Annotated in this window: 50 protein-coding genes and 4 pseudogenes (1 of these 54 running past the window's edge); 27 read left to right on the top strand and 27 right to left on the bottom strand. The window is 69.0% G+C overall.

Annotated elements, in window-relative coordinates:
• Positions 1–278: the 5' portion of a hypothetical protein gene (locus H7I57_RS22225; RefSeq protein ID WP_264026086.1), read on the bottom strand. 268 nt of this gene lie to the left of the window's left edge; the window shows 278 of its 546 coding nt (coding positions 1–278); the start codon lies at positions 276–278; its stop codon lies off the left edge, out of view.
• On the bottom strand, positions 275–1,885 hold the full coding sequence (locus H7I57_RS22220; RefSeq protein WP_264026169.1) for an AMP-binding protein: 1,611 nt from the start codon (positions 1,883–1,885) through the stop codon (positions 275–277). The genes H7I57_RS22225 and H7I57_RS22220 overlap by 4 nt, the downstream gene beginning before the upstream one ends.
• Positions 1,886–1,991: 106 nt before the next feature.
• On the opposite strand from H7I57_RS22220, the gene H7I57_RS22215 reads away from it, so the two are divergent.
• Positions 1,992–3,329, top strand: coding sequence for an acyl-CoA dehydrogenase family protein (locus tag H7I57_RS22215; protein WP_264026085.1), 1,338 nt, complete (start codon positions 1,992–1,994; stop codon positions 3,327–3,329).
• 66 nt (positions 3,330–3,395) lie between these two features.
• Here H7I57_RS22215 and H7I57_RS22210 read toward each other — a convergent pair whose 3' ends face one another.
• Positions 3,396–5,828 (bottom strand): hypothetical protein, encoded by a 2,433-nt coding sequence (locus tag H7I57_RS22210; RefSeq protein WP_264026084.1) that lies wholly within the window; start codon positions 5,826–5,828, stop codon positions 3,396–3,398.
• 147 nt (positions 5,829–5,975) lie between these two features.
• On the opposite strand from H7I57_RS22210, the gene H7I57_RS22205 reads away from it, so the two are divergent.
• From H7I57_RS22205 to fabG, 8 genes and pseudogenes are all read left to right on the top strand, one after another.
• Positions 5,976–7,823 (top strand): hypothetical protein, encoded by a 1,848-nt coding sequence (locus H7I57_RS22205; protein WP_264026083.1) that lies wholly within the window; start codon positions 5,976–5,978, stop codon positions 7,821–7,823.
• Positions 7,820–7,975, top strand: a complete 156-nt coding sequence (locus H7I57_RS22200) for a hypothetical protein (protein ID WP_264026082.1) — start codon at positions 7,820–7,822, stop codon at positions 7,973–7,975. The genes H7I57_RS22205 and H7I57_RS22200 overlap by 4 nt, the downstream gene beginning before the upstream one ends.
• Positions 7,962–8,366: a hypothetical protein gene (locus tag H7I57_RS22195; RefSeq protein ID WP_372510328.1), complete on the top strand. Its 405-nt coding sequence runs from the start codon at positions 7,962–7,964 to the stop codon at positions 8,364–8,366. The genes H7I57_RS22200 and H7I57_RS22195 overlap by 14 nt, the downstream gene beginning before the upstream one ends.
• The gene (locus tag H7I57_RS22190; protein ID WP_264026080.1) at positions 8,363–9,703 is read left to right on the top strand and encodes a hypothetical protein; all 1,341 of its coding nucleotides are present in this window, start codon (positions 8,363–8,365) and stop codon (positions 9,701–9,703) included. Before H7I57_RS22195 ends, H7I57_RS22190 begins: the two co-directional genes overlap by 4 nt.
• 30 nt (positions 9,704–9,733) lie before the next feature.
• A complete protein-coding gene (locus H7I57_RS22185) occupies positions 9,734–10,411 on the top strand; it encodes a PAS and ANTAR domain-containing protein (protein ID WP_264026079.1) in 678 nt (225 codons plus the stop codon).
• Between the two features lie 30 nt (positions 10,412–10,441).
• Positions 10,442–10,999 (top strand): nicotinamidase, encoded by a 558-nt coding sequence (locus H7I57_RS22180; protein ID WP_264026078.1) that lies wholly within the window; start codon positions 10,442–10,444, stop codon positions 10,997–10,999.
• Positions 11,000–11,154: 155 nt separating this feature from the next.
• Positions 11,155–13,257, top strand: a pseudogene (glgX, locus tag H7I57_RS22175) (glycogen debranching protein GlgX).
• Positions 13,258–13,515: 258 nt separating this feature from the next.
• A complete protein-coding gene (fabG, locus tag H7I57_RS22170; RefSeq protein ID WP_264026077.1) occupies positions 13,516–14,292 on the top strand; it encodes a 3-oxoacyl-ACP reductase FabG in 777 nt (258 codons plus the stop codon).
• Here the strand turns inward: fabG and H7I57_RS22165 are convergent, their stop codons facing one another.
• Both H7I57_RS22165 and treS read right to left on the bottom strand, forming a co-directional pair.
• Entirely contained in the window at positions 14,293–15,639 is a 1,347-nt protein-coding gene (locus H7I57_RS22165; protein WP_264026167.1) for a maltokinase N-terminal cap-like domain-containing protein, read from the bottom strand.
• Between the two features lie 5 nt (positions 15,640–15,644).
• The gene (treS, locus tag H7I57_RS22160) at positions 15,645–17,447 is read right to left on the bottom strand and encodes a maltose alpha-D-glucosyltransferase (protein WP_264026075.1); all 1,803 of its coding nucleotides are present in this window, start codon (positions 17,445–17,447) and stop codon (positions 15,645–15,647) included.
• Between the two features lie 102 nt (positions 17,448–17,549).
• On the opposite strand from treS, the gene H7I57_RS22155 reads away from it, so the two are divergent.
• On the top strand, positions 17,550–18,362 hold the full coding sequence (locus H7I57_RS22155; RefSeq protein ID WP_264026073.1) for a HugZ family pyridoxamine 5'-phosphate oxidase: 813 nt from the start codon (positions 17,550–17,552) through the stop codon (positions 18,360–18,362).
• Positions 18,363–18,405: 43 nt separating this feature from the next.
• Complete coding sequence (locus tag H7I57_RS22150; RefSeq protein WP_264026072.1) at positions 18,406–18,993, top strand: orotate phosphoribosyltransferase; 588 nt, start codon at positions 18,406–18,408, stop codon at positions 18,991–18,993.
• 47 nt (positions 18,994–19,040) lie between these two features.
• On the opposite strand, the gene H7I57_RS22145 is transcribed toward H7I57_RS22150, so the two are convergent.
• From H7I57_RS22145 to H7I57_RS22130, 4 genes are all read right to left on the bottom strand, one after another.
• Positions 19,041–20,090 carry an ABC transporter ATP-binding protein gene (locus H7I57_RS22145; protein WP_264026071.1) on the bottom strand — a complete coding sequence of 350 codons (1,050 nt, stop codon included), beginning with the start codon at positions 20,088–20,090 and terminating at the stop codon, positions 19,041–19,043.
• Positions 20,087–20,803 carry an ABC transporter permease gene (locus tag H7I57_RS22140; RefSeq protein WP_264026166.1) on the bottom strand — a complete coding sequence of 239 codons (717 nt, stop codon included), beginning with the start codon at positions 20,801–20,803 and terminating at the stop codon, positions 20,087–20,089. The genes H7I57_RS22145 and H7I57_RS22140 overlap by 4 nt, the downstream gene beginning before the upstream one ends.
• A 71-nt stretch (positions 20,804–20,874) precedes the next feature.
• Complete coding sequence (locus H7I57_RS22135) at positions 20,875–21,729, bottom strand: ABC transporter permease (protein ID WP_264026070.1); 855 nt, start codon at positions 21,727–21,729, stop codon at positions 20,875–20,877.
• Position 21,730: 1 nt separating this feature from the next.
• On the bottom strand, positions 21,731–22,888 hold the full coding sequence (locus H7I57_RS22130) for an ABC transporter substrate-binding protein (protein WP_264026068.1): 1,158 nt from the start codon (positions 22,886–22,888) through the stop codon (positions 21,731–21,733).
• Positions 22,889–22,996: 108 nt separating this feature from the next.
• Here H7I57_RS22130 and H7I57_RS22125 point away from each other — a divergent pair, with 108 nt between their 5' ends.
• Positions 22,997–23,416 carry a TIGR03668 family PPOX class F420-dependent oxidoreductase gene (locus H7I57_RS22125; protein WP_264026067.1) on the top strand — a complete coding sequence of 140 codons (420 nt, stop codon included), beginning with the start codon at positions 22,997–22,999 and terminating at the stop codon, positions 23,414–23,416.
• A 266-nt stretch (positions 23,417–23,682) separates the two neighbouring features.
• Here H7I57_RS22125 and H7I57_RS22120 read toward each other — a convergent pair whose 3' ends face one another.
• Positions 23,683–24,561: a PE-PPE domain-containing protein gene (locus H7I57_RS22120; protein ID WP_275081566.1), complete on the bottom strand. Its 879-nt coding sequence runs from the start codon at positions 24,559–24,561 to the stop codon at positions 23,683–23,685.
• Between the two features lie 41 nt (positions 24,562–24,602).
• Entirely contained in the window at positions 24,603–25,115 is a 513-nt protein-coding gene (locus tag H7I57_RS22115) for a PE-PPE domain-containing protein (protein WP_443678340.1), read from the bottom strand.
• Between the two features lie 579 nt (positions 25,116–25,694).
• Between H7I57_RS22115 and H7I57_RS22110 the strand changes: the two genes are divergently transcribed.
• On the top strand, positions 25,695–25,970 hold the full coding sequence (locus tag H7I57_RS22110) for a sigma factor-like helix-turn-helix DNA-binding protein (RefSeq protein ID WP_372510326.1): 276 nt from the start codon (positions 25,695–25,697) through the stop codon (positions 25,968–25,970).
• Here the strand turns inward: H7I57_RS22110 and H7I57_RS22105 are convergent.
• Complete coding sequence (locus tag H7I57_RS22105) at positions 25,946–26,863, bottom strand: DMT family transporter (RefSeq protein WP_264026062.1); 918 nt, start codon at positions 26,861–26,863, stop codon at positions 25,946–25,948. The genes H7I57_RS22110 and H7I57_RS22105 overlap by 25 nt on opposite strands.
• A 102-nt stretch (positions 26,864–26,965) precedes the next feature.
• On the opposite strand from H7I57_RS22105, the gene H7I57_RS22100 reads away from it, so the two are divergent.
• Positions 26,966–27,304 (top strand): aminopeptidase, encoded by a 339-nt coding sequence (locus H7I57_RS22100; RefSeq protein WP_264026060.1) that lies wholly within the window; start codon positions 26,966–26,968, stop codon positions 27,302–27,304.
• A 4-nt stretch (positions 27,305–27,308) separates the two neighbouring features.
• On the opposite strand, the gene H7I57_RS22095 is transcribed toward H7I57_RS22100, so the two are convergent.
• From H7I57_RS22095 to H7I57_RS22085, 3 genes are all read right to left on the bottom strand, one after another.
• On the bottom strand, positions 27,309–27,614 hold the full coding sequence (locus tag H7I57_RS22095; RefSeq protein ID WP_264026059.1) for a hypothetical protein: 306 nt from the start codon (positions 27,612–27,614) through the stop codon (positions 27,309–27,311).
• Positions 27,615–27,658: 44 nt separating this feature from the next.
• Entirely contained in the window at positions 27,659–28,957 is a 1,299-nt protein-coding gene (locus H7I57_RS22090) for an MFS transporter (protein WP_264026058.1), read from the bottom strand.
• A gap of 98 nt (positions 28,958–29,055) precedes the next feature.
• Positions 29,056–29,934: a hypothetical protein gene (locus tag H7I57_RS22085; RefSeq protein ID WP_264026057.1), complete on the bottom strand. Its 879-nt coding sequence runs from the start codon at positions 29,932–29,934 to the stop codon at positions 29,056–29,058.
• Between the two features lie 177 nt (positions 29,935–30,111).
• Between H7I57_RS22085 and H7I57_RS22080 the strand changes: the two genes are divergently transcribed.
• Positions 30,112–31,269 carry a GGDEF domain-containing protein gene (locus H7I57_RS22080; protein WP_264026055.1) on the top strand — a complete coding sequence of 386 codons (1,158 nt, stop codon included), beginning with the start codon at positions 30,112–30,114 and terminating at the stop codon, positions 31,267–31,269.
• An 8-nt stretch (positions 31,270–31,277) separates the two neighbouring features.
• On the opposite strand, the gene H7I57_RS22075 is transcribed toward H7I57_RS22080, so the two are convergent.
• Positions 31,278–33,635 (bottom strand): glycoside hydrolase family 65 protein, encoded by a 2,358-nt coding sequence (locus H7I57_RS22075; RefSeq protein ID WP_264026165.1) that lies wholly within the window; start codon positions 33,633–33,635, stop codon positions 31,278–31,280.
• A complete protein-coding gene (locus H7I57_RS22070) occupies positions 33,635–34,348 on the bottom strand; it encodes a beta-phosphoglucomutase family hydrolase (RefSeq protein ID WP_264026054.1) in 714 nt (237 codons plus the stop codon). Before H7I57_RS22070 ends, H7I57_RS22075 begins: the two co-directional genes overlap by 1 nt.
• Positions 34,349–34,422: 74 nt before the next feature.
• Here H7I57_RS22070 and H7I57_RS22065 point away from each other — a divergent pair, with 74 nt between their 5' ends.
• The gene (locus H7I57_RS22065) at positions 34,423–35,289 is read left to right on the top strand and encodes an LLM class F420-dependent oxidoreductase (protein WP_264026164.1); all 867 of its coding nucleotides are present in this window, start codon (positions 34,423–34,425) and stop codon (positions 35,287–35,289) included.
• Positions 35,290–35,295: 6 nt separating this feature from the next.
• Here the strand turns inward: H7I57_RS22065 and H7I57_RS22060 are convergent, their stop codons facing one another.
• Positions 35,296–36,165 (bottom strand): rhomboid family intramembrane serine protease, encoded by an 870-nt coding sequence (locus tag H7I57_RS22060; protein ID WP_264026053.1) that lies wholly within the window; start codon positions 36,163–36,165, stop codon positions 35,296–35,298.
• Positions 36,162–36,575, bottom strand: coding sequence for a VOC family protein (locus H7I57_RS22055; protein ID WP_264026052.1), 414 nt, complete (start codon positions 36,573–36,575; stop codon positions 36,162–36,164). Before H7I57_RS22055 ends, H7I57_RS22060 begins: the two co-directional genes overlap by 4 nt.
• Before the next feature lie 389 nt (positions 36,576–36,964).
• On the opposite strand from H7I57_RS22055, the gene H7I57_RS22050 reads away from it, so the two are divergent.
• From H7I57_RS22050 to lipE, 3 genes are all read left to right on the top strand, one after another.
• Complete coding sequence (locus tag H7I57_RS22050; protein ID WP_264026051.1) at positions 36,965–37,369, top strand: heme-binding protein; 405 nt, start codon at positions 36,965–36,967, stop codon at positions 37,367–37,369.
• A gap of 93 nt (positions 37,370–37,462) precedes the next feature.
• A complete protein-coding gene (locus tag H7I57_RS22045; protein ID WP_264026050.1) occupies positions 37,463–37,918 on the top strand; it encodes an Rv1352/Rv1906c domain-containing protein in 456 nt (151 codons plus the stop codon).
• A 41-nt stretch (positions 37,919–37,959) separates the two neighbouring features.
• Positions 37,960–39,207 (top strand): lipase LipE, encoded by a 1,248-nt coding sequence (lipE, locus tag H7I57_RS22040; RefSeq protein ID WP_264026163.1) that lies wholly within the window; start codon positions 37,960–37,962, stop codon positions 39,205–39,207.
• Here lipE and H7I57_RS22035 read toward each other — a convergent pair.
• Both H7I57_RS22035 and H7I57_RS22030 read right to left on the bottom strand, forming a co-directional pair.
• Positions 39,204–40,320, bottom strand: a pseudogene (locus H7I57_RS22035) (FAD-dependent oxidoreductase). The gene lipE and the pseudogene H7I57_RS22035 sit on opposite strands and share 4 nt — an antisense overlap.
• Before the next feature lie 58 nt (positions 40,321–40,378).
• The gene (locus H7I57_RS22030) at positions 40,379–41,161 is read right to left on the bottom strand and encodes a glutaminyl-peptide cyclotransferase (RefSeq protein ID WP_264026049.1); all 783 of its coding nucleotides are present in this window, start codon (positions 41,159–41,161) and stop codon (positions 40,379–40,381) included.
• A 30-nt stretch (positions 41,162–41,191) separates the two neighbouring features.
• Between H7I57_RS22030 and H7I57_RS22025 the strand changes: the two genes are divergently transcribed.
• On the top strand, positions 41,192–42,352 hold the full coding sequence (locus tag H7I57_RS22025; protein WP_264026047.1) for a zinc-binding dehydrogenase: 1,161 nt from the start codon (positions 41,192–41,194) through the stop codon (positions 42,350–42,352).
• Between the two features lie 55 nt (positions 42,353–42,407).
• Positions 42,408–43,924: pseudogene (locus H7I57_RS22020) on the top strand (HNH endonuclease signature motif containing protein).
• A 63-nt stretch (positions 43,925–43,987) separates the two neighbouring features.
• Here H7I57_RS22020 and hrpA read toward each other — a convergent pair.
• Genes hrpA through H7I57_RS22005 form a run of 3 tightly spaced genes read right to left on the bottom strand, consistent with a single transcriptional unit; the run spans position 43,988 to position 48,741 of the window.
• A complete protein-coding gene (gene hrpA / locus H7I57_RS22015; RefSeq protein WP_264026045.1) occupies positions 43,988–47,917 on the bottom strand; it encodes an ATP-dependent RNA helicase HrpA in 3,930 nt (1,309 codons plus the stop codon).
• A 25-nt stretch (positions 47,918–47,942) separates the two neighbouring features.
• The gene (locus H7I57_RS22010; protein WP_264026042.1) at positions 47,943–48,332 is read right to left on the bottom strand and encodes a VOC family protein; all 390 of its coding nucleotides are present in this window, start codon (positions 48,330–48,332) and stop codon (positions 47,943–47,945) included.
• Complete coding sequence (locus H7I57_RS22005; RefSeq protein ID WP_264026039.1) at positions 48,265–48,741, bottom strand: hypothetical protein; 477 nt, start codon at positions 48,739–48,741, stop codon at positions 48,265–48,267. The genes H7I57_RS22010 and H7I57_RS22005 overlap by 68 nt, the downstream gene beginning before the upstream one ends.
• A gap of 148 nt (positions 48,742–48,889) precedes the next feature.
• Here H7I57_RS22005 and H7I57_RS22000 point away from each other — a divergent pair, with 148 nt between their 5' ends.
• Positions 48,890–49,252: a DoxX family protein gene (locus H7I57_RS22000; protein WP_264026037.1), complete on the top strand. Its 363-nt coding sequence runs from the start codon at positions 48,890–48,892 to the stop codon at positions 49,250–49,252.
• Between the two features lie 3 nt (positions 49,253–49,255).
• Here the strand turns inward: H7I57_RS22000 and H7I57_RS21995 are convergent, their stop codons facing one another.
• The gene (locus tag H7I57_RS21995; RefSeq protein ID WP_308204393.1) at positions 49,256–50,149 is read right to left on the bottom strand and encodes a mycobacterial-type methylenetetrahydrofolate reductase; all 894 of its coding nucleotides are present in this window, start codon (positions 50,147–50,149) and stop codon (positions 49,256–49,258) included.
• A 173-nt stretch (positions 50,150–50,322) separates the two neighbouring features.
• On the opposite strand from H7I57_RS21995, the gene H7I57_RS21990 reads away from it, so the two are divergent.
• Genes H7I57_RS21990 through H7I57_RS21980 form a run of 3 tightly spaced genes read left to right on the top strand, consistent with a single transcriptional unit; the run spans position 50,323 to position 54,428 of the window.
• Entirely contained in the window at positions 50,323–51,474 is a 1,152-nt protein-coding gene (locus tag H7I57_RS21990) for a hypothetical protein (protein WP_264026035.1), read from the top strand.
• 10 nt (positions 51,475–51,484) lie between these two features.
• Positions 51,485–52,951 (top strand): protein adenylyltransferase SelO, encoded by a 1,467-nt coding sequence (locus tag H7I57_RS21985; RefSeq protein WP_264026034.1) that lies wholly within the window; start codon positions 51,485–51,487, stop codon positions 52,949–52,951.
• A 55-nt stretch (positions 52,952–53,006) separates the two neighbouring features.
• Positions 53,007–54,428: a WS/DGAT/MGAT family O-acyltransferase gene (locus H7I57_RS21980; RefSeq protein WP_264026033.1), complete on the top strand. Its 1,422-nt coding sequence runs from the start codon at positions 53,007–53,009 to the stop codon at positions 54,426–54,428.
• A gap of 43 nt (positions 54,429–54,471) precedes the next feature.
• Here the strand turns inward: H7I57_RS21980 and H7I57_RS21975 are convergent, their stop codons facing one another.
• Positions 54,472–54,663 carry a hypothetical protein gene (locus H7I57_RS21975; protein WP_264026032.1) on the bottom strand — a complete coding sequence of 64 codons (192 nt, stop codon included), beginning with the start codon at positions 54,661–54,663 and terminating at the stop codon, positions 54,472–54,474.
• Positions 54,664–54,866: 203 nt separating this feature from the next.
• Between H7I57_RS21975 and H7I57_RS21970 the strand changes: the two genes are divergently transcribed.
• Positions 54,867–55,766: a dioxygenase family protein gene (locus H7I57_RS21970; RefSeq protein ID WP_264026031.1), complete on the top strand. Its 900-nt coding sequence runs from the start codon at positions 54,867–54,869 to the stop codon at positions 55,764–55,766.
• A gap of 1 nt (position 55,767) precedes the next feature.
• Here H7I57_RS21970 and H7I57_RS21965 read toward each other — a convergent pair whose 3' ends face one another.
• Positions 55,768–57,378, bottom strand: a complete 1,611-nt coding sequence (locus H7I57_RS21965) for a PucR family transcriptional regulator (RefSeq protein ID WP_264026030.1) — start codon at positions 57,376–57,378, stop codon at positions 55,768–55,770.
• Between the two features lie 72 nt (positions 57,379–57,450).
• Here H7I57_RS21965 and H7I57_RS21960 point away from each other — a divergent pair.
• Positions 57,451–57,671, top strand: a pseudogene (locus H7I57_RS21960) (hypothetical protein); the annotation flags it as partial.

The following is a 57,671-nucleotide window of genomic DNA, read 5'->3' as shown; positions in this document are numbered from 1 at the left end:
CGCCACAGCCGCCACCGGTAGCGCACCCCGCGACCGCGGGAGCGCATGTTGAGCGCGCGCGCCATCCCCATCGGCGTCGTGCCCAGCGCGCGCGGCCATGCCCGGTTCAGCAGCGCATGCACGCGCAGCTGCTCGTCGGCGAACCATGCCCGGCCGGCATCGGCGCCCGACAGACCCGCCCGGTAGCCGGAGTCGAGCAGCGCGCCCGCCAGGACTGCCACCGACGGTCCGCACGTCCTGCCGTCCCGCTGCCGGAGCCGCAGCGCGGCGATTCTCACCCGCCACCGCCGAGGAGGTCCTCCCCGCGCTTGCGGAGATCGACCTTGCGCACCTTGCCCGTCACCGTCATCGGAAACTCGTCGATCACCTGGACGTACCGCGGGATCTTCTGGTGTGCGACCTGTCCGCCGAAGAACACCCGCAGGCTCTCGGCGGTGGGCGGCCGCGCCCCGTCGGCCACCCGGATCCACGCCATCAGCTCTTCGCCGTACTTCTCGTCGGCGACGCCGACGACTTGCGCGTCGACGATGTCGGGGTGGGTGTAGAGGAACTCCTCGACCTCGCGCGGATAGATGTTCTCGCCACCCCGGATCACCATGTCCTTGATGCGGCCGGTGACGCTGAGGTAGCCGTCGTCGTCCATCACCGCGATGTCACCGGTATGCATCCACCCGTCGGCGTCGATGGCCTCCGCGGTCTTGTCCGGGTCGTTCCAGTAGCCGGCCATCACGCTGTAACCGCGGGTGCACAGCTCGCCGGGCATGCCCCTTTCCACCTGGGCACCGGCCTCGTCGACGATCTGGATCTCCAGGTGCGGACCGACCCGCCCGACGGTGCTCACCCGGCGGTCCAGGGAATCAGTGGGCAACGTCTGGGTGGACACCGGGGACGTCTCCGTCATGCCGTAGCAGATCGCGACCTCGCTCATGTGCATGCGGTCGATGACGTTGCGCATCACCTGCTCCGGACAGGGTGATCCCGCCATGATCCCGGTGCGCAGGCTGGCCAGGTCGAAGTCGCCGAAGTTCGGAAGGGACAGTTCGGCGATGAACATCGTGGGCACCCCGTAAAGCGAAGTACACCGTTGCGCGGCAACGGCTTCGAGGCTCTCCGCGGGATCGAAGCCGGGCGCCGGGATCACCATCGCGGCGCCGTGGGAGGTGCACGCCAGGTTGCCCATGACCATGCCGAAGCAGTGGTAGAACGGCACCGGGATACACACCCGGTCCGCCTCGGTGTACCCGAGACCCTCACCGACGAGGTAGCCGTTGTTGAGGATGTTGGTGTGGGTCAGCGTCGCACCCTTGGGGAATCCGGTGGTGCCCGACGTGTACTGGATGTTGATCGGATCCGACGGACGCAGGCCTGCCTGCACCTCGTGCAGCGCGTCGACGTCGACGGCCGTCTCGGCGATGTCCACCCACTGCGGTGACCCGACGGTGACGACGTCGTCGAGATGCGGGCAGCGGTCACGGACCGCACCGAGCATCGCGGTGTAGTCGGATGTCCTGAACGACGCCGCCGACAGCACCATCGCGATCGAGGACTGGTTGAGCACGTAGTGCAGTTCCTCGGTGCGGTAGGCCGGGTTGATGGTGACGAGGACGGCGCCGATCTGCGCGGTGGCGTACTGGATCATGGCCCACTCGGCGGTGTTGGGTGACCAGATGCCGACCCGGTCGCCGGGTCCGACGCCGCGATGCAGCAGGGCGGTCGCGATGCGACGGGTCGCCTCGTGGAACTCCGTATAGGTCCACCGGCGGCCGGTCGCGCATTCGATCAGCGCGTCGCGGTCGCCGAACGCGTCGACCGTTCGGGCCAGGTTGGCGCCGATCGTCTCGTCCAGCAGCGGTGGCTCTGCGACTCCGGACGCGTACGACAACATCCGCTGCTTTCCCTCCACCGTGGATTTCCCGCCCTGGCTGGGTACTAGCCACCCTAGGCCCGATGAAGGTGGTGATGGTTCGAATGTCGATCCTGGTGGTGGCCGCATGACCTTCGACCTCACGCCCACAGCGGCGCAGCATGATCTGGCCCGGCGCGCCCACGACTTCGCCGCGCAGGTGGTCCGGCCGGTGGCCGCGGACTACGACGCGCGCCAGGAGTTCCCGTGGCCCGTGCTGGAGGAGGCGGCCGGCCGAGGGTTCTACAGCCCGCTGTTCTACCGCGACCTGATCGGTGACCCCACGGGCCTGTCGTTGCCGATGTTCATGGAGGAAATGTTCTGGGGGTGCGCCGGCATCGGCCTGGCCGTGGTGATGCCTGCACTGGCGCTGTCGGCGATCGGGCAGGCCGCCTCACCCGAGCAGATGCTGCAGTGGGCGCCGGAATGTTTCGGTACGCCCGGCGATCTGAAGCTGGCCGCGCTGGCGATCTCCGAACCCGAGGGCGGCAGCGATGTGCGCAACCTGCGCACCCGGGCACGGCGGGACGGCTCGGGGCCGGACGCGGACTGGATCATCGATGGCCACAAGATGTGGATCGGCAACGGCGGCATCGCCAACGTCCACGTGGTCAACGCCGTGGTCGACGAGGAACTGGGCCATCGCGGCCAGGCGCTGTTCATCGTCCCCGGCGGAACCCCGGGCCTGGACATGGTGCGCAAGCTCGACAAACTCGGCTGCCGCGCCTCGCACACCGCCGAACTCAAGCTCACCGGCGTCCGGGTCCCCGCCGACCATCTGCTGGGCGGGCCGGAGAAGCTGGAACACAAGCTGGCCCGCGCCCGCGAAGCCGTCGAGGGCGCCAAGCACTCCGGGTCGGCCACGATGGGCACGTTCGAGCAGACCCGACCCATGGTGGCCGCGCAGGCACTCGGTATCGCCAGGGCGGCATTGGAATACGCCACCGAGTACGCCAACCGGCGAGAGGCGTTCGGGGCTCCGATCATCGACAACCAGGGAATCGCGTTCCCGCTGGCCGACCTCGCGACCGCCCTGGACGCAGCGCGTCTGCTGACGTGGCGGGCGTCGTGGATGGCCGCCACCGGGGTGCCGTTCGAGCGGGGCGAGGGGTCCATGTCCAAGCTGGCGGCCAGCGAGGTCGCGGTGCGGGCCACCGAACGCGCCATCCAGACGATGGGCGGCTGGGGCTACGTCAAGGACCACCCTGTGGAGAAGTGGTACCGAGATGCCAAGCTGTACACCATCTTCGAGGGGACCAGCGAAATCCAGCGCGTCGTGATCTCCAATGCGCTCGGCGCCGCCGACGGCAAGCCGCCCCTGCATTTCGACCTCGAGCCGACCGGCGGACCGCTCAACCGGGCATTCGGCCGGGGCACCCCGGCGCGCACCCGGGCCGCCAACCGGGCACTGACCATGAAGGATTGACTGCCGGCGCCGGTGATGGCGCTGGCGATGAAAGTGCTTCGCCCGCCACGGAAGTGAGCACCCGCCTCACATCGCCTCCGCCTTCGGCGGTGCGGTCGCGCCGGTGTCGACTCCCTCGGTGACCACGGTCGCCTGCAGCGCATCGACGGCCATGTCGTACTCACCGCGATTCCAGAAGCCCGAATGCCCGCACACCGGACCGGACGGGTCGGGACTGTACTTTCCATGCCGTGGATCCTGTTGTGCCACATCGGGAATCCTGCAGTCGACGGCCGGAGGTACGGCGCTCCAGTCGGGCGGGCTGCTGTCGCGCTGGACGAGGTACTCGGCCGTATCGAACACCCACGCACCGATGGGGTCGCTGCACACCCAGAGGTTGATCCAGCGGGGTGCCGGCTCGGACTGGCGGGCGCGCAGAGCGTCCAGCGCCTCGGCGCCGAAGTAGGCGGGGAAGTTCTGGGCGTACAGCCGCCGCAGCGGGGAGCCGAAGGTCAGCAGTGGGTACCGCTCGGCGGCGCCTTCGAACCCCTTGGCCTGCAACAGAGTTGCCGCCGCGATGATCGTGCCCTGGCTGTGGGCCACCAACACCACCTTCGTGCCCGCGGTGTCCAGGTCCGCTAGGCGCAGCCGCAGATCCCATACCGTGCGCCTGCCGTAGCTCGGTGGGGTGAGCGGGTGATTGGCTCGCGGCCAGAACGTCGCGACGTCCCAGAGGATCGCGACCGTCTTGCGCAGCGCAGGATTTCGGTACGCCATGATCACCGCCAGCCCGACCCCGGCCGCCAGCGCCACCGTGACGACCACGCTGAGGTTGGTGAGGCGCGGCGACCACGCCACGACCTCGTCGAAACGGTCTTCCTCGGACACGTAGTACCCGGCCATCGCGACGATCACGGTCACCGCGACCAGCACCAACACACCGACCAGCTTGACGGCGACATCTGTCAGGGACGCCAGGGCACGGGCCCGGGCGATCCTGAGATGGACCACCTCGTCCCGGGCCGTCGCACTGACGGGGTAGTCGGCCGCCACCGTCTCACGGAACTCTCTCGTTCGCCGTGGCAGTAGCCGCACCACCACGTAGATGCCCGCCGACGCGGTGACGAGGAGCAGGAACGCCGTGGCCACGGCCGTCCACAGGTATGGCGGCGGCACGATCAGCGGGGCGTCACCACCCGCGGCCCGCATCTTCACATCGAAGGCCTGGGTCGCGCTTGCCAGCGTGGCGAGGCGGGACACGCGGTCCTGGGCGGCCTCGGCCGTGGACACCACCACCTTGCCGAGTACCTGGGCCGCCCCCAACCCGATCCCGACGCTCAGCCCGCCGCCGAGCATCCACCCGAGCAGCACCACGAATGCGCCGGTGTACCCGCGCAGGGTCATGTCGTATCCGGCGCGCCCGGCCGAACCGCTGCGCGGGGAACGCATCGTCAGTGCCGTGCAGATGAACAACGCGACCAGCAGGGCGGCCTGCACGGCGAGCAGACCGTAGATCGACGCGCGCAGGCCCGGAAGATGCGTCGGCGGCGCCGGGTAGTCGATCGTGGTGCCGGCGAGCCAGACCAGCGAGACGGCGAGGAGGATCAGCGCCATCACCCGCGACGCCATCAGGGTGTTGTGCAGGTGACCCGCCCCGGGGCCGCCGCGTGCGGTCGCCTTGTTCCACGCCGTCGCCGCGACCGCGAAGGCCAGCAGCCCGAGGTTCCCGATCAGCAGCACCACGCCGACCGCCCGCACCCCGTCCGCCCCGGGGAATCGCACCGGCACCGCGAGGACCAGCGCCGCCAACCCGGACGCCCACGCGGTCACGTGACACGCGCGCAGCCGCAGCACGGAGTCGTCTCGGAGCCAGAAGGTGTCGTCGGCGAGCGGCGTCCTCGATCCGGCCATCACCGAGGCTTCCGGCGGCGTTCGGGGATCGTGTGGCGTGTCGACCTCCTCGCGACCCAGCCGCCAAAGCACGACGATCACCAGCACCAACGGCAGCGCCCCGAACGCGAGCCGCCTACCCGCCGGCTCAGCGGCCACGAATGCCAGCGGGCCACGCCCGGAGCTGCAGTAGTCGAGGCCCGCGCACTGCCACACGGCGACGTCGAGGACGACCACCGCCATCGCGAGCAGCAGGGTCAGCGTGAAGGACAGCGCGATGAGCCGCATCAACGCCACCGCCAGCGACGCCGGCCGCTTCCGTCGCGCGGGCGGCAGCATCCAGTGCGCGAGGTTGACGAGGGTGAACGGCAGGAACAACAGCCATAACGCCCGGCTCGCCCGCCGCGACGTCAGCCCGCCCCACGAGTACGCCTCCATCAGTCGCCGCCAGGTCCCCGGCGCGGGCGGGCTGGCAACGTCGTCGATCCAGTCCGCCCGCCGGTAGAAGCCGGCGTCCCGGCCCCCCGCCACTTGTTTCAGCAGTTCGGTGGGGCAGTTCAGCATCGCCTCGGGCGGCGTGCCCGACACGCCGTGGACCCGTAGCTCGACGACCGTTCCGCCCCCGGACATGCACACATAGTGACGCCATCGGCGCCGTTGCATCTACCACCCGACGAAACCCGACAAAACCCGGTACCCCTGGTTTCACGATGGCCGATTCTGGCAATATTACTCGCCAGTCACATAGGAGTCCGAAACTCGGCAGGTGGGATGACGATGGAGTTCTCTCGACAGGCGGTATCGGTTCTGGCCCAGGGCGAAGAGGGTGGTGGAGCCGCCCTCAACGAGATCCTCGGCCTGACGGTCGCGGCCGCGGTGGTGACGGCTGTGTTGCTGTGGATCGGCTGGATGCACCGCACTCACAAGATCACCTGGCTCACGTCGCTGGCCGACTGGTCGGGACGTCGCTTCAAACGCCCGCCGTGGGTGGCGCTGCCGATCGCGATGTTCATCTCGTCGATCATCTGCGCGCTGTTCGGCTTCATCTGGGACGTCAGCCTGCACATCGGCGACGGCCGCGACGACGGCGCGCTGGCCAACCCCGCGCACTACTTCATCCTCATCGGTCTGTTCGGCATCTTCGTCGCGGGCTGCACGGCGATGGTGCTGCCCAGAGGGGCAGATGACCGGCCCGGTCCGTCGGCGGTGCGCATCACCGACCATTGGCACGCCCCGGTCGGCGGCATCGTGATGGCGGGCTGCGGGCTGTACGCCCTGATGGGCTTCCCGCTCGACGACGTCTGGCATCGCATCTTCGGCCAGGACGTGACCCTGTGGGGCCCGACCCACCTGATGATGATCGGCGGCGCCGGGTTCTCGACCCTGGCCGCGCTGTATCTCGAACACGAGGGACGCCGCGCCCGCCCCGAGGACGCCCCGCGCGACGGCATCGGGCTCAAGTTCGTGCAGTACCTGGCGTTCGCGGGCGTGCTGATCGGCGCGTCCGTCTACCAGATCGAGTTCGACTTCGGGGTGCCCCAGTTCCGCCAGGTGTTCCAGCCGATGCTGATCGCCGCCGCGGCAGCGCTGGCGCTGGTGGCCGCCCGCATCTTCATGGGCCGCGGCGCCGCCCTGATCGCGGCGCTCATCGCGGTGGGTCTGCGCGGCATCGTCGCGTTCCTGGTGGCGCCGGTGCTCGACGCGCCGGCCAACTGGTTCCCGCTCTACCTCGGCGCGGCGGTCGTCATCGAGTTGCTGGCACTGACGCCACTGCTCAAGCGGCCCGTGGTGTTCGGCCTGGTCGCCGGCCTGGGTGTCGGGACCGTCGGGCTGTGGCTCGAGTCGCTGTGGATCAACGCCGTCTACCACCTGTCGTGGCCGACGAGCATCTGGCCGGAGGCGCTCGCGATGTCGGTGCCGGTGGCGATCCTGGCCGGCGGCTGCGGGGCGATGGTCGGCATGGTGCTGACCGGCCAGCGGTTGCCGCGGCGCGCGATCGGCGTGGGCCTGGTCGCGCTGACGGTGCTGGCCATCGGGGCGGCGACGGCCAACGGCCTGCGCTATGACATGCCCCAGAACGCGACCGCGGCGGTCACGTTGACCGAGGCGCCGCCGGTCAACGGCCAGCGCTACGTGACCGCGGACATCCGTGTCACCCCGCCCGACGTCATCAGCAGCGACCCGAACTGGGTGGCGGTGCTGGGCTGGCAGGGCGGCCTGGAGAACGAGCGCGGCCAGTTCGTCGACAACCTCGAGAACGTCGGCCCCGGGCACTACGTCTCCACCAAGCCGATGCCGGTGTCGGGTACCTGGAAGACGTTGTTGCGGGTGCACGACGGCCGAACGCTGGCGGCGGTGCCCATCTACCTGGCCGGCGATCCCGGCATCGGCGCCGAGGAGGTGTCCGCCGAAGCACAGTTCACCCGGCCCTTCGTCTCGGAGATCACCATCCTGCAGCGGGAACGCAGCCCGGACATCCCGCAGTCGCTGTGGCTGATCGGCTGCCTGGTGGTGCTGTTCTGCACGCTGGTGATGATCGCCGGGATCACCTGGGGCGCCGGCCGGATCAACAACAACGAACCCAGCGGCAGCGACGCGGAGTTGCAGCCGTCGGCACAGTCATGACCGTCGATCCGAACACCCAGATCCTGGCCGACCATCCGATCTGGATCGCGGTGCCTGCGTTCGCGCCGGCCATCGTGGTCGCCGGCGTGGTGGTCTACATCGCCGTCAAGAACCGGAAGAAGAAAGATATGCGCGACGGTGACGGTGCCTGACAGAATCCTCGCCGTGACGGCCGCCGCGGTCCTGCTTGCCGGCTGCGGCGGCACCAGCGAATCGGGACCGACGGCGAGTCCGTCACCTGGAGCTCCCTCGATGACCGACGCGCAGGCGCCGCCCGACCGTCTCGTCATCGACGTCACGATCGAGGGCGGCGAGGTCACCCCGACCAACGCGCAGCTACGCGCCGCCGTCGGCCAGCCGATCGTGATCAAGGTCAGCAGCGACAGCGCCGACGAACTGCACGTGCACTCGACCCCGGAGCACGACTTCGCCGTGGGCGTCGGTCCCGGGCAGTCCTTCCAGTTCACCGTCGACATGCCCGGCCGGGTCGACGTCGAGTTGCACCAACTGCACAAGACGGTCGCGACCATCCAGGTGCGATGACCTCCGATCCGTCGGTCACCGTGCTGGCACACGGTCTCGGCGGGTCCACCGACCTGCCGATCCCGTACACGTATGCGCTCGTCGGCGCCGCGTGGGCGCTCACGTTCACCTTCGCCGCCGTCGCCCTCGCGTGGCGCACGCCGCGGTTCGATTCCGGCAAGCCGGGCCGGGCACTGCCGCAGTGGGTGACCACCGCGGTGGACGCCCCCGCCACCCGGTGGCTGGCCGCCGGGGCGGCGTTGCTGCTCACCGGCTGGGTGGCGATGGCCGCGTTCCTCGGCCCGGGCACCGCGGAGAACCCGCTGCCCGGGGTGTTCTACGTGCTGCTGTGGGTGGGCCTGCCTGCGGCGTCGCTGCTCGTCGGCCCGGTCTGGCGGGTGATCTCGCCGGTGCGCACGGTGGCCCGCCTCGCCGGTGGACGCACCCTGGGCGGGCGGTATCCGTCCTGGCTGGGGTACTGGCCCGCCGCGCTGGGGTTGTTCGCGTTCGTGTGGCTCGAGCTGGCCAGCCCCGACCCCGGCTCGATCGGCGCCATCCGCACCTGGCTGCTGGTGTACCTCGCGCTGACACTGGCGGGCACGCTGTGGTGCGGGACCCGGTGGTCCGCGCGTGCCGATCCGTTCGAGGTGTACAGCGTCGTCGCGTCGCGACTGTCGCCGCTGCGCCGCAACGCCGACGGCCGCATCGCGATCGGCAACCCGTTCGACCACCTGCTGTCGATGCCGGTGCGGCCGGGGACCGTCGCCGTGCTGTCGGTGCTGCTGGGCTCGACGGCGTTCGACAGCTTCTCGGCGATGCCGGTCTGGCGGGAGTTCGTCGACACCGGGACACTGTTCGGGCAGCCGTCGGCTCTGGGGCAGACGCTGCTGCGTACCGGTGGCCTGCTGCTGTTCGCCGGCGTCGTCGCAGGCACGTTCAGCCTTGCGGCACGCGCCACCGGCGGTGTCGACGCGCAGCGGCGCCGGGAGTTACCCGGCCTGATGGCCCACTCACTGATCCCGATCGTGCTCGGCTACGTCTTCGCCCACTACCTGACCTATCTCGTGGAGCGCGGGCAGGAGACGATCATCCGCCTCGCCGACCCCCTGGACCGCGGCTGGAACGTGCTGTGGCTGTCGCAGGCCGAGGTGAGCTACGCGCTGACGATGCATCCGGGGGTGCTCGCCACCCTCAAGGTCGGGTTCGTCGTGGCCGGTCACGTGGCGGGCGTCATCGCGGCACACGACAGAGCGCTGGCGCTGCTCCCGAAGCGCCACCAGCTGACCGGCCAGCTCGCGATGATGCTGGTGATGGTCGGCTACACGTTCACCGGCCTCTATCTGCTGTTCGGAGGGTGAACGCCGCGGCGTTCACGTTAATCTGCACCTGTGACCGGCCAGGACTCGATCGAGCAGGCATTGGCCGGCGGAGAACCCCAACGGGTGGGCTGGTTCCGGTTCTACTTCGCCGATGAGCGCTGGGAATGGTCCGAGCAGGTGCAGATCCTGCACGGCTACCAGCCAGGCACGGTGACACCGACCACCGACCTGGTGCTCTCCCACAAGCACCCCGACGATTACCAGCAGGTGGCGGCCACGCTCGTCGAGATGCGCCGCAACCACAGGACGTTCTCCACCCGGCACCGCATCATCGACACCCACGGCGAGGTCCGCGAGGTCGTGGTGATCGGCGATCAACTCAACGACGACACCGGCCACCTGATCGGCACCCACGGGTTCTACGTGGACGTCACCCCGACCCCCGCGATGACCAAGGCGATCGTCAGCGCGGCGCTGACCGAGATCACCGAGAACCGATCGGTCATCGACCAGGTCAAGGGCATGCTGATGCTGATCTACCGGGTCGACGCCGACACCGCGTTCGAGTTGCTGCGGTGGCGCTCCCAGGAGACGAACGTCAAACTGCGGCTGCTCGCCGAACAACTGCTCGCCGACTACGCCGGCCTGGTCTACGAGGACGTGCTGCCGCCGCGGGCGACGTTCGACCATCTGCTGCTGACCGCACATCAGCGCATCGGCGACGACGGCGATACCGTGGGGCCGTGAAGAGGACACCGCTGTGAAGAGGGCACCGCTGTGAAAAAGGCACTGATCATCGTCGACGTGCAGAACGACTTCTGCGAGGGTGGCTCACTGGCGGTCGCCGGCGGCGGGGCGGTCGCGCGTGGGATCTCCGAGTTCCTCGCCGGGAACTCCGGCTATGACCACGTGGTGGCCACCAAGGACTTCCACATCGATCCGGGCGGGCACTTCTCCGATCACCCCGACTTCGCCGAGTCCTGGCCCCCTCACTGCGTGGCGACGACCAGCGGCGCCGATTTCCACCCCGACCTCGACGTCGCGCCGGTGGAGGCGGTGTTCACGAAGGGCCGCTACTCGGCGGCCTACAGCGGCTTCGAGGGCACCGATGAGGAGGGTACGGCGCTGGCCGACTGGCTGCATGCCCGCGGAGTCGACGCCGTGGACATCGCGGGCATCGCCACCGACTACTGCGTGGTGGCCACCGCCACCGATGCGCTCGCCGCCGGGTTCACCACCAGGGTGCTGCTGGACCTGACCGCCGGGGTGTCACCGACAACGACCGCCGCGGCGGTCGACGCCATGCGCGACTCCGGCATCGAGGTGGCCTCGTGACGCCTGGGGGCCTCGCCCCCGCTGAGCCGAGGTGCTGTGATGCATCCGACGGTTGCGGTGCCCGTGGTGTGGGCATCCCATATCGTCGTCAAAGCCGACCCCCTGCCTCTAGGAGAGTGTTCTTGACCCAGATCGCCAGTTCCCCGGACACCGTCATGGCTCTGGAGCTGTGGCCCGGCAAGGCCTACCCCCTCGGTGCCACCTACGACGGAACCGGCACCAACTTCGCGCTGTTCAGCGAGGCCGCCGAAACGGTGGAACTGTGTCTCTTCGACGCCGACGGCACCGAGACCAGGGTGACGTTGCCCGAGGTGGACGGGTTCGTCTGGCATGGGTTCATCCCGAACATCGAGCCCGGTCAGCGCTACGGCTACCGGGTGCACGGGCCCCACGACCCGGCCGGCGGTTCACGCTGCAATCCGAACAAGCTGCTGCTGGACCCCTACTCGAAGGCCATCGACGGCACCTTCGACTGGAACCAGTCGCTGTTCGGCTACGACTTCGGCGACCCCGATAGCCGCAACGACGACGATTCGGCCGCCAGCATGCCGAAGTCGGTGGTGATCAACCCCTATTTCGACTGGGGTGTCGATCGGCCACCCGGCCACGAGTACGCCGATTCGGTGATCTACGAGGCGCACGTCAAGGGGCTCACCAAGACCCATCCGGACATTCCCGAGCAGATTCGCGGCACCTACGCCGCCGTCGCGCACCCGGCGATCATCGAGCATCTCAAGTCGCTGGGCATCACCGCGATCGAACTGATGCCGGTGCACCATTTCGCCAACGACTCGACGCTGATCGACAAGGGTCTGACCAACTACTGGGGTTACAACACCATCGGGTTCTTCGCCCCCGACGCCAAGTACAGCTCGAGCCCCAACCCGGGCGGGCAGGTGCAGGAGTTCAAGGCGATGGTGCGGGCACTGCACGAGGCGGGCATCGAGGTGATCCTCGACGTCGTCTACAACCACACCGCCGAGGGCAACCACCTCGGGCCGACCCTGTCGATGCGCGGCATCGACAACGCCGCGTACTACCGGCTCGTCGACGACGACAAGCGCTACTACATGGACTACACCGGGACCGGGAACAGCCTCAACGTCGGCCACCCGCACTCCCTGCAGCTGATCATGGATTCGTTGCGGTACTGAGTGACCGAGATGCACGTCGACGGGTTCCGCTTCGATCTCGCCTCGACGCTGGCGCGGGAGTTCTACGACGTCGACAAGCTCGCGACGTTCTTCGAACTGGTGCAACAGGATCCGACGGTCAGCCAGGTGAAGCTCATCGCCGAACCCTGGGACGTCGGCCCGGGCGGCTACCAGGTCGGCGGCTTCCCTCCGCAGTGGACCGAGTGGAACGGCAAGTACCGCGACACCGTGCGCGACTACTGGCGCGGCGAGCATGCCACCCTCGACGAGTTCGCCTCGCGGCTCACCGGATCGGCCGACCTCTACGAGCACACCGCCAGGCGCCCGGTGGCCTCGATCAACTTCATCACCGCCCACGACGGGTTCACGTTGCGGGACCTGGTCTCGTACAACGAGAAGCACAACGAGGACAACGGCGAGGACAACAACGACGGCGAGAGCCACAACCGGTCGTGGAACTGCGGGGTCGAAGGCCCCACCGACGACGCCGAGATCAACGCGCTCCGCTCCCGCCAGCAGCGCAATTTCCTTGCCACACTGCTACTTTCCCAGGGTGTGCCGATGATCGCACACGGCGACGAGCTCGGCCGCACGCAGGACGGGAACAACAACGTCTACTGCCAGGACAACGAGCTGTCGTGGATCGACTGGGCAAGCGCCGACACCGAGCTGATGGAGTTCGCCCGCACGGTGTCCGAACTGCGCACCGCGCACCCGGTGTTCCGGCGCAGGCGCTTCTTCAGCGGCGAGCCTCTCGCCGAGGACGGTCTGCCCGACATCGTCTGGCTCAACCCCGACGGCACGCCGATGACGGGTGAGGACTGGGGCAGCGGGTTCGCCAAGTCCATCGCGGTCTTCCTCAACGGCGACGCCATCCCTTACATGGACGTCCGCGGCCAGCTCGTCACCGACGCGTCGTTCCTGCTGTTCTTCAACGCCCACCACGAGCCCATCGAGTTCGCACTCCCGCCGCAGGAGTACGCGCAGTCGTGGACTGCGGTCATCGACACCGCATCCGCTCCCGCCGAGGACCCCAAACCGGCGGGGTCGGCGGTGTCGGTCGAAGGCAGGGCGGTGCTGGTGCTGCGCGCCTCGCAGGACTGAGACCCGGCAGAGGTCCGGGACGCCGTTTGAAAGACGTTGCGCGACACCACGCTTAGCGGCGCAGTTCAGCGATTTCTGCCGAACCGTGTGTTAGCTTGAAATTGCTGTTGCAACCGTGGTCACCGAGCTGGCATCGGGAGTTTCAGATTGCCACCGGCCGGGCGGGCCGGGTGTGGGAGCCGAAGAGCGGCGGCGTCCTACCTGGTGACCACGGTTGCCAGCCTGCGCCGTGGGCGCAGATGTCCGACACTGGACGCCATGTTCTCTGTAGCTGACAAATCAGTCCTGGTCACCGGTGGTAGCAAGGGAATCGGTCTCGGGATCGCCTCGGTGTTCGCCACCGCGGGCGCGCACGTGGCGATCGCCGCTCGCTCGCGCTCCGACCTCGATTCCGCGGTGGCCCGGCTCGACGGTCTCGGCCCGGGCAAGGTTATCGGTGTCGAGGCCGACGTGTCCGACCGCGACTCGTGCACCGCGATGGCCGGGGCGGTCGTGGACGCATTCGGTGGGATCGACGTGTTGTGCGCCAACGCCGGGATCTTCCCGGAGGCGCCGCTGAGCACGATGACGCCCGATCAGCTGTCCCAGGTGCTCGACGTCAACGTCAAGGGCACCGTCTACAGCGTGCAGGCGTGCCTGGACGCGCTCATCGCCTCGGGGCGCGGGCGGATCGTGCTGACCTCGTCGATCACCGGGCCGATCACCGGTTTTCCCGGCTGGACGCACTACGGCGCCTCGAAGGCCGCGCAGCTGGGGTTCATGAGGACCGCCGCGATCGAACTCGCGCCGCACAAGATCACGGTCAACGCCGTGCTACCGGGCAACATCCTGACGGAGGGCCTGCAGGATCTCGGCGATGACTACCTGGCCGGGATGGCCAAGGCGATTCCGGCGGGGGCGCTCGGCACGCCCGCCGACATCGGCTACACGGCGGCGTTCCTGGCCAGCGACGAGGCCGGTTACCTGACGGGCCAGGCCATCGCCGTCGACGGCGGGCAGGTGCTGCCCGAGTCGCCGGATGCGGTCACGCCCTAGTCAGCCCAGGATGCGCTCGATGGACTTCAGCGGGATCGGCAGCCAGGTGGGCCGGAACCGCGCCTCGTAGGCGGCCTCGTAGACGGCCTTGTCCAGTTCGTAGGCGGCGAGCACCTGATCGGAGTCGCGCGGGTCGGCGCCCGCCACCGCGGCGTAGCCGTCGCAGAACGCCGCACCGTTGCGCGCGACCCACTCCCGCGCACGAGCGCTCACCTGTCGGTCGCGGTCATGGTCGGCCTGCAGATCCACCAACCGCTGGTAGGCGGCGTACTCGTAGGAGCGCAGCACCCCTGCGACATCACGCAGGGGCGAATCCGGCCGCCTGCGTTCCTCCAGAGGCTGGCCCGGCTCACCTTCGAAGTCGATGAGCAGCCAACCCTCCGGGGTGCGCAGCACCTGACCGAGGTGCAGGTCGCCGTGCACGCGCTGAACGCTGATGGTCTCGTCGGCGAGCTTGCGGTAGCGCTCCTCGATCAGCGGTGCGTGGTCCCGCAGCGCGGGTGCCGCCTGCACCGCCGAGTTCAGCCGTTCCAGCACGGTGTCGACCGGGAAAGGTTCCGAGGAGGTGCCCAGATGCTCCGCCAGCGCCGCATGCACCGAGGCGACGGCCTCCCCGAGTCGGTGGGACTCGCCCGCGAAGTCGCCGCCCACCTCGTCGGCGTACAGGTCGCCCTCGGCGAACAGGTCGCGGGTACTGGCCGTGGCCATGTCCCACCCCTCGGCGCTGTTCGCGGCGAACTCGGTCACCATGCCGAGGGCGCAGGGCTCGGATCCGGGCCCCTCCCAATGTGTCTCGTACGCCCCGAGCAGGCGCGCGACGTGCGGGTTGCCCGCCCGCGCCAGCACCCGGTTCAGCTCGATGTCAGGGTTGATGCCCGGGGTGATCCGCCGGAACACCTTCAGGACGGCCTGCTCCTCGAAGATGACGCTGGTGTTGCTCTGCTCGGCGCCCGAGATGCGGGGCGCCGCATCCCGCGGCAGGGTGACGTCGGGTTCCTTGGCGAATCGCAGGTCCGCGACGGTGGCCGACGAGTCGATCAGCGACAGCAGGTGCAGCGACGCGTCGGGGTCGTAGAGCGCGTCGTAGGCGATCCGCCTGGTGCCGTCGGGGCCGTCGGCGGTGCCGATCGTGGCGATGTCGCTGTACTCGTCGATGGGCGCACTGCCCCACCGCAGCAGCACCTGGTAGCGCTCGGCGGACCCGTCGGTGTAGGCGGCGTCGAGCAGTACCAAGTCGAGGTCGTCGCGCAGCGCGGTGATCGACGCGGGCCGGGCGGACGCCAGTTCGCGGCTGCGGCCGGCGTACCAGCGTTGGTGCTTGAGCCATTCGGCGAATGGCAGTGTCATAGCGGTCATACCGGATCTCCTGCCTCGGGGTGGCCCGGTCTGAGAAGGAACCAGTAGAAGCCGTGCCCGGGCAACGTCAGCAGGTAGGGCAACTGGCCGATGCGGGGGAACTCGACGGAACCGGTCATCTCGACGGGGGTGTAGCCGTTCCAGTGCTGCAGGTTCAGCTCGATGGGCTGGGGGAACCGCGACAGGTTGTTGACGCACAGCACCGTGTCGGAGTGGTGGTCCCCGTCCAGTTCGCGGACGTACGCCAGCACCGACGGGTTGGACCCGCCCAGCTCGCGGAACGTGCCGAGGACGAACGCGTCGTGGCGGCGGCGCACCGCGAGCATCGTCCGGGTCCAGTTGAGCAGCGACGTCGAACTGTCCCGTTGCGCTTCGACGTTCACCGACTGGTAGCCGTAGATGGGGTCCTGGTTCGGCGGCAGATACAGCCGGCCGGGGGTCGCGGTGGAGAACCCCGCGTTGCGGTCCGGCGTCCACTGCATCGGGGTCCGCACGCCGTCGCGATCACCGAGCCAGATGATGTCGCCCATGCCGATCTCGTCGCCGTAGTACAGCACCGGTGATCCCGGCAGCGACAGCAGCAGCGCGGTGAACAACTCCATCTGGTTGCGGTCGTTCTCCAGCAGCGGGGCCAGTCGGCGCCGGATGCCGACGTTGGCCTTCATCCGCGGGTCCTTGGCGTACTCGGAGTACATGTAGTCACGCTCTTCGTCGGTGACCATCTCCAGCGTGAGCTCGTCGTGGTTGCGCAGGAAGATCCCCCACTGCGCCATGTCCGGGATCGGCGGGGTGTTGGTGAGGATCTCCGAGATCGGGAAGCGGGACTCCCGGCGCACCGCCATGAAGATGCGCGGCATCAGCGGAAAGTGAAACGCCATGTGGCATTCGTCGCCGCCGGTGTCCGGATCGCCGAAGTACTCGACGACGTCGGCCGGCCACTGGTTGGCCTCGGCGAGCAGCACCCTGCCGGGGAACTCGTCGTCGATCACCTTGCGGCAGTGCTTGAGGAACGCGTGCGTCTCGGGCAGGTTCTCGCAGTTGGTGCCCTCCCGCTCGAACAGATACGGCACCGCGTCGAGACGGAAACCGTCGATACCGAGGTCCAGCCAGAACCTCAGCACATCGATCATCGCCTCCTGCACCGCCGGGTTGTCGTAGTTGAGATCGGGCTGATGGGAGAAGAACCGGTGCCAATAAAATTGCCGCCGCACCGGGTCGAACGTCCAGTTGGACTCCTCGGTGTCGACGAAGATGATCCTGGCGTCGGCGTACCTGTCCGCGGTGTCGCTCCACACGTAGAAGTCGCCGTAGGGGCCGTCGGGGTCGCTGCGCGATTCCTGGAACCACGGGTGCGAATCCGACGTGTGGTTCATGACCAGGTCGGTGATCACCCGGATTCCGCGGCGGTGGGCGGCGTCGAGCAACTCCACGAAGTCGTCGACGGTGCCGAACTCGGGCAGCACCTTGTAGAAGTCCCTGATGTCGTAGCCGCCGTCGCGCAGCGGCGAATCGTAGAACGGGGGCAGCCAAAGACAGTCCACCCCAAGCCACTTCAGGTAGTCGATGCGCTCGGTCAGGCCGCGCAGGTCACCGCAGCCGTCGGAGTTCGAGTCGTAGAACGCGCGGACCAGCACCTCGTAGAAGACCGCGCTCTTGAACCACGTGCGATCCTCGGGCAGCGTGCGGGCGTGGACGAAGTCGTCGGCGGTGGGGTGCTCGACCGAGCGGCCCTCCGGGCCTACCTCGACGTGCGTGCCCGCAGCGGGGTCTGCCGAGTGGGTGCGCGCGGAATGATCCATACAGTTCTCAAACCTACCCAGGACGCCGGGAAATGAACCACCGGGCGAGCCCGGCTTCCTGCGGAATGCCCGAGGGCCGCCCGCACGCGCTATCGTGCCGACGTGACCTCCGGCGGCTCGACACGCGACCATGGCGATCCCGGGGACGCACCCACGGTGCCGCCCCCACTGACCCCACCGGTGAACGCGGTTCGCCCGTCGGCGGCCGAGGAAGCGCGCACCATCGCCGCGTCGACCAACACCGGCACGCTGGCCTCGCTGACGTCGGAGGGCGACCCGTGGGCCTCGTTCGTCACCTACGGCCTGCTCGGCGGCGCGCCGGTGCTGTGCGTGTCGAACCTCGCCGAGCACGGCCGCAACCTGGCCGGGGACCGGCGGGCCAGCATCGCGATCGTCGCGCCGAGCAGCGAGACCGACCCGCTGGCCAGCGGTCGCATCACGCTGGCCGGGCACGTCGCCGAACCCGAGGGGGCCGAACGCGCCGCCGCCCGCGAGGCGCACCTGTCGGCGGTGGCCGCCGCGAAGTACTACATCGACTACAGCGACTTCTCGCTGTGGGTGCTGCGGGTGGAACGCGTGCGCTGGGTCGGCGGTTACGGACGCATGGACTCGACCAGCGGCCGGGAGTACGCGGAGGCGCAGGCCGATCCCGTGACGCCGGTGTCGGCGGGCGCTGTCGCGCACCTCAACGACGACCACGCCGAATCGCTGGTGACGATGGCGAGAACCCTCGGCGGCTACCCCGATACCACCGCCGCCGTCTGCACGGGCGCCGACCGATACGGTCTGGATCTTCGGCTGACCACCGACCGGGGAATGGCCTACACCCGCATCGGGTACGCCGAGCCGATCGACTCCGTCGACGAATTGCGTTCGGCCGCAGTGGAGTTGGTGCGACGGGCACGCCAGGGCTGACTCGGGACGCGGCCGGGAGCCCCGGTGCAATACGATCGCCGGTATGACTGCTGAGCCCTCGTCTGCTGACCGACCGGACACCTGGCAGGCGGCATTCGACCTGATCCGCACGCGGGGCCACGAGCGTCGCGACGAACCGTTCCGGTTGGCCAGCGGCCAGCTCAGCCATGACTACATCGACGGCAAGTACGCCGTCGACACCGGTGAACGGCTGGCCGTCGTCAGCCGCGCGGTCGCTGACCTGGCCGCGGCCAACGGCATCGAGTTCGACGCGGTGGGCGGCCTCACGATGGGTGCCGATCCGCTGGCGCACGGTGTCGCGATGGTGACCGGCAAGGCCTGGTTCTCGGTGCGCAAGGAGCAGAAGTCGCGCGGGCGCGAGCAGTGGATCGAGGGCACCCGGCTGCAGCCCGGCACCAGGGTGCTGCTGGTCGACGACGTCATCAGCACCGGAGGGTCCACCGAGATCGCGCTGGATCGGGTGAAGGCGGTCGGTGCGGTGGCCACCGGGGTGATCCCGATGGTGGACCGTGGGGACATCGCCGCGCGGCGGTTCGCGCAGCACGGCGTGCCGTTCCACGCGTTGGTGACCTACCGCGACCTGGGCATCGAACCCGTCCACGACGTGTGAATCGGGCGCGTTGAGCGACGCGGAGACGGTCGGTTTACGCGCCGGATTCACTCAGCGACGACGAGGACGCCGCCCGGTTCGACGCCGACGGTCACCGGGTCGCCCGGTGCGAACGTCCGCGCGGCCGAGCCGGCCGTCTGGGCGCTGATCGTGGAGCCGTCGGCCACCGTCACGCTCACCCGCGAGATGGCCCCGAGGAACGACACCGCGACGACCCTCGCCGCGCCGGCCGGATCCGCGGTGACGGTGACGGCTTCCGGCCGCACCATCGCGATGCCGGCACCGGAGGCGACGGAACCGGGCAGTGCCGGCACCGTGACACCGAGCAGGGACGCGCGGCCGCCGGAAACCTGTGCGGGCACTTTGTTGTTCAGTCCCACGAAATCCGCGACGAACGGCGTGGCGGGGTTCGCGTAGACGTCGGCGGGAGCGGCGAGTTGGTCGAGTCTGCCCTGGCTCATCACCCCGACGCGGTCGGCGACGGCCAGCGCCTCCTCCTGGTCGTGGGTGACGAACAGCGTCGTCGTGCCCACCTCGAGCTGGACGCGCCGGATCTCGTCGCGCAGCTGTGTGCGGACTTTGGCGTCCAGCGCCGACAGCGGCTCGTCGAGAAGCAGCACCCGCGGCTGGATCGCCAACGCGCGGGCCAACGCCACCCGCTGCTGCTGACCGCCGGACAGCTCGGAGGCGTACTTGTCGCTGTGCGCCGCCAACCCGACGAGCTCCAGCATCTCGGCGGCACGAGATGAACGGTCGCCCTTGGCCTTTCCCCGCATCTTCAGGCCGAAGGCCACGTTGTCGAGCACAGTCAGGTGCGGGAACAGGCTGTAGGCCTGGAACACCATGCCCATGTCCCGCTTGTTGGCGGGCACCCTGCTGACATCGACGCCGCCGACCGACACCGTCCCCGAGGTCGCCTCGTCGAGGCCTGCGAGGATTCTCAGCGCGGTGGTCTTGCCGCACCCCGATGGCCCCAGCAGCGCCACCAGTTCCCCCGGCTCGATGTGCAGCGTGAGACCGTCGAGCGCTTTCGTGGTGCCGTACACGCGGGTGAGGTCGTCGAGTGCCACGGCCACGCCGGAAGTGTTGCGGCTCATACGGTTACTCCTGGCTTCAGAGTGCGGGCGCGCCGGCGCCCCCGGGTGACCAACGACAGGACCAGCAGCAACGCGAACCCGAACAGCAGGGTGGCCAGCGAGGCCGCCACCGACGTCGGGCCGTCGCTCTTGCCGATCAACACGATCTGGACCTGCAGGGTCTCGTAGCCGCTCAGCGAGGCGATGGTGTACTCGCCGAGCACCACCGCGATCGAGATGAACGCCGCCGACAGGATTCCCGACCAGATGTTGGGGACCACCACCCGCATGATCGTCGCGGTCCAGCCTGCCCCGAGCGAGCGGGCGGCTTCCGACAGCGTCTGCAGGTCGATGGCCGCCAGGGCCGCGTCGAGGGCGCGGTAGGCGAACGGCAGCACCACCACGACGTACACGAACGTCAGCGTCAGCGCGGAGTCACCCAGCAGGTAGGTCACCCACAGGTAGACGTTGCGCAGTCCGACGACGATCACCAGCGCCGGGATGGTCAGAGGCAGCAGGCAGAGAAACTCCACCAGGCCCCTGGCCCACGGGGCGCGCAACCGCACCCAGATCATCGTCGGCACCAGCAGCACCAGCATCGCCACGACGGTGCACACGGCGAGCAGCAGCGACACCACGATCGCCTGGTAGAGAGCCTGGTCGGTGACCAGGTTGGCCCACGCCTGCCCGGTGCGCCCGCCCGCGATGAGGTTGCGGGTGGAGAAGTCGGCCATGGCATACAGCGGAAAGAGGAAGAACAGGCCGAACACGACCCACAGTGCCCCGCGGACCACATTGGCGGCCCTCACGACAGCCACCTGGCGCTGCGCCGCACCAACAGGTTGTAGGCGAGCATCACCACGGCGACCACGACGATCATCTCCAGCGCCAGCGCGTAGGCGAAGCCCTCCTGCCCCAGCACCACCTCGCTGACCAGCGACGCGCGGATCAACAGCGGCAGGATCGGGCTTCCCTGGCTGACCAGCGCCGCGGCGGTGGCGTAGGCGGCGAACGCGTTGGCGAACAACAACAACGCCGACCCGAGGAACGCCGGGGTCAGCAGCGGGATCGCCACCTCGCGCCAGTAGGCCCACGTCGACGCGCCGAGGCTGACCGCCGCCTCGCGCCACTGCTCACGCAGCCCCTCGAGTGCCGGGATGAACACGATGACCATGAGCGGGATCTGGAAGTACGTGTAGACCAGGATCAGCCCGCTCAGGCTGTACAGCCAGCCCGAGGCTGCCAGGTTCCACCCGAACAGCTGCTGCATCCACAGCGTCAGCACCCCGTTGAGCCCCACGGTGGCCAGGAACGCGAAAGCCAGTGCGACGCCGCCGAACTGGGCGAGAACGCTGCACAGCGACAGGACCGCGCGGCGCACCATCGAGGTGGGCGGGCTGCTGACGATCAGCCAGGCGAGCACCGCCCCGAACACCGCCCCGAGGAGCGCGGTCGCGCCCGACAGCAGCACGCTGTCGGCCAGCGCCGACAGCGCCGTGCCGGTGAACAGCGCCGCGATCCGGTCCAGCGAGAAGACACCGTCGGCGTACACCGAGCTCACGATGACGGTGACCGTCGGGATGACCAGGAAGATGACGACGACGGTCAGGAACGGCAGCAGCGGCAGTGCCTCCCGGACCCTGCGCGCGGCCCCGGGCATGTCAGCCAATCGCAGCGGCCCAGTTGTCCGCGAGGTACTTCGAGGCGGCCTCGGTCTGCTCGGGCGTCGGCACGGTCACCGGTCCGTCGACGACCGGCATCGCGGCGGCGACGGCCTCCTCGAGCGTGCCGTCGGCGATCATGTTGTCGGCCCGCACGGGGCGTACCCCGCCCTGGGCGAACAGGTTCTGGCCCTCGTCGCTGTAGAGGAACTCCTGCCACAGCCGGGCGGCCGCGGGATGCGGCGCGTCCTTGTTGATCGCCTGGTAGTAGTAGCCGGCCACGGCGAAGTCCGGCGGCACCATGACCTGCCAGCTGGGCAGTTTCTTGGTCTCGCTGGCGTTGGTGTAGTTCCAGTCGATCACCACCGGCGTCTGCCCGGATTCGATGGTGGCCGGTGTCGGGTCGACCGGCAGGAAATTGCCCGCCTGCTTCAGCTTGCGGAAGAACTCGACGCCGGGGGCGATGTCGTCGACCGAACCGCCCTGGGACAGCGCGACCATCAGCACGCCGGAGAACGCCGCGCCCGCCTGGGTCGGGTCGCCGTTGAGCGCCACCTTGCCCTGGTATTCGGGCTTGAGGAGATCGTCCACGCTGGTGACCGGTGGCACCTTGGCGGAGTCGAAGCCGATCGACATGTAGCCGCCGTAGTCGTTGACCCAGGTGCCGTCGGCGTCCTTGAACGCGGCCGGGATGTCGTCGAAGGTCTCCACCTTGTACGGCGCGAACATCGCGGTGTTCGCCAGCGCCACGGACTGACCGAGGTCGAAGACGTCGGGTGCGCTGCCGCGGCCCTTCTGCTGGTTGGCCGCGTTGATCTCGTCCTGGCTGGACGCATCGGGCTGCGCCGAGTTGACCTTGATGCCGTACTTGTCCGCGAAGGCCTTGATGATCACCCCGTAGTTGGCCCAATCCGGGGGCAGCGCAATCACATTGAGCTCACCCTCACCCTTCGCGGCCTCGACGAGGCCCTCCATGCCGCCGAAATCCTGCGCGGAGGTGGCCTCGGCGGCCTTGACTCCCGAGGACGTCTCGGCGCCCGAGTCGTCCTTCTCGGGGGGTGCGCACGCCACCGCGGCCGTGACGAGCAGCGCGGACGCCGCACAGGTCAAGACTTTGGCGACTCTGGACAGCGGTGAGGTGTTCCGCGAAATGATCATGGCCGAACCTTCCGATGGGCAGGAGGCTGAGTGGTAGCCCGGTGGTTGCCGCGCCGCGACTCCACGGTGAACGAATTCAGCGAGCCGTTGGAACCATACCCTGGAGCAATGCCGAATTTCGATGCTGCGGCCGCATTCGCCGCCGCCCCCGTGGCCGTGTTGGGCACAACCGGAGGCGACGGTGCGCCGCATCTGGTGCCGGTGGTTTTCGCGGTGCCCGACGGTCGCAGCGACAGGCTCTACACCGCGGTCGACGCCAAGCCGAAGACGACCCGGCGGCTGCGCCGGTTGCGCAACATCGAGCGCAACCCGGTGGTGAGCGTTCTGGTCGAGCACTACGACGACGACTGGTCGAAGTTGTGGTGGGTGCGCGCCGACGGCGTCGCGGCCGTTCACCACGGCGGGGTGGAGATGGCCGCGGGCTACGCGCTGCTGCGGGCCAAGTACGCCCAATACGAGCGACTCGCGCTCGACGGCCCGGTCATCACCGTGGAGCTTGGTCACTGGGCGTCCTGGCACGGGGGTTGACCCGAACTCCGGCGTTGGGGTTGGACGGGCAAGGGCACTGGCGAGTGCAGGAGCTGCGGGATGCGCGGCGTCGGATCAAGCTGCTCGAGCAGGAGAACGAAGTCCTGCGACGGGCTGCTGCCGTACTTGTCACAGGCCAATCTGCCGGGAGAAGGCTCGACCCGCTCGCAAGGGGGCTCGCCCCGACGGGATCGCCGTGGCGGTGACGTGCCGGGTACTCACGCTCGCCGCAGCCGTATTACCGCTGGCGCGCGGACCCCATCACTTCAGTCTGCAGTTGTATCGCCCGAGTTGTTCGACGTCGTGTCGCTCGAGGTCGTGTCAGCGGTGTTCGACGTCGTGTCGCTCGAGGTCGTGTCAGCGGTGTTCGACGTCGTGTCGCTCGAGGTCGTGTCAGCGGTGTTCGACGTCGTCGTGGACTCGGTCGCCGTCTGGGCCTCGCCCTTCCGATGCTTTCCGATGTTGGGCGAATCGCCCTCTCTGTGGAAAAACTTCTTCCACACATGCCGGTTCTCCCGCTTCACCTCTGGTTTGAGCGCCTGCTCCCTGACGGTGTCGGTGGGGGAGGGCACCAGCTGCTGGGCTGACGGCTCCTCCACCGGCGAAGACGTCACCGTCGGCACCAGCGTCACCGGCGGCGGCGGCGTCACCGGCGGCGGCGGCGTTGCCGCTGCCGGTAGCGGAATGTTGACGATCCCGTCGCTCCACTTGTTCCTCTGGAAGACGCGGTTGCGCTTGTACGCCGAGTCGATGATCGGCTTCAGGAACGCGCTCAGCTTCGCCAATGCCACCGGATCACCACCAGCGTCCTTCCTCTGGAAGACGCGGTTGCGCTTGTACGCCGAGTCGATGATCGGCTTCAGGAACGCGCTCAGCTTCGCCAATGCCACCGGATCACCACCAGCGTCCAGCCTCGGATACAGCAGCGGCAGAATCGGATCGTCGTAGGGGANCACGATGTAGGTCACCGTGCCGCCATCCGCATTGGTCACCACCTTGTAGTGCACCGGATCGGTCGCGAAGTCGGTGTTGAACGCCGCGTCCACATGCNGCATGTCCCCACCTTCATAGGCGTTCAGCACCGCNAGGAGGTTGAACGGATTGTCAGGGAAGTCGGCGACCCCGTCGTATTCCGCCGACACCATGACCACGTCGTAGGGCGTGACCGGAAGGGTCGGACGATAGCTCACCAGCGCAACGGATTGTCAGGGAAGTCGGCGACCCCGTCGTATTCCGCCGACACCATGACCACGTCGTAGGGCGTGACCGGAAGGGTCGGACGATAGCTCACCAGCGNGTAGTACACCCGGCTCGGTGAGCCGTAGATNATCACGTTCATGTGATCGGGATCGGGGGGCGTCAACCCATCGGTGGTGTTCTCTCGATCGGCCTCCAAGCGCTTCAGCGCATAGATCACCGACGGCGCCCCCTTGGACACCCCGCCGATGGTCATCACGGTTCCGGCCGGCTGCGCGTAGACCGCGTTGTACAGGTTGCGCTTCAGCGCATAGATCACCGACGGCGCCCCCTTGGACACCCCGCCGATGGTCATCACGGTTCCGGCCGGCTGCGCGTAGACCGCGTTGTACAGGTTGGTNGAACCCACCGGAATGGATTCATCGAACTCAGCATCGCCTGGGAAGGGAACGCTGATCCTCTGGTCGTACGGGGCGAAGTACCCGCCGAACGCCGTCGACATTTGCTCTTCGGTGAGCACGGCGTAGCTGCCCTGCCCCCCGACCAGCAATCCGGTAACCCCGTTGGTACACGCGAAGTACCCGCCGAACGCCGTCGACATTTGCTCTTCGGTGAGCACGGCGTAGCTGCCCTGCCCCCCGACCAGCAATCCGGTAACCCCGTTGGTACACGACGTGCAGTCCCCAACTGGATCAGCGGCAAACGCCGGCCCAGCGAAGACGAGTGCGCCCGTCGAGCAGGCGGCAAACATGAGTCGTGCCGATTGCCTACCCATAGGCATAATCATCACCTTCGTAACTCCTGTAGGTCCTCGTCCCGAGCCGTTTCCCATGCTGCTCCCACCAGTGAAGTCATCAACAGGGACGTTGGACCCCAAGTCGGAGGTCATCCTGCTCTGATGGCATCGGCTAGCGGCGAGCCGCATCAAGCGGCATTTTCAGCAAGCCGAACCCACAGCGCCGAGGTCGAAACGAGGCAATTTGGCAACGATCTGGTCAGGGGTCTGCTGTGTGCGGCGCCGGCATCTTGGACCGTACGAAGGGCATGCCGGCGGTCAGTCAGTCGGGACAGGTGAATCCACTTGGATCAGGCGTTCGGTTCGCCTGAATCGCGTAGCGGCGTTCGGTCTCCTGATCGACACCCCGTCGTCGACGCGAATGGCGCGCTCCCCGAGGCGTTCCGCGTCGCGGTCTACGACGCGGACCTCGAGGGGCGCACGGACGGCGAGATCGCCGCGATGACGGAGGTCCCGATCGGCACCGTGATGTCCCGGGTGTTCCGGGGCCGCAGGCAGCTGCGCCGCGCGCTGTCCACCGTCGCCAGGGACCGGGGCTATTCGCTGCGCGAAGCCGCCTGACCCACCGGGCTGGGGGTCACCGCGGCCCCGATCTGCTCCTCGTAGGCGCCTTCGTCGCGGCCCAGCGCGATGGTGCCCGCCGCCATCACCAGCGTGGCGATGGCGATCGCGACGGCGTCCCACCGCCCCACGTCCAGGTGCTCGCCGAGGACGACCGCGCCGAGAAGCACCGCGATCACCGGCTCGAGCACCAACATGGTGGGCACCGAGGTCTGCAGCGAGCCCGCGTGGAACGCCGACTGTTGCAGCAGCATCGCCACCACACCCAGCACCACCATCAGGTACAGCACGGGGGTCATCAGCACCGCGGTCAGGCCCTCGTGGGTCAGCAGGTGCATGACGAGCTTGGTGAGCACCGCGACGACTCCGAACAGCACCCCCACTGCGACGGCCAGCAGCACTGCGCGGCCCCACCCGAGCACCCGGGTCGCGACGATCACGCACGCCGACACCGCGGCCGTGCACACCACCGCGACGACGGCCGAGGTGGTCAGCGACGCCTCGTAGTCGCCCGGGCGCGCCTTGGCCAGCACCACGAACACCGCCAGTGACAGGGTCAGCAGCACGGCCCACCCCCATTCACCGCGGGTCACCCGCCGGTGGGCGAGCCGGGCACTGAGCGGCAGCGCGAACAGCAGCGCCGAGACCAGAATGGGCTGCACCAGCAGCAGCGATCCGTTCGCCAGCGCAAGGGCCTGGAACACGAAGCCGGCCAACGCGGACCCGGTGCCTGCCCACCACAGCGGTCTGCGGACCAGCGTCCGGAACATCACGGGGCTGACCCCGTACTCAGCGGGTACGTCGAGGGTGGCGCGCTGGCGCACCACGATGCCGACGGCCAGGAAGACCGCGGCGAGCAGCGCCAGCAGCACCGTCAGACCATGGTCGATCACCGGACTAGGACAACACACTCACCGGCGATGCGCCCATTCGGCCTGGTCTCGCGATTCCGTCGATCTTGTTTCAGCTCTCGGGAACTGGGCATTCCCGTGATCATGAATCTGCGACGGTTGATCATGCTCGCCGGTGTGGCGGTCCTGTTGGTGGGTGTCATCGGGCTACTGATGCCGGTCTCGGTGCCGGGGCCCGATGCCAGCATCGGGTGCGGCAACGGCATCGCCGCCGACCTGTCGGAGGCCCGCGAAGCCGACAGCGGGAACCTGGCCAACCTTCCGGTGCTCAACGAGATCGTGCCGCACACCGATTACGTCGCCGAGTGTGAGTCCGCGCTGTCGTCGCGGCGCACGTGGGCGATCCCGGTCGCGGTCGTGGGGCTGGTGCTGCTCGCCGGATCGTTCTTCGTCGGCGGCAGGTCCGGCCGGGTCTCGACCTGACCGGTCAGCTCGCCTCGCGCCCGACGACCCGAAGGTGCGGCCGTGACGGGGCGTCGGTCGGCGCGGTCTCGCAGTCGGCCCCGATCTTGTCGTTGACCCCTGCCACCACGGAATCGACCCGGTTCACGGCGCGGTCACACATCCCGCGCACGCGGTCGCCTGCGGTGTCAACCACGGTGTCGACGTCGTCGGCCGCGCTGCGCAGGTAGGCGCGCAGGTTGACCCGTAACCGCTCTCCCGCGATGCGCAGCCTGCGCCGCACCCGATCGTCGACCTCGACGGTGACGTAGGGCAGTACCTGAACCTTCATCTCCGGGGCTCTCCTTGCCTCCCGTTCGAGCTGACCTCTGCGGATCACCCTAGTCGCGTCTCGACCCCGGCCCCCACCTGTTGCAGCGGCCTTCCCGCCGACTCGCGAAGGGTCAGCACCGCCGCCAGTGAGATGACCGCGGCGGTCACCAGGTAGTACGCGGGCGCGATCGCGTTGCCGGTGTTGGCGGTCAACCAGGTGACCACGTACGGCGTCGTGCCCCCGAACAACGCCACGCACACGTTGTAGCCGATGGAGAAGCCGCTGAACCGGACGCGGGTGGCGAACATCTCGACGCCGGCCGACACCGCGGCCGAGATGTACACCGATTCGATGGCGGCCAGCAGGCAGTGCGCCACGATCGCGGCGACGAGTGAGCCGGTGTTCAGCAGCAGGAACAGCAGATAGCCCAGCACCGCGAAAGCGACGGCGCCGCCGATCAGCATCGGCCTTCGCCCGACCCGGTCCGACAGCACCGCCAGCGGCAGGATCAGGATCAGCGCCACCAGGCAGGCCAGCGTGATCGACAGGAAGGCGTCGGTCTTCGAGAATTGCAGCGTCTTGATGAAATACGTTGGCAGGAAGGTGAATACGATGTAGTAGCCGATATTGAAGACGATGAACAGGCCGATTACCTGGATGACCTGCCGCCATGACGTCGAGACCGCCTCCCGCAGCGGTGAGTCCGAGGTCTGCTCGGCCTCGTCGAGCGCGGTGAAGTGCGGTGTGTCGGCCAGGCGCAGCCTGATGTAGAGGCCGACGAGGCCCAGCGGCGCCGCCATCAGGAACGGTATCCGCCAGCCGTAGCTCTCCATCGCCTCGGCGGGAAGCAGCGCCTGCAGCAGGGTGACCGTCACCGAACCGATCAGGAAGCCGAGCACCCCCGACCACGCCATGAACGTGATCGTCACGCCGCGGCGCGCATCGGTGGCGTACTCGGCGAGATAGACGGCCCCACCGCCGTACTCCCCTCCCGCGGAGAAGCCCTGCAGACAGCGGAACAACAACAGCAGCAGCGGGGCGGCCACGCCGATGGCGTCGTAGGTCGGAAGCAGGCCGATGCACAGCGTGGCGCCCGACATCAGCAGGATCACCAGGGCCAGCACCTTCTGGCGGCCGATGCGGTCTCCCAGGGGACCGAAGAAGAATCCGCCGAGGGGGCGCATGAAGAACGCCGCGGCGAAGATCGCGAACGTGTTCAGCAGTGCCGCGGTGTCGTTCCCGGCCGGGAAGAAATGGGCGGCGATGAAGGTCGCGAGGAACCCGTAGATGGCGAAGTCGAACCACTCCACCGCGTTGCCGATGGACGCACCGGTGATCGCTCTGCGGATGTCTGATTGCATGTCGCTTCTCCCGAAATTAAGCGGGCCGCTGAGTAATTCGCTTATCGCACGGTCGCGGGGACGGTGCCAGAGCAACATATCGCGGCGCGGGAGCGGGCCTACGCCGAGCCGTTCGTTTCCTTCAGTCGCTGTTTGGCGGACTTGACCGCGGCACCTGCTTCGCGGCCGGCCTGCTTGGCGGCCTCGTAGGCGTCCTCGGCGGCCGTCAACGCCTGCTCGGCGTCGGCCAGCCTGCGGCGGGCGTCCTGGGTGCGCAGCCGGGCGGCCGCCAGGTCGGCCTGGAGTTCGGTGAGTGCGGCGTCGGCCTCGGCCTTGGCGCGCTCGGCCGCGGCCACATCCGCCCGGGCCTGCTGCCTGAGACGATCACGGTCCGACGGGCGCTTGTCGGCGACAGGCGGCGCCACGGTCTGCCGTTTGCCGGGCTTGCCCTTCGTCGCCGTGGACACCGTTGCCGTGTAGCCGAATTCGCCGAATCCGGACCATTGTTCGGCCTTGGTCAGCCGGCCCAGCCGGGCTGCGACGTCGGGGTCGGCGATGGCGGCCTGCAGGGTCGCGACGACGTCGTCACGCAGGGCCGCCGATGGGTTCGCCAGGTCCGCGGCGCGGAAGGCGGCGCGAGTGAGTTCGTCGACGAGCTTGCGCTGTTCGGTGGTCAGCGCCCGGATCGTCTCGCCGTCCATCGCGGCGTGCGCCTCACGCAACCGCGACCCCAGATCGGTCAACCGCTCGGTGACCGTCCCGCCCCGCACCAGGGTGTTGACGACCCAGGCCGCCGTCGTGGGTTTGCGGCTGGCCGAGATCTGTTTGGCCGCTGCGGCATCGCCGCCACGCTTGGCCGCTGCGGCGAGCCGCGTGCGCAGCGCGGTGAAGTCCTGCGGGCGTGCGGCATAAAGCTCGTCAAGTGCGTCATCGAGCGCGAATTCCCCGTCGCCGGCCACGATGACCACTATCGCCGACAACTCGGTCAGCAGCGGCATAACCGGTGGTCTCGCCGCCCTCCGGTCGGTGACCTGCGCGACGCTGATCTACCCAGCTCTGTTCTGTGCAAGGCTTGGCCTCGTGCGCGACTGCCGCTGCCGCTGCCGCTGTGAGGTTCGGCCCGGCCGGACAACCGTTGCCGTGTCGGCGTCCCGATCGCGTTCGGGACCGGCGCGGTGAGCCGCGGCCTGCTGGCGGTGATCGATCTCGGATCCTTCACGCTGATCGGTGTCGGAATGGGTTTCGTGGTGCTCTGGGCAATCGACCGGAGCCGCGTTCACACACTGTGTTACGCGGGAATGATCGCGTTCGGCTTCGCCGCGAACGTGGCCCTGTCGCTCAACGCGGGCGTCGCGCTCACGTCATCGGTACATGGGATCCTGCTTCCGATCGGTTTCGTCCTGCTCGCCGAAGGTCTGCTACGCCGATCGGGTCAGCGACTCGGGCGCGTCGCCGCGATCTCGGTCGTCGTGGTACTGGCCGCGCTGGTGTGGTACTTCGCGTATGTGACCCCGCTTCTCGTCGGTCGCATCATCACCCAGAACCTGGGTATCGCCGTGTTGCTGATGTGGACGGCAGCCCGATTGCGGGCGAGCGCCCGGCCGCGCCTCACCGACCGGGTCACGCTGAGCGCCACGGCGTTGCTGTCTGCCGCTCTGCTGGCGAACGTGGTGCTGGCGGTGCTGTCGGAACTCCCCCGTGACCTCACCTCCGATGCCGACATCGACGCCATCGCCGGATCTCTCGCGGTGGTGGGCATCACCGTTGTGAGCGCGGTGGTCCTTCCGACGGCCGTGGTGGCCTTGTTGGCGGTGAGCGCCGTCGACCTCGTCGAAGACCTTCGATTCGAAAGGGACTGCGACCAACTCACCGGCCTGCTGAACCGACGGGGCTTCACCGAACGAGCGGGAACTGTCCTGCGTGACGCCACCTCGTGTGCGCTGATACTGGCCGATCTCGACTTCTTCAAGGAAGTAAACGACGGCCTCGGGCATGCCGGCGGAGACGTGGCGCTGGAATCCTTCGCCGAGGTGCTCCGAACTGCACCGGACATCGGCCAGGTGACCGCCCGCGTCGGCGGCGAGGAGTTCGCCGTCCTCGCGCCCGACGTCGGGGCTGCGGAGGCGGTTGCCTTCGCCGAGTCGATTCGCGCCCGACTCGCGGCGATGATCGTCTCCTACAACGGTGCCAGCGCGTCGCTCACGGCGAGCTTCGGCGTCGCGACAGCCAGGACACCGTTCTCGTTGCCCGACTTGATGGACGCGGCCGACAGCGCGCTGTACGACGCCAAGGCCAATGGCCGCGACTGCACCGCTGTTCGAGAACATCGGTGATCATCGGCTCAAACCCGAACGTCTGAGCGCCTCAGCGGTTCGCGGCCCGGCGGCTGCTGCGGCCGCGCCATCAGCGGCTCCCGCCTCTTCACCGCCACCGTCGTCGGCTCGTCGGTGTTGATCTCCAGGGGCTGACCCGCGTGGCGGAGGGTGAGCACCCCGTGCGGGCCGTCACGCAACGTGTAGGTGACCGTGTCGTGGTCGGCCTCGACCGTCACCCGAAAACCCCGCCAGCGCAACCGGAATCGCAACCGGGTGATGGCCGGGGGGAGGTGCGGGTCCAGCGCCAGCACGCCCTCGTCGTCGCGCAACCCGCCGAACCCACCGACGAGCGCCGTCCAGCTCCCGGCGAGCGACGCCAGGTGCAGGCCGTCGCCGGTGTTGCGGTGCAGGTCGCGCAGGTCGATCATCGCGGCCTCGTAGGTGTAGTCGTGGGCGAGCTCCAGATGACCCACCTCGGCACACATGACCGCCTGCGTGCAGGCGGACAACGACGAATCGCGCGTCATCCGCCGCTCGTAGTAGTCGACGTTGCGGGCCTTCTCCTCCGGGGTGAACGCGTGGCTCTGCCAGTGCATCGCCAGCACCAGGTCGGCCTGCTTGATGACCTGCGCGGGGTAGAGCCGCACATAGGGTTCGTGCAGCAGCAGCGGGTAGTGCGTGTTCGCGGTGAAGTCCCACTCGCGCAGCGTCGTGAACCCGTCGCACTGCGGATGCACCCCCAGCTCCTCGTCGTAGGGGATGCGCACCGCGTCGGCGGCGTCGCGCCAACACGCGGTCTCCTCGGTGTCCACCCCCATCTCCGCAGCGGCGTCGGGATGGCGGGTGCACGCGTCGGCCGCGATGCGCAGGTTCGCCGCGGCCATCATGTTCGTGAAGACGTTGTCGCGCACGATCGCGGTGTACTCGTCGGGCCCCGTCACCCCGTCGATGCGCCAGGCGCCGTGCCGGTCGTGATGCCCGAGCGACAGCCACATCCGGGCCGTCTCGACGAGCACCGCCAGACCGCACTCCTGTTCGAGGGAGTCGTCGCCGGTCACCACTCGGTACCGCTCGACGGCCATCGCGATGGTGGCGTTCACGTGGAAGGCGGCGGTGCCCGCGGGCCAGTACGCCGAGCACTCCTCGCCGTGGATGGTGCGCCACGGGAAGGCGGCGCCTGCCAGGTCGAGTTCACCTGCGCGGGCGCGTGCCATGTCCAGCGTCGACGCCCGCCATCGCAGCGCGTCGGCGGCGGCGCGGGGTGCGGTGTAGGTGAGCACCGGCAGCACGTAACCCTCGGTGTCCCAGAAGGCGTGGCCGTCATAGCCGGTGCCGGTGAGCCCCTTGCCCGCGATGGCGCGGCGCTCGGCGCGGGCGCTGGCCTGCAGGACGTGGAACAGCCCGAAGCGCACCGCCTGCTGGCAGTCGGGGTCGCCCTCGACCTCGACGTCGGCGCTGTCCCAGAAGTCGTCGAGGTACTCGCGCTGGGCGTCGAGCAGGCCCTGCCAGCCGCTGTAGCGCGCGCCGGCGATGGCGGCGGCTGCCTGGTCGCGCAGCGCGGGCCGGGACCTCAGGCTCGACCACCCGTAGGCCAGGTACTTCACGATGCGAAGCCGCTCACCGGCTTTCAGGCCGCACACCACGGTGGTCCGCGCCCAGTCGTCCCCGGCATCACCGCTGATGTCCGCCCGGCCGGGAGCCTCGACGACGTGGTCCATCGCCGCAGCGACCGTCAGCCCGGTCCCCCTGGTGCGGTGCATCAGCAGCGCGCCGCGTTCGCTCACCTCGTGCTGCACCGGCTCGAGCGGCTTCACCAGCACCGCCGCGACGCGGGGATCGCCCGACGGCGGTGGCTGGTCCTCGTTGGCGACGAGCTCGGACTGCAACGTGATGCGCACGGCGTCGACCGCTTCCACCTCGTACTCGATCGCGGCGAGTCCCCGCTGCGCCAGCGAGACCAGCCGGGTGGAGTGCACCCTGATGCGCTTGCCCGCAGGCGATCGCCACTCGGCGACGCGGGTGAGCGTGCCCGCGCGCATGTCGAGAGTCCTTTCGTGCGAGAGCAACTCGCCGTACCGGACGTCGAACGGTTCGTCCTCGACCAGCAGCCGGATCAGCTTGCCGTTGGTGACGTCGACGGTGGACTGCCCGTCCTCGGGGTAGCCGTACCCCGCCTCGGCGTACGGAAGCGGACGGACCTCGTAGAACCCGTTGAGGTAGGTGCCGGGGAGGCCGTACGGTTCGCCCTCGTCGAGGTTGCCCCGGAACCCGATGTGGCCGTTGGACAACGCGAACAGCGACTCGGTCTGCGGGAGCAGATCGAGTCGCAGCTGAGTCTCACGGATCTGCCACGGTTCGACGGGAAAAGCCTCGTCGGTGATCATCATGGCGACAGCAACTCCCCGAGGTCGGTGACGACGATGTCGGCACCGTTGTCCCGCAATGCTTCTGACTGACCCACGCGGTCGACGCCGACGACGATGCCGAAGTGGCCGGCCCGTCCCGCGGCCACGCCGGACAGGGCGTCCTCGAACACGGCCGCCTCGGCCGGCGCGACGCCGAGCAGGTGCGCGGCCCGCAGGAACGAGTCCGGGGCGGGCTTTCCCGCGATCTTCTCGGTGCGCAGCGTCACCCCGTCCACCCGCTCCTCGATGTAGATGTCCAGCCCGGTCAGCTCGAGGATCTCGCGGGTGTTCGCGCTCGACGACACCACCGCGCGCCGCAACCCGGCGTCGGTGGCCGCCTGCAGGTAGCGCCGGGAACCCTCGAACACGGTCACCCCGTCGGTGTGCAACTGGTGGCGGAACGTCTCGTTCTTGCGGGTGCCCAGGTCGGCCACCGTGGCGTCGTCGCCGGTGATGGCGCGGCTGCCGAGAAACGACCGGATCCCGTCGTCGCGCGGCTTTCCGTCGACGTAGGTCTCGTAGTCGGCGCCCGCGTCGAAGGGCACGAATGGCTCGCCGAGCTGCGCACTTCGGTCGCGCAGGTACTCGTCGAACATCTTCTTCCACGCCGTTCGGTGCACGCTGGCGGTGTCGGTGAGCACACCATCGAGGTCGAACAGGCACGCGCGTATCCGATCGGGCAGGCCGAGCATCACTCACTAATACCCCGAGGGGCTGGGAATGAAAGCCCGAACACCCATGGTTTGCTCCACATATGCGAATCGGCATGCGGATCGGCGTGGTGTTTCCCCAGACCGAACTCGGCGGCGATCCGGGTGCGGTGCGCGCGTACGGCGAGCGGGTCGAGGAACTCGGGTTCGCGCATGTGCTCGCCTACGACCACGTGGTCGGCGCCGATCCGGCCGTGCACCAGGGCTGGTCGGGACCGTACGACATCGACACCACGTTTCACGAGCCGTTGGTGATGTTCGGTTTCCTGGCCGCGGTCACGACGAGGCTGGAGCTGGTCACCGGGGTCATCATCCTTCCGCAGCGGCAGACGGTGCTGGTGGCCAAGCAGGCTGCCGAGGTCGACATGCTCAGCGGCGGGCGGCTGCGGTTCGGGATCGGGGTGGGCTGGAACGCCGTCGAGTACGAGGCGCTCGGCGAGCAGTTCACCAACCGCGGCAGGCGATCGGAGGAGCAGCTGGAGCTGCTGCGGCTGCTGTGGACGCAGCGTTCGGTCACGTTCGAGGGCCGGTATCACCGGGTGACCGGCGCCGGTATCGCGCCGCTGCCCGTGCAGCGCCCCATCCCGCTGTGGATCGGCGCCGCGGCGCCGCGCGGCTACGCCAGGGCCGGCCGGCTGGCCGATGGGTGGTTCCCGATGATGCAGCCGGGTCCCGCGCTCGCAGAAGCCAACTCCGTCGTCGACGCCGCGGCGCGCGAGGCCGGACGCGACCCGTCACAGATCGGGATGGAGGGCCGCGTCAACTGGCAGCGCGACCTCGACCGCGCCGTGGCCGACATCGCCGAATGGGCCGCCTCCGGCGCCACCCACGTGTCGGTGAACACGATGCGCGCCGGCCTGCGCACGGTCGACGACCATCTCGCGGTGCTCGAGTCGGTAGCCGTCGGCGCCGGGTTGAGTTAGCCGAGGTCAGCCGACGTACGTCGCCCACAGGTCGGCAGTGCGCCACCAGATGAGCGCGACGAACAGCGCCAGCACGGCGACGGTCGCGCCGGCCTGCACCAGGTTGCGCCGCGATCTCGGCGCGTACGCGTACGCGGCGGCGACCGCGGCGCCGGTGACGAGCCCACCGATGTGGCCCTGCCAGCTGATGTTCTGCGAGCTGATCAACGGGAAGATGAACGTGAACGCCAGGTTCAGCCCGATGATCAGCATCACCCCGCGGACATCCATGTTGAGTTTGCGGCCCACCACGAACATCGCGCCGAACAGGCCGAACACCGCGCCGGAGGCGCCTGCGGTGGCCGAGTTCAGCTCCGAGAGCAGATACACCAGGACGGAGCCGCCCAGAGCGCTGAGCAGGTACAACGCGATGAACCGCAGCCGGCCCAGCGCCAACTCCAGCGGCGCGCCCACGACGTAGAGCGCCCACATGTTGAACAGGATGTGCATCAGGCCGTAGTGCAGGAACGCCGACGTCAGCAGCCGGTACAGCTCGCCGTCGGCGACTGCGGGCGGCCACAGCACGAGGTCGCGTTCCAGGCTGACCGACGTCGACTGCAGCGCGAACATTAGCAGGTTGATGCCGATCAGCACGTAGGTGACGATCGGGGTGGTGGATCGCGTCTGCCGGGCCCCGAACTGCGTCGTGACCGGGCGCACAGTGCGGGCGGCCGCACCGACGCAGTCTGCGCACTGGTGCCCCACCGAGGCGCTGTGCATGCAGTCGGGGCAGATGAACCGGTTGCAGCGCGTGCAGCGGACGTAGGTCTGCCGATCGGGATGGCGATAGCAGGTCGGTGTCTGCGGCGGCGTGCCCGGCGGCTGGGGGTAGCTCATAGGGTCCCGAACAGTTCGATCCAGTTGCCGTCCGGGTCGGCGACGAACATCCAGCCCATCCCCGGCACCGGCGCGAACTCGGTGAGCGGTTCCACGACGTCGTACGCGGAGGCCTCGAACGCTTCGGCGACGGCGCGCAACCCGTTGACCCCGATGGTGAAGTACCGCAGACCTGCCTGCGCGCGGCCGCCTCCCGGCGCGGCCGGTGCCTGCGGCGGCGGGGTGTAGGTGACGAGCTTGAGCACGCTTCCCCCCAGCGAGTAGCGCCGTTGGGAGCCGCCGTCGAACTCGATGTCACCCTGTGGCTCGAGTTCGAGGAAATCCTCGTAGAACGCCACCATCGCGTCGAGATCGGTGGTGACGAGCCCTACCTCGATGCCCGGCATGAGCAGGTCCAGCTTCACGGCCACCACGCTAGCGCGCCGGCGGATCCGTCGCGGGGGCGTCCCCGACGATCGCCTCGCGGACATCGCGTGTTTTCCGCGGTGCGTTCGGTGCTCCCGACACCAATCGCCCACAACGATACAATCACCCATAACGATTGGGTCACGTCGCAGATCACGATCATTTAAGGGTTCCCGGCAAATTCTGAGAATTGGCACATTTGCGCGGCGGAAAGGCGGTCGAATTCGGCGTTGATCGTGATTACTGAGGCGAATGTCACCCCGTGTGGATGTAACGTTCTCCCACTTACGCTTTCGCGATCATGGGCCGGGTTTGGGCACTTCTGATCGCGGTTATCTTGGATTCGGGCGGGGATGCAAGACACCCATTCACAATGCGAAGGACCAAATCGATCATGAATTTCAGTGGTAGCACCATGCGCCGGAATGTGGCCGGCATCGGAGCGGCTTGTCTGTTCGGGGGCGTGGCCGCAGCAACGATGGCCGCGCCTGCGGCGATCGCGGCCCCGGCCGAGCAGTGCAGTGCCAGCGCGCTCTCCGGCACCGTCAGTTCGGTCACGGGTTCCGCGCGTCAGTATCTCGACACCCATCCCGGTGCCAATCAGGCCGTCACGGCGGCGATGAACCAGCCGCGGCCGGATGCCGAGGCCAACCTGCGTGGTTACTTCACCGCGAACAGCAGCGAGTACTACGAGCTGCGCGGCATCCTGGCACCGCTCGGTGACGTACAGCGCACCTGCAACGTGACCGTGCTTCCCGGTGAGCTGGCGTCGGCCTACGACCTGTTCATGGCCGGCTGACCGACCAGCGAAGACACGACGATCCCGCCGCCGCGGCCCAGCGCCGCGGCGGCGGGTTCTGTCTGCGGCCCGCGGCACTTAGACTGGCTTTCTATGAGGCCGACGAGAACAGCCGCGGTGGCCGCGGTTCTGCTGACAGCGTGGTGGGCGGCGCTCCCGACGGCCCACGCGCAGCCTGAGCCCGCACCACCGCCGCCGGGTCCCGCACCCGCAGAGGCGCCGGCGGCCCTCAAGACCACCATCGACGCCGACGGCTCCTACGCCGTCGGCACCGACATCGCGCCGGGCAGCTACCAGTCCGCGGGCCCGATCGACGACGGCGCCTGCTACTGGAAACGCACAGCCGGCGAGGAGATGGTCGACAACGCGCTCACCAAGAAGCCGGCATTCGTCCAGATCCTGCCGACCGACACCACCTTCACCACGACTTCCTGCCAGGCGTGGCAGCTCACCAACATGCCCCCGCCGCCCCAGCCCGGACCCGGCGATCTGCTGGGACAGCTGACCGGGATCATCGGTCGTGGCATGCTCTCAGGAGGTCCCCGCTGACCGACGGTGGCAGGATCGTCGCCTCCGGCGACGGTGGCAGGATCGTCGCCTCCGGCGACGGTGGCAGGATCCACGTCCCGGCCGACCTCAGCGCCGTCACCTCGACCGGCACCGAGGATCACACCGGTGTCGACCCCGCGGCCGTGGAACGGATCTGGCGGGCGGCCACGCACTGGTATCAGGCGGGCATGCAGCCGGCGATCCAGGTGTGCCTGCGCCGCGACGGCCGGGTGCTCCTCGACCGCGCCATCGGCCACGGCTGGGGCAACGGGCCCGGCGACCCGCCCGGCGCCGAGAAGATCGCGGTCACCACCGAGACGCCGTTCTGTGTCTACTCCGCCGCCAAGGCGATCACCACCACCGTCGTCCACATGCTCGTCGAGCGCGGGGCGTTCTCGCTCGACGACCGGGTGTGCGATTACCTGCCCGGCTACACCAGCCACGGCAAGGACCGCACGACCATCCGCCACGTGATGACCCACAGCGCGGGTGTGCCGTTCGCCACCGGGCCGAAGCCCGACCTCAAGCGGATGGACGACAGCGAATACGCACGCGATATGCTGGGCGCGATGAAACCCGTGTACCCGCCCGGGCGGGTGCACATGTACCACGGCGTGACGTGGGGACCGCTGATGCGCGAGATCATCTCGGCCGCGACGGGACGCAGCATCCGCGACATCCTGCACGAGGAGATCCTGGCGCCGCTGGGCTTCCGCTGGACCAATTACGGCGTTGCGCCGGAAGACGTTCCGCTGGTGGCGCCGAGTCATGTCACGGGCAAGCCGCTGCCCGCCCCGATCGCCAGGGCGTTCAAGGCCGCGGTGGGCGGCACCATGACCCAGATCATCCCGTTCTCGAACACCCGGCAGTTCCTCACCGGGGTCATCCCGTCGTCGAACACCGTCTCGAACGCCAACGAGCTCTCCCGGTTCGCCGAAATCCTCTGCCGCGGAGGTGAACTCGACGGGGTGCGGGTGTTGTCCGCCGAGACGCTGCGGGCCGCGACGACCGAGTCCCGACGGCTGCGCCCCGACATCGCGACCGGGCTGATGCCGATGCGGTGGGGCATCGGTTACATGCTGGGCTCCAAACGCTTCGGCCCGTTCGGCCGGGACGCCGCAGGGGCGTTCGGCCACACCGGGCTGACCGACATCGCGGTGTGGGCCGACCCCACGCGGGCGCTGTCGGTCGCGGTGGTCAGCAGCGGCAAGCCCGGCAGGCACCGGGAGGCCAACCGCTACCCGCAGCTGCTGGACCGCATCAACGCCGAGATCCCGCGCGCCGGCTAGTCCCCGCGCACCCCTCGGTAGATGCCCCATTTCACGACCCACGGCATCAGGACCCGCTCGAATGTCCACGCCGGGAACCGGAACGCTTTGCCGTTTGGGGGCGAACACCTCCAGCCCGTCGGGCTGGATGCCGAGCACCGAGCCCCAGCGCCGCCTGGGCGGACGGTAGGTCTTGAGCGCCTTCTTGCCTGCCAGGGCGGCACGCACGTTGTGGGCGATCAGCCCGTCGGCGCGGTTGCGCGCCGAACTGCGCAGCGCGTCGGTGGCGGCGACGTCACCCACCGCGAACACCTCGGGATGACCGAGCACCTGCAGTTCGGGTGTGACACGGACGAATCCGTCGTCGTCGAGCAGTTCGGCGGACAGCCAGCCGGTGTTGGGGCGCACCCGACCGATAGCCCACAGCACCGCGTCCGCGGACGCCGGCGGTTGTCCGGTGCTCCACCGCACCGGCTCGGCCGTCAACTCGTCGCCGGTGAATCCGGGTGCGAGCACGGCACGGTGGCCGGGATGCAACCCGACGCCGGCGTCGGTGAGCCTGCGCCGGACCGTCTCCCAGGTGCGGGGGTGATGGCCGACCAGCGCCCGGTCGCCGGGGTAGTAGAGGTCGACCCGGGTGTCAGGCCAGGTGGTCGCGATCTGCGCGGCGCTGCTGACGGCCGCGGCACCGCCGCCGACGACGATCACCGACCTCGCGGCGGCCAGGCGCTCGTGCGGAGACCGAAGGTCCGCGTCGATCTCGGTGGCCGATTGCAGGGTCGGTTGTCGCCAGAAGCCGTTGCTGACGCCGGTGGCGATGACCAGCACGTCATACGGAATCTCCGTCGTCGAACCGTCGGCCAGTCGCACCGCCACGGTCCGGGACGCGAGGTCCAGCCCGGTCAGGGTGCCGTGCACGGCGCGGACCCGGTCGAGGCCGCGGAACCGGCCGAACGGGATCCAGTTGTGGCGGGCCCAGTCGTCGGGCCGTGCCAGCCGCCAGCCGAGTTCCTGGCCGCTGACCAGTCCCGGCTTGGCCGAGATTCCGATGACGTCGGCGTGGCGGGCGAGCTTGATCGCGGTCAGCACGCCGGTGTCGCCCATCCCGGCGACGACGACCCTCTGCCGCGTCACGCGCGGACCTCGACGGTCAGCGAGCGGGCCTGGGTCACCGTCTGATCATGCACGGCGCCTACCGGCCGAGCCGCACGCGGAAGGTCTTCGGCCAGTTCTTGCCGGTGAGCAGGAACTCGCTGCCCTGGACGTGGGCTATGCCGTTGAGCACCTGTGCCGACTGGGGGATCCCGCGGGCCCGCAGCCCGGCCGCGTCGACGACGAGGTTGACGGCCCCGGTGCCGGGGTCGATGCGCGCTATGGTGTCGCTCGGCCACAGGTTGGCCCACACCTGCCCGTCGACGCACTCCAGTTCGTTGAGGCCGTTCAGCCCCCGCCCGTCGCGGGTGACGTCGACGCCGCCGGTCTCGGCGAAGTCGTCGGGGTCGTGGAACCGAAGCCGGCCGGTGCCGTCGCTGCGGATCAGGCGGGCCCCGTCGTAGCAGAGTCCCCAGCCCTCCCCGTCGAGCGGGACCTCACGGACGGGGGCCAGCGTCGCCGCGTCCCATTCGACCGCCACCCCGTCGCGGTAGGTGAGCTGCCAGATTCGCTCACCCACCACGGTGATGCCCTCGCCGAAGTAGTCGTTCGGTATCGCCGCCTCCCGGCGCGGCTGCCCGGTGGCCGGGTCGAGCTCCCGCAACTGTGAGGCTCCTGCCAGCCCGGTGCCCTCCCACAGAACCGAGCCGTCGAGCTCGAGTCCCTGGGTGAAGGACGCGGGGTCGTGCCCGAGTTCCTCCAGCACGACGGGCTCGATCACCGGCACGGCAGCGTCGCCCGGCCCGGCCTCGGCAGCGGGCGGGGCGGGCCATGCGATCGAGACGACGAGGGCGAATCCCGCGCACATCTGCAGCTTCGTCATACCGCCGTTCTACCGTGCGACGATGGCGGAATGAAAGCGGTCAGTTGTGTGCACAGCACCCTCGAAGTGGTCGACCTGCCCGATCCGCGGCCGGCCGACGGGCAGCTCGTGCTCGACGTGCTGCGCTGCGGCATCTGCGGGTCGGACCTGCACGCCAAGGATCACGCCGACGAACTGACCAAGGTGATGGCCGAAGGCGGCTACACCGGTTTCATGCGCAGCGACACCCCCGTGGTGATGGGGCACGAGTTCTGCGGGGTGATCGCGGAGCGGGGCCGCAAGGTCGGCAAGGAGTTCACCCCGGGCAAGACGGTGGTGTCCTTCCCGATGGTGCGCGCGCAGGGTGGGGTGCACCTCACGGGTCTGTCCCCGATGGCGCCCGGCGGCTACGCCGAGCAGGTGCTGACCGAGGCGGCGATGACGTTCGTCGTGCCGAACGGCCTCGATCCCGCGACCGCCGCGCTCACCGAGCCGATGGCGGTGGCCTATCACGCGATCCGGCGCAGCGAGATCGGCCGCAAGGACGTCGCGATCGTGCTCGGCTGCGGGCCGGTGGGCCTCGCGGTCATCTGCCACCTGAAGGCCCGCGGCATCGCCACCATCGTGGCGAGCGACTTCTCCCCGGGACGGCGGGCGCTGGCTTCACGGTGTGGCGCCGACATCGTCGTCGATCCTGCGGTCGACTCCCCCTACGAGGCGGTGCCCGCCAAGCAGCGGGGCATGACCGAGCTGCCCGAACTCCTCGAGCTCGGTGTCGGGTCCATGGAGAAGCTGCGACGGCTGCCGGGATGGTCACACGTCTACCGGGCGGTGGACCGCCTGGGCGCCACCGCACCCAAGCGGCCCGTGATCTTCGAATGCGTGGGTGTGCCGGGAATGATCGACGGTGTCATCGGCGCGGCACCTCTGGCGTCGCGGATCATCGTCGTCGGGGTATGCATGGGCGAGGACAAGCTGCGGCCCGCGATGGCGATCGGCAAGGAGATCGACATCCGGTTCGTATTCGGTTACACCCCTTTGGAATTCCGCGACACGCTGTACATGCTCGCCGACGGCACGCTCGACGCGTCGGCGCTGGTGACCGGGACGGTCGGCCTCGACGGGGTCGCGACGGCGTTCGAGGCGCTCGGTGATCCGGAGAGGCACGCCAAGATCATGATCGACCCCGCGAGTCACGCGACCACACCGTAGCCTCGGTTCACGGCGAGCACCGGGATTTGTCGTACCTCTCTGTGATGATGGGGTCATGTCTTCGACTGCACCATGTTTCGTCGCCAGCGCGCCCCGCGTTGAGCGTCTTGAGGTGTTGTTCGACGAGTTGTCGGAGCTGGCCGGTCAGCGCAACGCGATCGACGGGCGCATCGTGGAGATCGCCGCCGAACTCGACCGCGACGAACTGTGGGGGATGACCGGCGCCCAGTCGGTGACGGCGCTGATGGCGTGGAAGCTGGGCACCTCCCCGCGCAATGCCGAGGAACTCGACCGCGACGAACTGTGGGGGATGACCGGCGCCCAGTCGGTGACGGCGCTGATGGCGTGGAAGCTGGGCACCTCCCCGCGCAATGCCGAGACGTTGGTGGCGGTCGCCGACCGGCTGGAGGCGTTCCCCCGCTGCGCCGAGGGCCTGCGAACGGGCCGGTTGTCCCTCGATCAGGTCGGTGTCATCGCCGAGCGGGCGGGCGAGGGATCCGACGCCCACTACGCGCAGCTGGCCCAATCGGCGACGGTCGCCCAGTTGCGCACCGCGGTCAAACTCGAACCCCGACCCGACCCCGACCCCAAACCGCCATCACCGCCGTCGATCACCAAGACCAGCGATGACGAGTTCACCTGCTACCGCATCAAACTCCCGCACGACGACGCGGCGAAGGTCGACGCCGCCCTGCAGTCTCATACGAGTTCACCTGCTACCGCATCAAACTCCCGCACGACGACGCGGCGAAGGTCGACGCCGCCCTGCAGTCTCATCACGATGCGCTGATCACCGAGTGGAAACGCGACCACGACACCGGCGAGCGGGTATCCGATCAGGCGCCCCCGCTGCCGGGCACCGTCGATGCGTTCATGAGCCTGGTCGAGGCGGGCTGGGACACCGAGGTCACCCGCCGCCCCCACGGGCAACGCACCACCGTGGTCGTGCACCTCGACATCACGCAGCGCATCGCCGCGCTGCACCTGGGCCCGCTGCTGCCCGATGCCGACCGCCGCTACCTGCTCTGCGACGCCACCTGCGAGGTGTGGTTCGAACGCGACGGCCAACCCATCGGTGCCGGGCGGGCGACCCGAACGGTCAGCCGCCGGCTACGCCGCGCCCTGGAGCACCGCGACCGCACCTGCGTGGTCCCCGGCTGCGGGGCGACCCGCGGCCTGCACGCCCACCACCTGCAGCACTGGGAAGACGGCGGCCCCACCGATCTGGACAACCTCGCGCTGGTCTGCCCTCACCACCACCGGGCACACCACCGCGGCGTCATCACCATCACCGGACCCGCCCACCACCTCACCGTCACCGACCTCGCGCTGGTCTGCCCTCACCACCACCGGGCACACCACCGCGGCGTCATCACCATCACCGGACCCGCCCACCACCTCACCGTCACCGACAACACCGGCCGAAAACTCAGCGCGGGATCACTGGCCCGCCCACCCACCACACCCCCACCCGCAGTACCCCCATACCCTGGACCCACCGGCGAACGCGCCGACTGGTGGTGGTACACACCCTTCCAACCACAACCACCGACCATGGACCAGGCCAGTTAGAGCCGGCGCTCCAACCACCTTCGCCGTACTAGCGCCCGATCGCCGCTTCGAAACCAGATCGGCCTAGTCGTGGATCGCGTCCAGTGCGCGCAGGATCCGCTGTTCGCTGATCGGGCGCGGGGTGCCGAGCTGTTGCGCCCACAGGCTCACCCTCAGCTCCTCGATCATCCACGCGATGTCGCGGACGTCGGCGGCCGCTGCCCGCGCCGGAGACAGCGCCGAGAGGAGATCGTCGTAGGCGTCCTCGACGGCGGCCACCCGCGCCATTCGCTCGCGGTCGGCGTTGAGCGCCTGCGGAAGCCGCTCCAGGCGCCGGATCACCGCCGTCAGATAGCGGGTCAGATCGCCGAGACGGGCCACACCGGTGGCCGTGACGAAGCCCGCAGGTGTCAGCCGCGCCAGTTGGGCGCGGATGTCGGCGACCGCGTCGGCCTGCGCGGGGGTCGGCGCATCCGGCAACGCGAGTTCGACGGCGTGCAGCGCGGCCAGCACCTTCTCGACCCGGCGCACCACGTCGAGGGTGGTGGACAGCAGTTCGCCAGCCAATCGCGTTCGGGCCGTGACGAATTCGTCCCGGGCCCACACCGGCTTCGGGACGAGCATCTGGACCGCCGCATCGGCGCAGTCGTCGAGCAGCGCCGACAGCGACCCGTCCGGGTTGTTGCCGAGGACCAGCTTCGTACGGGTATCGAGGGACCGCTCAACGGGTTTCGCGATCGACTGCCCCGCCAGGCGCAGTAGCCGCCTGCTCCCCGGCCCGGCCGCGGCGGCCTGCTCGGCCAGTGTCGCGAAGACCCGGATCGCCACCGTCGCACCCTGGTCGACCAGCGCCGGATACCCGCGGACCGCGTGCGCCGCCGTGCCGCCGCTCTCGACGACACGCGGCAGTTCGTCGAGATCGTCCGGCCAGTCCCGCAGACCGGACCGCTCGAGTCCACCAGCGACCGCGGCGGCCACGGCTTCCCGGGCGGGCGCCGCGAGGTGGTCCTGCAGTTCGTCGAGGCTCTTGCCGCGTGCCACGACCGTGCCGTCGCCGGCTTCGACGGCGAACGTGACACGCAGATGTGGCGGCACCTTGTCGAGATCGAAAGCGTCGATGGGAACCAGGATTCCGGTGCGCCGTCGCAGTTCGCGCTGCACCGCGTCCAGCAGGGACCCACTGTCCTCGGGTGAGATCGACGCGAGCAACGCCCTGGCGGTGTCGGGTGCGGGAACGAAGTTGCGCCGCAGGTCTTTCGGCAGCGACTTGATCAGTGCGGTGAGTAACTCCTCGCGCAGGGCCGGCACCTGCCAGGCGAACTCGTCACCACCCAGCCTGGCCAGCACGTCGACCGGGACATGCACCGTCACACCGTCATCGGAGGCGCCCGGTTCGAACCGGTAGCTCAGCGGCAGCGTAAGGTCTCCGGAACTCCAGGTGTCCGGGTGGTCGGCGTCCCCCTCGACGCGCAGCAGGTCGTCACGGCCGAGGGTGAGCAGATCCGGTGTACGGTGGCGCTTTTTGCGCCACCACCCGTCGAAATGGCGGCCGGACACGACGTCGGGGGGAATCCGCGCATCGAAGAATGCGTAGATCTCGTCGTCGTCGACCAGCAGGTCGCGCCTGCGTTCCCGTTCCTCCAGTGCGGCGAGTTCGGCGCGCAACCGCGCGTTGTCCCGGAAGAAGTGGTGCTTGGTCTCCCAGTCCCCCTCGACCAGCGCATGCCGGATGAACAGCTCCCGCGACGTCTCGGGATCGATGGGGCCATAGTCGACGCGGCGGCGCGCGACGATCGGCAGGCCGTAGAGCGTCACCCGTTCGTAGGCCATCACCGCGGCGCGCTTGGCATCCCAGTGCGGTTCGCTGTAGGTGCGCGCGACGAGATGCTCGGCGACGTGCTCGACCGTCTCGGGTTCGATGCGGGCGGCGGTGCGCCCGTAGAGCCTGCTGGTCTCGACGAGGTCGGCGACCACCACCCAGCGCGGCGGCCGCCGGGTCAGCACCGAACCGGGCGCCAGCACGAACTTCGTGTTTCGCGCCCCCTGGAAGACCCGGGAATCACGGGCGTCACCCTCACGTAATCCGATGTGGGACAACAGCCCCGCGGTCAGCGCGGCGTGCACCCGCGCGGGCTCGGCGGCCTCGTCCTGCTCGCGGATGCCGAGATCCCGGCAGATGCTGCGCAGCTGACCGACCAGGTCCTGCCACTCGCGGATACGCAGGTAGTGCAGGAACTCCTCGCGGCACATTCGGCGAAACGAGTTGCCGGAGCGTTCTTTTCGCTGCTCGCCCAGGTATCGCCACAGGTTCAGGTAGGACACGAAGTCGGAATGCTCGTCGGCGAACCTGGCGTGCTTCTGACGGGCGGCCGCCTCCCGGTCGGCGGGTCGCTCGCGCGGGTCCGGGATCGACAGCGCCGCGGCGAGCACCAGCACCTCACGCACGCACCCCTCGGTGTCGGCCTGCAGCAGCATCCGCCCCAGTCGCGGGTCGACCGGGATCTGCGCCAACCGCCTGCCCATGGCCGTCAGGGCCCCGTCACGATCGAAGGCCCCGAGTTCCTGCAGCAGGGTCACCCCGTCGCGGACGCTGCGCGCGTCGGGCGGGTCCAGAAACGGGAAGTCCGCCATCTCGCCGAGATCCAGCGCCGCCATCTGCAGGATCACCGCCGCGAGGTTGGTGCGCAGCAGTTCGGGGTCGGTGTAGCGCGGGCGGGCGTCGAAGTCCGCCTCGGAGTACAGCCGGATGCACACGCCGGGGGCCGTGCGCCCGCAGCGGCCGGCGCGCTGCTGCGCCGACGCCTGGGAGATCGGCTCGATCGGTAGCCGCTGCACCTTGGTGCGGCGGCTGTAGCGCGAGATGCGGGCGGTTCCCGGGTCGACGACGTAGCGGATCCCCGGCACCGTCAGCGACGTCTCGGCAACGTTGGTGGCGAGCACGACGCGGCGCGCGGCCCGGCTCGGCTGGAACACCTTCTGCTGTTCGGCGGTCGGCAGCCGGGCGTACAGCGGCAGCACCTCGGTGCGCTCCCCCAGTGCGCCGCGCAGCGCCTCGGCGGTGTCGCGGATCTCGCGCTCGCCGGATAGGAACACCAGCACGTCGCCGGGCGGCTCGGACGCGAGTTCGGTGACGGCGTCGACGATCGCGTCGGTGGGGTCGCGCAGCTCGGTGCGCACCACCTCGTGGTCGGGATCGTCGGGGTCTTCGGCCCCGTCCCCGCCATCGGCCCGGACCGTGACCTCCAAAGGGCGGTACCGGATTTCGACCGGGTACGTGCGCCCCGACACCTCGACGATCGGCGCGTCCGAGAAGTGTTCGGCGAACCGCTCGGGTTCGATCGTCGCCGACGTCACGATGACCTTCAGGTCCGGCCGCCGCGGCAGCAGCTCCCGCAGATACCCGAGCAGGAAGTCGATGTTGAGGCTGCGCTCGTGGGCCTCGTCGAGGATCAGGGTGTCGTAACGAAGCAGCCGGCGGTCCCGCTGGATCTCGGCGAGCAGGATGCCGTCGGTCATCAGCTTCACCAGCGTGCGATCGCTGACCTGGTCGGTGAACCGAACGGCATAGCCTACGGCGTCGCCGAGCGGCGTGGCCAGCTCGTCGGCGATGCGCTGGGCGACGGTGCGCGCCGCCAGCCGCCTCGGCTGGGTGTGGCCGATGGTGCCGCGGATGCCGCGGCCGAGTTCCAGACAGATCTTCGGCAGCTGGGTGGTCTTGCCGGACCCCGTCGCGCCCGCGACCACCACCACCTGATTCTCGGCAATGGCCCTGGCCAGGTCGTCGCGCCGGTCACTGACGGGCAGGTCGGGATAGGTGATCGCCGGGACGGCGGCCATCCGTGTCGCGACGAGCGCTTCCGCGGTGGCGAACTGCCGGGCCAGCTTGTCGAGTTGCCCGGAGTCGGGACTGCGCAGCTGCTTGAGCCTGCGGCCCAGCCGGGCGGCGTCGCGGATCGTCAGCCCGTCGAGACGCGCGCGCAGGGCGCGGACGTCGGCGTTGGACGGTTCGGACACTCCGGCAACGATAGGGGGCGGCCGGTCAGCCCGCTCCGACCGTGGTCAGGCAGAAGGGATGGCCGACCGGGTCCAGCATGACCCGCCACAGTGCGGGGGCCGCCTGGTGCTCGGCCTGCCGGGCGCCCAGCCGCTCGGCGCCGCGCACCGCCTCGTCGAGGTCGGTCACCGACACGTCGAGGTGCATCTGCTGGTGCTGGCCGGGTCCCGGCCAGGTCGGCGGGACGTAGTCGTCGACGCGCATCATCGCCAGGATGTGGGCGCCGTCGGTGATGGCGACGACCCCGCCGTCGGGGGTTTCGACCAGCCGCCGCATCCCGAGCAGCCGGGAGTAGAAGTCGGCCAGCTCAGTTGGGTTCGGGCAGTCGATCGAGGTCGCGCCGAGCCGGCCGACCGGTGGTTGCGCCTGCGTCATGCCGTCCACTGTGGCACGGGGGCACCGCACCGGGCGCGAGTGCGCGGGTGCGGACGAGCAGCACCGTGGCGGCGAGAAGGACCTCGACGATCGCCACGAGGGTCGCCAGGTGCATCGGTGTGGCCGCTGAGGCCGAGGCGGCGACGGCTGGTTCGCCATGAGGGTGGGCACCGGTCATCGGCAGGTGCACACCGATCATCGCGAGGTTCATCATCGCGACCAGCACCCAGGCGCGCAGAGTGTCGCGGGTCAGGAGCTCGTACGCGCAGTAAAGGCAGCCGACGACCATCACCACGGTCAGCAGTGCGACACCCGGATGCCCGCGGGACCCGAGCGAGACGCCGTGCAGAATCGCCGAGGACACGGCGAGCAGCGCCGCGAATCCTGGGACGATCGGCGGACTATTCATATCCGGTACCGACCCCGACCGAGCGCGGAACTCATCGAGGCCGACGCGAACTCCATCCTGGGGTTGTACCGCAGGATGACCGGCACCGCAGGCCCAATGGCCGCGACGGGTCCTGTCACGATCTCGGCGGCCGTCTCGTCTACCCGTCATGACGTTTTTCACCCCCGACCCGGTGTGGCCGGTGCTCGTTCTCGCGTTCATCCAGTTCGGCGACGGTCTGCTGTGCGTGAAGCCGGTGCGGTTCATCGCCGAGTGCTTCGAGGCGGTCCGCTGGCCGCGCCGCCTGTGGTGGCTGATGCCGGTCATCAAGTTCGCCGCCGCGGCCGGCCTGATCGCGGGGCTGTGGATTCCGTACCTCGCGGCGGTGACCTGCGCGGCACTGATCGCGTACTTCGTGATCGCCATCGCGATGCACGTCGCCGCCCGGGACTTCGGCCGCAACCTGTTCGTCAACGCCACCGGGATGCTGGCGATCTGCGTCGCCGTCCCGGTGCTCGCGTTCTGGGGCTGATCCCTACGGGCGGTCGGGCGACCAGTACTCCAGCATGTCGGCCAACGTCTGGAAGGCAGGGGTGTTCACGCCGTACGTCGCCTCGAAATGGACGCTCAGCGGGAAGCCGAGCCCGCCGACCCCGTCGATGACCCGCTTGTACAGGTCGAGCATCAGCTTGCGGCGTTCGGGCGGTTCACTCCCGGCGAGGGTCTTGACGAACTCCTGCTCGGCGGCCACCGCCGCATTCCCGGGGTCCTGGATCAGCCAGTTGATCAGGCCGACCTTGGTCTCGATCCTGGGCACGAACCCGAACGACAACAGGATCTCCGGCCGATGCTCGGTGGTCCTGGCGAACTCGGTGAGGAACTCCACGATGGCGTCGGAGTACAGCAACTGCGTCATGCCGTAGGTGGCGCCCCGGTTGCACTTGAACTCGAAGCGGCCGTGCTCGCCTTCGCGGGTCGGGATCAGGATCACGCCGCGGTTGGCGACCAGATCGTCGAACATCGACAACGCATCGGTGGGTGCGACGCCCGAGCCCTCGCCGTCGTTGAGGGTGCGCGGCACGCCGACGAACGCGATGCCGTCGAACCCGCTGGCGCCCAGTTCGGTGAGCCGGCTGCGCAGCGTGGGCTCATCCATGAACGCGGTGACCTGTGTGCACAGGCCGTTGATGCCGGGCAGCTCCGGTTTGATCATCGACCAGAATTCCAGGACGTCGAGCTTCGGCTTCATCTCGATGGGCCGGTCGTCGTCCTCGTCGATCATCCCCGGGATCATCACGTGGCGGACGCGCCCGGCCAGTCCCGCTTCCGCCGAACAGCGCAGCACCTTCTCGGCGTCCTCGAGGGCCCGCTCCCGGCCCCGGTCGACGTTCGGCGGCACCAATTCCAGAGCGATGGTGTTCAGGCTCACAGCGTTGCTCCACATCTGACATCGACTTGTCCCGGCGGCCCGGCCCTTGATCGGCCCTTTCCCCCGCCACCGGAGGAAAATCACCATACCGACCCGAGGTTTCCGAGGCTCGGCGCGGACGACCCGGAGCCCCATCACACCCGGGATTGAGCTTTCATGGGAGCAGAGCGCCTATGAGAATTCCGCAGAGATCGAGAACCGTCCTCCAGCTGGTCGCGACGCTGGCCCTGATCGTGGGCCTTGTCGCCGGCTGCACCGGCGTCGAGCCGACGCCCGGGTCCACGACCGGCACGACTCCCAGCACGACCTCACCGTTCGACCCGACGACGACGGCGCCGCCGGAACCCAGCGGCCCCCTGCTCGCCTACCGGGCGGCCGACGAACTCGGGCTCGTCGACGGCACGAACGTGATCACCACCGCTCCGGGCACCTTCGCGGCGTCCAACGACCTGATGGCCACCGAGGACGGCCGGTTCGTGTTCGCCCGCACCACCGACAACCTGCTCGCCACGATCGACGTCGCCAACCAGAAGGCCGACACCCGGCCGGTGCCGGTGGGTCCCGTGTTGGGAACCGCCGACGGGAGCAAGGTCGTGTGGTGGGAGCAGCCGAATCGGCTGATGCAACTCGATCTGGCCGACCCGGCTTCGCAACCGGTGCTGCAACAGACCGTCGACCTGCCGCCGACGGCCGGGGTCCCGCCAGGGGAACCGCGGCTGGTCGTGGCCAGGGGCGGCACGGCGGTCATCGCGCGGGTGGAGGCGCCACCGTCGCCGTTCGGCGGTCCGGACACCCTCTACGCCGTGCGCGGACCCGTTCCGCCGACCCCGCTCGGCGAGGCCGACGCGAACTCTCCGGTCACGGTGGCACGGCTCAGCCCCGACGGCGCGTCCCTGGCCTACGCGCTGTACCGCGACACCGACAACGGCTGTGGAACCGCGGCGGTCGTGCTGTCCGACGCCGCAGGCGCCCAGCAGACCTTCGACGTGGCCGGACCGGGCGGTGAAACCGGGTCGAGGGTGCCGAAGTTGTGGTGGCCCGCGACCGGCCCGCCGAGGCTGAGCCTGGCCACCTGGCGGTGCGACGGTCCGCAGGAGTACTCGCCGCTGGTGTGGCAGGTGGCCACCGATCGCATCGAACAGGTCACCCCGCCGACGTCGGCGCTGCAGACAGCCGAGGTCGCGCCTGGTCAGCGGGCACTGATCCTGCCCAAAGGCGGTGCCTACACCGAGCCGACGGGAACGTTGGTGTTCGAGGAGAGTGACCGGCGGTTCACGATCAAGGACGGCGTCGACGCCATCGCAGTGCTACCGCCGCCTCCGTAGTCTGGATGAGGTGAGCATCGCACTGCAGAGCCGGTTCGTCCGAGAGCTGCCGGAGTTGGCAGTGCCGTGGAAGGCGGAGGCCGCGCCCGAACCGAGTCTGGTCGCGCTGAACGAACCGCTTGCGGTCGAACTGGGTCTCGATCCCGCGTGGCTGCGCAGCCCCGAGGGGCTGGGCCTGTTGGTGGGGACGCTGGTACCCGGCGATGCGACGCCCGCGGCTCAGGCCTACGCCGGCCACCAGTTCGGCGGCTACGTTCCCCGGCTGGGGGACGGCCGCGCCCTGCTCCTCGGAGAGATCGTCGACGCCTCCGGCCGGGTGCGGGACCTTCACCTCAAGGGGTCCGGGCGGACACCGTTCGCCCGGGGAGGAGACGGACTGGCAGCCGTCGGGCCGATGGTGCGCGAGTACGTCATCAGCGAGGCGATGCACGCGCTGCACATCCCGACGACGCGGGCGCTCGCGGTCGTCGCCACCGGGCGCCCGGTGTATCGGGAGACGGCGCTGCCCGGGGCCGTGCTCGCGCGGGTGGCCGACAGCCATCTGCGGGTGGGTTCGTTCCAGTACGCCGCGGCGGTTTCCCAGTCCACCGGGAACCTGGACCTGTTGCGCCGACTGGCCGACCACGCGATCGCCCGGCACCATCCCGGCGCCGCGGCGGCCGACAACCCCTACCTGGCGCTGCTCGAGGCCGTCAGCGCGGTACAGGCTGATCTGATCGCGCGTTGGATGCTGGCCGGTTTCGTGCACGGGGTGATGAACACCGACAACATGACTATCTCGGGCCAGACCATCGACTACGGTCCGTGCGCGTTCATGGAGAGCTTCGATCCGGCGACGGTGTTCAGCTCGATCGACAGTTGGGGCCGCTACGCCTACGGCAACCAGCCGTCGATCGCATTGTGGAATCTGGCCCGGTTCGCCGAGACGCTGCTGCCGTTACTCGCCGACAACATCGACGACCCCGAGAAGGCCATCGCGCTGGCCGAGGCGACACTGGATTCGTTCGCGGGCCGTTACGAGCAGATCTGGTCGGCGGGCATGCGGGCCAAGCTCGGGGTTGCCGACGCTCCTGCCGACGTGGTGGGCCCGTTGGTCGAGGAGCTGCTGACCCAGATGCAACAGAGTCAGGTCGACCACACGTCGTTCTACCGCCGGCTGAGCCGGGCGGCCCGCGGTGACGCCGAGCCGGTGCGCGGGGAGTTCATCGACCTGGCGGCGTTCGACGACTGGACCGCCCGGTGGCGGGCGCTCGGGCCGGATCCCGACGCGATGGACCGGATCAATCCGATCTACATTCCGCGCAACCACCTCGTGGAGGAGGCGCTGACGGCGGTCACCGCGGGTGACACGGCGCCCCTGGAGAAGCTGCTGGAGGCGGTGAGGGCGCCGTTCGACGAGCGGGCCGGTCTCGAGCGCTACGCCGAACCGGGCGAGAAGGAGTTCAGCGCCTCGTTCCAAACCTTCTGTGGAACATGACGGCACGGGCGTACCGTGACGGAGACCACATGCAGCGAGAGTCACAGGAGAGCCCTTGAGCGCCAACAATGTCAGGCTTGGGCTGCAGGACCTGATCTTCATCTACGGCGAGACTTCGAGTTCGAAGATGCACGTCGCCGGTCTGCTCCCGTTCACGCCGCCGGCCGATGCACCGCGTGACTATCTGCGGCAGATGATCGACGAGGCGCGGCACCAGGAGGTGATGGCGCCGTGGAACCGCAAACTCGCCCATCCGCGTCTGCAATTCAGCCCGGTGCACACCTGGGTGACCGACACGGATTTCGACTTCGACTACCACGTCCGGCGCTCGGCGCTCGCCAGCCCGGGTGACGAGAGGGAGCTGGGGATCCTGGTCTCCCGCCTGCACAGCAACCACCTGGATCTGACCCGCCCGCCCTGGGAGATCCACGTCATCGAGGGGCTCGAGGGTGGTCGCTTCGCGTTGTACATGAAGATCCACCAGGCGCTCGTCGACGGCTACAGCGCGATGCGGATGCTGGCGCGCAGTCTGTCCACGGACCCGGAGTCGCGCGACACCCGGATGTTCTTCAACGTGCCCACACCGAAGCGCGCACGGCGGGATCCCGACACCTCGGCGAATCCGTTGACTTCGACACTGCGTGCGCTCGGCGGCTTCGGCTCCGCGGTGGCCGGCGGTGTCGGCTCGGCGGTCGACCTGACCACAGCGCTGGTCAACACCCAGATCCGGCGTGACGGCGGCTATGCGCAGATCGCCGGTTCGGCGTCGGCGCCGCACAGCATTCTCAACGCACGCATCAGCCGCAACCGCCGCTTCGCCACCCAGCAGTACGAGTTCGATCGGCTCAAAGCGCTGAGCTCGCAACACGGTTCGACGATCAACGATGTGGCGCTGACGATCATCGGCGGTGGTCTGCGCAAGTTCCTCAACGACTTCGACAAGCTGCCGGACCGCTCGCTGATCGCGTTCCTTCCCGTCAACGTGCGGCCCAAGGGCGACGAGGGCGGCGGGAACGCGGTGGGCGCCATCCTCGCCCCGATGGGCACCGACATCGAGGACCCGGCCGAGCGCCTGGAGTCGATCACCGCGGCGACGCGGGCGTCGAAGGCGCAACTGCAGACGATGTCGCCGACGGCGATCGTCGCCTACAGCGCGGCCCTGCTGGCGCCCGCGGGCGGGCAGGTCGTCGGCGCGTTGACGGGGGTGCAGCCGCCATGGCCGTACACCTTCAACCTGTGCGTGTCCAACGTCCCCGGACCACAGGAACCGTTGTACTTCAACGGTTCCCGACTGGAGGCCACCTATCCGGTGTCGATTCCGATCCACGGGATGGCCCTGAACATCACCCTGCAGAGCTACGCCGACACGATGAACTTCGGCTTCATCGGCTGCCGTGACGCGCTGCCGCACCTGCAGCGGCTCGCGGTGTACACAGGAGATGCGCTGGGCGAACTGGAGAAGGCGTCGCTGCGCTGAGCCCTCAGACCGGTGATGGGTAGGGGTCCCACGGGGGTCGCGGTCAGGTCCAGCTCAGGTATTCGACGCAAATGCAGTGGTGGTCCCCGAAGGACATGTCGTGGCACGCGCCGTGGCCTTGCGCAGCCCGTTCGCGGGCCTTGTCGTGGTCTTTGGGGTCGAGATGCACGTCCAAGTCGTGATGCTCTTTCGCGTGACCGCAGTTCTTGCAGTACGCCGTCGTCGCTTCAGTCATTTGTCATCCTTTCGGCCCTGTGCCGTTCTCTCCACCATGCGCTGCGGGCAGCACCCGCAGTAGGGACCTTCGCCCCTTGGCCGGCGGATTACGTCATACCGTCGGTGCCGTGGGTGTTCGCGTCGGCCGGTACCCCGAGACGCACAGCCCGCGCACAGAAACCGCATGGCGAGCGCACAGCGCCACAGACCACCATGGACGTCATGGACGTCATGGAGATCGACGAGCACGACCGCGGGCTGAGCTACGACATGTCTGTCCTCTCGCGGCGGCGGGCGCTGCTGGCGTTCGGCGCGGGTGTGGCGGCGGTGACCGCGGCATGCAGTGCCACCCGCACCACCGCCGAATCCTCGACCGGCCCGAGCCCGACCACCCAGGCGTCGACCAGCGCCTCACTGGCCGAGGCCGCACCGCAGGAGACGCAGGGCCCCTACCCCGGTGACGGCTCGAACGGGCCGAACGTGCTCGTCGAATCCGGCGTCGTGCGATCGGACATCACCGGCAGCTTCGGCGCGTATTCCGGTGTCGCCGAGGGCATTCCGGCCCGTCTGACACTGACACTCCAGGATCTCGCCAACGATGGGAAGCCGGGTGCAGGGATGGCCGTGTACCTGTGGCACTGCGACAGAGAGGGTCGCTACTCGTTGTACAGCGAGGGCGTGACCGAGGAGAACTACCTCCGCGGCGTCCAGGTCGCCGACGACAGCGGCGCCCTGACGTTCACCACGATCTTCCCCGCCTGCTACCCGGGCCGGTGGCCGCACTTCCACTTCGAGGTCTTCGATTCGCTCCAGACCGCGGTGGCCGGCTCCGACGCTCGGCTGACCTCCCAGATCGCCCTCCCCGCAGCCGTCTGCGACGCCGTGTTCGCCGCCGATTCCGGCTACACCCAGAGCATTTCGAACCTTGCGTCGCTCTCCCTGGAGACCGACGGCGTGTTCGGCGACGGCTGGACCGCCGAGATGGCCACCGTGACGGGTACGCCGGCAACCGGCCTGGACATCACGCTGACGGCCGGAGTGGCGGCCAAGTCCCAAAACGTGCTCACCGACGACGGCTTCGGCGGACCACCACCCGGCGGACCACCTCCTGGTCGGCCCTGAGCTATCCGGCCGTCCCCTCGGCGCGGTCTCGCGCGTCGAGGACCAGCAGCGCCACGTGCAGCGAAGTCATGGACTCGCTGTCGTCCAGATCGACCCCGAGAATCTCACGGATGACCGCCAGCCGCTTGTACAGAGCGGGACGACTCATGTGCAGCAGTTCGGCCGTGGCCACCTTGTTGCCCGCGGCGCCCAGATAACGGCGCAGCACGGTCAGGTTCGACGGGTCGCTCCGATCATCTTCGGCCAGAAGCGATTTCAGTTCTGTCTCGGCGAAGCGCTGCACCCGCAGGTCGTCTCGTAGCAGCGCGAGCAGGCCGCGCAGCCTGGTGTCCGCGGCGCGGAAGTACGGCCGCTTCTCCCCCATCGAGACGGCCACCTCGGCGACGTGCGCCGCCTCGGCCAGACCCGCGATCGCGTCGGTCACTTCGCTGACGTCGGCGGCGAGTGCCAGCACCGAATGCCGGGGCGCGTCGACGCGGTCGATCTCGCGGCGCAGCCCATCGCCCAGCGCTGTCAGTGCTTTGTGCGCGACGGCCGGCCTGGGGTCCTTGAGCGCGATGACGGCACCGACCTCACCGTCTCCACGCAGGGTGAACAGGCCGGTGTGGCCGGCCGCGTTGACCGTGTGGGCGACCGTGTCTACCAGCGCGACGTTGCGGCGATGTCGGGCAACAGGGTCCCTGCCGCGCTTCTGTCGCTCGACCAGAACCACCGCCGGGAAATAGTGCGCCGAAGCCCGCAACCCCAGTGCGTGCGCCCGGGCCGCCGCCTCACGCTCGTCGGTGATCCTGCCGCGCAGGACGTCGTCGATGAGACCGCTCTGGGCCTGCTGCTGCAAGCCCGACCGATCCCGCTCGATCATGCGATTCAAGGCGAGTGCCGCCGCCGCGCGCTCGAGCACCATCGTCGCGCGGCCGGGATCGGCGGGTGGCCGCGGCACCACCAGCCGTCCCCATTCCGCGGACCGCGGGCCGACTGCCGTCGTCGCCCACTGCTCGGCGTCCGCACCGGACCCCGGGTTGCGCCGCGAGCGGCGTTCCCAGTCCCGCAGCGTGGTGTCGTGGGCACGCGCGGACACCGCGACGGCATGGTGCGAAAGATCCTCCAGCACAACAGGTTCGTCGAGAATCCTGGCGGCGGCGTCGACGATCCCCGCTACCGACGCGCGGCGCATACTCAGCTCGGTGAACGTCTCGTGGACGCGTCGGTCGAAGGCGACCTCGTCGTACTGTTCGGCGACGATCCTTCGGTGGACTGCCTCTGTCACGTCGACGAACCTGATCGGACGATGCAGCACCACCAGCGCCAGATCGAGGTCCTCGGCGGTCGATGCAGCGGTGCCGGGTAGTTCGGTGACCCTGGTTCCCAGCTCGACGATCACTCCGATCGCACCGGCAGACGCCAACCGTTGCAGGTACTTTCGCGGAGCCTTGGCCAACGCGGCACCCGTCGTCAGCACCAGTTCGCCGCCCTGCAGCAGCGCCGACAGGTCGGGCAGGTCGCTGCCGTGCACCCATCGGAGCGGTTCGTCCCATCGGCGGGCCGAGAGCACCTCCGGTTCGCCGGCCTGCACGACCGGCAGCGCGACGACCTCGCCCACCGTCAGACTCACCGACATAGTGTAAATCTATGGGGACTATTCGTGACACTATGTGTCGACCATCGGTGGTCTCCACGGCGCAAGATGGACGTTGTGCAGACTATTTCCCATTGGGTTGACAACAAAGAGTTCGCAGGCGACAGCAGTGCGACGGCGCCGGTGACCAATCCGGCCACCGGTGTGGTGACCGGTGAGGTGGCGCTGGCCAGTGTCGAGGACGCGCGTGCGGTGATGACCAATCCGGCCACCGGTGTGGTGACCGGTGAGGTGGCGCTGGCCAGTGTCGAGGACGCGCGTGCGGTGAT

Origin of the sequence: Mycolicibacterium pyrenivorans (genome assembly GCF_025821625.1) — a bacterium.
Classification (GTDB): Bacteria; Actinomycetota; Actinomycetes; order Mycobacteriales; family Mycobacteriaceae; genus Mycobacterium; species Mycobacterium pyrenivorans.
The sequence above is the reverse complement of the archived record's forward strand: the minus strand, read 5'-3'. Positions and strand labels throughout refer to the sequence as shown.

Coding starts and splice junctions, on each gene's coding strand:
- H7I57_RS22140 (WP_264026166.1), bottom strand. CDS start 20,803: ATGGCCGACTTCTCCACCCGCAACCTCATCGCGGGCGGGCGCACCGGG.
- treS (WP_264026075.1), bottom strand. CDS start 17,447: ATGGATCATTCCGCGCGCACCCACTCGGCAGACCCCGCTGCGGGCACG.
- H7I57_RS22130 (WP_264026068.1), bottom strand. CDS start 22,888: ATGATCATTTCGCGGAACACCTCACCGCTGTCCAGAGTCGCCAAAGTC.
- H7I57_RS22085 (WP_264026057.1), bottom strand. CDS start 29,934: ATGCCGCTGCTGACCGAGTTGTCGGCGATAGTGGTCATCGTGGCCGGC.
- H7I57_RS22075 (WP_264026165.1), bottom strand. CDS start 33,635: ATGATCACCGACGAGGCTTTTCCCGTCGAACCGTGGCAGATCCGTGAG.
- H7I57_RS22150 (WP_264026072.1), top strand. CDS start 18,406: ATGACTGCTGAGCCCTCGTCTGCTGACCGACCGGACACCTGGCAGGCG.
- H7I57_RS22135 (WP_264026070.1), bottom strand. CDS start 21,729: ATGCCCGGGGCCGCGCGCAGGGTCCGGGAGGCACTGCCGCTGCTGCCG.
- H7I57_RS22215 (WP_264026085.1), top strand. CDS start 1,992: ATGACCTTCGACCTCACGCCCACAGCGGCGCAGCATGATCTGGCCCGG.
- H7I57_RS22200 (WP_264026082.1), top strand. CDS start 7,820: ATGACCGTCGATCCGAACACCCAGATCCTGGCCGACCATCCGATCTGG.
- H7I57_RS22090 (WP_264026058.1), bottom strand. CDS start 28,957: ATGCAATCAGACATCCGCAGAGCGATCACCGGTGCGTCCATCGGCAAC.
- H7I57_RS22210 (WP_264026084.1), bottom strand. CDS start 5,828: ATGTCCGGGGGCGGAACGGTCGTCGAGCTACGGGTCCACGGCGTGTCG.
- fabG (WP_264026077.1), top strand. CDS start 13,516: ATGTTCTCTGTAGCTGACAAATCAGTCCTGGTCACCGGTGGTAGCAAG.
- H7I57_RS21990 (WP_264026035.1), top strand. CDS start 50,323: ATGAGAATTCCGCAGAGATCGAGAACCGTCCTCCAGCTGGTCGCGACG.
- H7I57_RS22125 (WP_264026067.1), top strand. CDS start 22,997: ATGCCGAATTTCGATGCTGCGGCCGCATTCGCCGCCGCCCCCGTGGCC.
- H7I57_RS22100 (WP_264026060.1), top strand. CDS start 26,966: ATGAATCTGCGACGGTTGATCATGCTCGCCGGTGTGGCGGTCCTGTTG.
- H7I57_RS22190 (WP_264026080.1), top strand. CDS start 8,363: ATGACCTCCGATCCGTCGGTCACCGTGCTGGCACACGGTCTCGGCGGG.
- H7I57_RS22025 (WP_264026047.1), top strand. CDS start 41,192: ATGAAAGCGGTCAGTTGTGTGCACAGCACCCTCGAAGTGGTCGACCTG.
- H7I57_RS22005 (WP_264026039.1), bottom strand. CDS start 48,741: ATGAATAGTCCGCCGATCGTCCCAGGATTCGCGGCGCTGCTCGCCGTG.
- H7I57_RS22220 (WP_264026169.1), bottom strand. CDS start 1,885: ATGTTGTCGTACGCGTCCGGAGTCGCAGAGCCACCGCTGCTGGACGAG.
- H7I57_RS22060 (WP_264026053.1), bottom strand. CDS start 36,165: ATGAGCTACCCCCAGCCGCCGGGCACGCCGCCGCAGACACCGACCTGC.
- H7I57_RS21975 (WP_264026032.1), bottom strand. CDS start 54,663: ATGACTGAAGCGACGACGGCGTACTGCAAGAACTGCGGTCACGCGAAA.
- H7I57_RS21970 (WP_264026031.1), top strand. CDS start 54,867: ATGGACGTCATGGAGATCGACGAGCACGACCGCGGGCTGAGCTACGAC.
- H7I57_RS22030 (WP_264026049.1), bottom strand. CDS start 41,161: ATGACGAAGCTGCAGATGTGCGCGGGATTCGCCCTCGTCGTCTCGATC.
- H7I57_RS22000 (WP_264026037.1), top strand. CDS start 48,890: ATGACGTTTTTCACCCCCGACCCGGTGTGGCCGGTGCTCGTTCTCGCG.
- H7I57_RS22050 (WP_264026051.1), top strand. CDS start 36,965: ATGAATTTCAGTGGTAGCACCATGCGCCGGAATGTGGCCGGCATCGGA.
- H7I57_RS22145 (WP_264026071.1), bottom strand. CDS start 20,090: ATGAGCCGCAACACTTCCGGCGTGGCCGTGGCACTCGACGACCTCACC.
- H7I57_RS22045 (WP_264026050.1), top strand. CDS start 37,463: ATGAGGCCGACGAGAACAGCCGCGGTGGCCGCGGTTCTGCTGACAGCG.
- H7I57_RS22065 (WP_264026164.1), top strand. CDS start 34,423: ATGCGGATCGGCGTGGTGTTTCCCCAGACCGAACTCGGCGGCGATCCG.
- H7I57_RS22070 (WP_264026054.1), bottom strand. CDS start 34,348: ATGCTCGGCCTGCCCGATCGGATACGCGCGTGCCTGTTCGACCTCGAT.
- H7I57_RS22010 (WP_264026042.1), bottom strand. CDS start 48,332: ATGACGCAGGCGCAACCACCGGTCGGCCGGCTCGGCGCGACCTCGATC.
- H7I57_RS22095 (WP_264026059.1), bottom strand. CDS start 27,614: ATGAAGGTTCAGGTACTGCCCTACGTCACCGTCGAGGTCGACGATCGG.
- H7I57_RS22205 (WP_264026083.1), top strand. CDS start 5,976: ATGGAGTTCTCTCGACAGGCGGTATCGGTTCTGGCCCAGGGCGAAGAG.
- H7I57_RS22165 (WP_264026167.1), bottom strand. CDS start 15,639: ATGACACTGCCATTCGCCGAATGGCTCAAGCACCAACGCTGGTACGCC.